Origin of the sequence: Streptococcus sp. oral taxon 431 (genome assembly GCF_023115445.1) — a bacterium.
In the GTDB taxonomy this organism is placed as follows: domain Bacteria; phylum Bacillota; class Bacilli; order Lactobacillales; family Streptococcaceae; genus Streptococcus.
In genome coordinates, this window is record NZ_JALDUI010000007.1 from 4,958 (window position 1) to 62,628 (window position 57,671).

The 57,671-nt window shown below is 38.6% G+C and carries 57 protein-coding genes, 1 tRNA gene, 1 pseudogene and 1 other annotated feature (1 of these 60 cut by a window edge); of the genes and pseudogenes, 10 read left to right on the plus strand and 49 right to left on the minus strand.

From position 1 onward, the window contains the following. From M1R56_RS05310 to M1R56_RS05330, 5 genes are all read right to left on the minus strand, one after another. Nucleotides 1-1,343 (minus strand): YSIRK-type signal peptide-containing protein (locus M1R56_RS05310; RefSeq protein ID WP_248034861.1); only part of this gene is annotated, 1,343 nt, incomplete at its 3' end. Nucleotides 1,344-1,599: 256 nt separating this feature from the next. Next, nucleotides 1,600-1,893, minus strand: a complete 294-nt coding sequence (rpmA, locus tag M1R56_RS05315) for a 50S ribosomal protein L27 (protein WP_075229047.1) — start codon at nt 1,891-1,893, stop codon at nt 1,600-1,602. A gap of 16 nt (nt 1,894-1,909) precedes the next feature. Continuing rightward, on the minus strand, nt 1,910-2,254 hold the full coding sequence (locus M1R56_RS05320) for a ribosomal-processing cysteine protease Prp (RefSeq protein WP_075229048.1): 345 nt from the start codon (nt 2,252-2,254) through the stop codon (nt 1,910-1,912). Between the two features lie 15 nt (nt 2,255-2,269). Next, nucleotides 2,270-2,584: a 50S ribosomal protein L21 gene (gene rplU / locus M1R56_RS05325; protein ID WP_000109137.1), complete on the minus strand. Its 315-nt coding sequence runs from the start codon at nt 2,582-2,584 to the stop codon at nt 2,270-2,272. A gap of 35 nt (nt 2,585-2,619) precedes the next feature. Continuing rightward, nucleotides 2,620-2,799, minus strand: a sequence feature (ribosomal protein L21 leader region). Nucleotides 2,800-2,863: 64 nt separating this feature from the next. Next, complete coding sequence (locus M1R56_RS05330) at nt 2,864-3,550, minus strand: YoaK family protein (RefSeq protein WP_248034862.1); 687 nt, start codon at nt 3,548-3,550, stop codon at nt 2,864-2,866. A 145-nt stretch (nt 3,551-3,695) separates the two neighbouring features. Between M1R56_RS05330 and M1R56_RS05335 the strand changes: the two genes are divergently transcribed. Both M1R56_RS05335 and M1R56_RS05340 read left to right on the plus strand, forming a co-directional pair. Then, nucleotides 3,696-4,673 (plus strand): Gfo/Idh/MocA family oxidoreductase, encoded by a 978-nt coding sequence (locus tag M1R56_RS05335; protein WP_248034863.1) that lies wholly within the window; start codon nt 3,696-3,698, stop codon nt 4,671-4,673. Then, entirely contained in the window at nt 4,670-5,752 is a 1,083-nt protein-coding gene (locus M1R56_RS05340) for a DEAD/DEAH box helicase (RefSeq protein WP_248034865.1), read from the plus strand. The genes M1R56_RS05335 and M1R56_RS05340 overlap by 4 nt, the downstream gene beginning before the upstream one ends. 114 nt (nt 5,753-5,866) lie before the next feature. On the opposite strand, the gene M1R56_RS05345 is transcribed toward M1R56_RS05340, so the two are convergent. Further along, nucleotides 5,867-6,244: a DUF1934 domain-containing protein gene (locus tag M1R56_RS05345; RefSeq protein ID WP_248034866.1), complete on the minus strand. Its 378-nt coding sequence runs from the start codon at nt 6,242-6,244 to the stop codon at nt 5,867-5,869. A 71-nt stretch (nt 6,245-6,315) separates the two neighbouring features. On the opposite strand from M1R56_RS05345, the gene M1R56_RS05350 reads away from it, so the two are divergent. Beyond that, nucleotides 6,316-7,620: an HD domain-containing protein gene (locus M1R56_RS05350; protein WP_248034867.1), complete on the plus strand. Its 1,305-nt coding sequence runs from the start codon at nt 6,316-6,318 to the stop codon at nt 7,618-7,620. A 12-nt stretch (nt 7,621-7,632) separates the two neighbouring features. Beyond that, nucleotides 7,633-8,439 (plus strand): sugar-phosphatase, encoded by an 807-nt coding sequence (gene yidA / locus M1R56_RS05355; RefSeq protein WP_248034869.1) that lies wholly within the window; start codon nt 7,633-7,635, stop codon nt 8,437-8,439. A gap of 54 nt (nt 8,440-8,493) precedes the next feature. On the opposite strand, the gene M1R56_RS05360 is transcribed toward yidA, so the two are convergent. The 6 genes from M1R56_RS05360 to M1R56_RS05385 form a co-directional block, all read right to left on the minus strand. Further along, nucleotides 8,494-8,565: transfer RNA gene (locus M1R56_RS05360), tRNA-Arg, on the minus strand. A gap of 42 nt (nt 8,566-8,607) precedes the next feature. Beyond that, nucleotides 8,608-8,955, minus strand: coding sequence for a 50S ribosomal protein L19 (rplS, locus tag M1R56_RS05365; RefSeq protein WP_001068669.1), 348 nt, complete (start codon nt 8,953-8,955; stop codon nt 8,608-8,610). Between the two features lie 118 nt (nt 8,956-9,073). Continuing rightward, nucleotides 9,074-9,403: a fluoride efflux transporter CrcB gene (gene crcB / locus M1R56_RS05370; protein WP_248034870.1), complete on the minus strand. Its 330-nt coding sequence runs from the start codon at nt 9,401-9,403 to the stop codon at nt 9,074-9,076. Beyond that, entirely contained in the window at nt 9,397-9,771 is a 375-nt protein-coding gene (gene crcB / locus M1R56_RS05375; protein ID WP_049528198.1) for a fluoride efflux transporter CrcB, read from the minus strand. Before crcB (M1R56_RS05375) ends, crcB (M1R56_RS05370) begins: the two co-directional genes overlap by 7 nt. Further along, nucleotides 9,768-10,034: a chorismate mutase gene (locus M1R56_RS05380; protein WP_248034871.1), complete on the minus strand. Its 267-nt coding sequence runs from the start codon at nt 10,032-10,034 to the stop codon at nt 9,768-9,770. Before M1R56_RS05380 ends, crcB (M1R56_RS05375) begins: the two co-directional genes overlap by 4 nt. Nucleotides 10,035-10,149: 115 nt before the next feature. Beyond that, nucleotides 10,150-10,593: a flavodoxin gene (locus M1R56_RS05385; RefSeq protein WP_001162134.1), complete on the minus strand. Its 444-nt coding sequence runs from the start codon at nt 10,591-10,593 to the stop codon at nt 10,150-10,152. A gap of 103 nt (nt 10,594-10,696) precedes the next feature. Between M1R56_RS05385 and M1R56_RS05390 the strand changes: the two genes are divergently transcribed. Together M1R56_RS05390 and M1R56_RS05395 are read left to right on the plus strand one after the other, a co-directional pair. Continuing rightward, on the plus strand, nt 10,697-11,632 hold the full coding sequence (locus M1R56_RS05390; RefSeq protein WP_248034872.1) for a bifunctional oligoribonuclease/PAP phosphatase NrnA: 936 nt from the start codon (nt 10,697-10,699) through the stop codon (nt 11,630-11,632). Nucleotides 11,633-11,728: 96 nt separating this feature from the next. Next, a complete protein-coding gene (locus M1R56_RS05395) occupies nt 11,729-11,971 on the plus strand; it encodes a type B 50S ribosomal protein L31 (protein WP_000710764.1) in 243 nt (80 codons plus the stop codon). A 45-nt stretch (nt 11,972-12,016) separates the two neighbouring features. Here M1R56_RS05395 and M1R56_RS05400 read toward each other — a convergent pair whose 3' ends face one another. The 5 genes from M1R56_RS05400 to M1R56_RS05420 all read right to left on the minus strand — a co-directional run bounded on the left by M1R56_RS05400 (nt 12,017) and on the right by M1R56_RS05420 (nt 16,462). Further along, complete coding sequence (locus tag M1R56_RS05400) at nt 12,017-12,337, minus strand: heavy metal-binding domain-containing protein (protein ID WP_248034873.1); 321 nt, start codon at nt 12,335-12,337, stop codon at nt 12,017-12,019. A 341-nt stretch (nt 12,338-12,678) separates the two neighbouring features. Next, complete coding sequence (locus M1R56_RS05405; RefSeq protein WP_001284633.1) at nt 12,679-12,954, minus strand: HU family DNA-binding protein; 276 nt, start codon at nt 12,952-12,954, stop codon at nt 12,679-12,681. Nucleotides 12,955-13,060: 106 nt separating this feature from the next. Further along, a complete protein-coding gene (locus M1R56_RS05410; protein WP_248034874.1) occupies nt 13,061-13,897 on the minus strand; it encodes a DegV family protein in 837 nt (278 codons plus the stop codon). A gap of 182 nt (nt 13,898-14,079) precedes the next feature. Continuing rightward, entirely contained in the window at nt 14,080-15,309 is a 1,230-nt protein-coding gene (locus M1R56_RS05415; RefSeq protein WP_248034875.1) for a tetratricopeptide repeat protein, read from the minus strand. Continuing rightward, on the minus strand, nt 15,299-16,462 hold the full coding sequence (locus M1R56_RS05420) for an AI-2E family transporter (RefSeq protein ID WP_126419784.1): 1,164 nt from the start codon (nt 16,460-16,462) through the stop codon (nt 15,299-15,301). The genes M1R56_RS05415 and M1R56_RS05420 overlap by 11 nt, the downstream gene beginning before the upstream one ends. 209 nt (nt 16,463-16,671) lie before the next feature. Here M1R56_RS05420 and M1R56_RS05425 point away from each other — a divergent pair, with 209 nt between their 5' ends. Continuing rightward, nucleotides 16,672-17,679, plus strand: a complete 1,008-nt coding sequence (locus tag M1R56_RS05425; protein ID WP_248034877.1) for a lactonase family protein — start codon at nt 16,672-16,674, stop codon at nt 17,677-17,679. Nucleotides 17,680-17,721: 42 nt separating this feature from the next. On the opposite strand, the gene M1R56_RS05430 is transcribed toward M1R56_RS05425, so the two are convergent. The 14 genes from M1R56_RS05430 to M1R56_RS05495 all read right to left on the minus strand — a co-directional run bounded on the left by M1R56_RS05430 (nt 17,722) and on the right by M1R56_RS05495 (nt 30,249). Beyond that, nucleotides 17,722-18,141: a F0F1 ATP synthase subunit epsilon gene (locus tag M1R56_RS05430; protein WP_248034878.1), complete on the minus strand. Its 420-nt coding sequence runs from the start codon at nt 18,139-18,141 to the stop codon at nt 17,722-17,724. A 10-nt stretch (nt 18,142-18,151) separates the two neighbouring features. Continuing rightward, nucleotides 18,152-19,558: a F0F1 ATP synthase subunit beta gene (gene atpD / locus M1R56_RS05435; protein WP_000094353.1), complete on the minus strand. Its 1,407-nt coding sequence runs from the start codon at nt 19,556-19,558 to the stop codon at nt 18,152-18,154. 81 nt (nt 19,559-19,639) lie between these two features. Then, nucleotides 19,640-20,518 carry a F0F1 ATP synthase subunit gamma gene (locus tag M1R56_RS05440; RefSeq protein ID WP_045763457.1) on the minus strand — a complete coding sequence of 293 codons (879 nt, stop codon included), beginning with the start codon at nt 20,516-20,518 and terminating at the stop codon, nt 19,640-19,642. A 15-nt stretch (nt 20,519-20,533) separates the two neighbouring features. Then, nucleotides 20,534-22,039: a F0F1 ATP synthase subunit alpha gene (gene atpA / locus M1R56_RS05445; RefSeq protein ID WP_049503616.1), complete on the minus strand. Its 1,506-nt coding sequence runs from the start codon at nt 22,037-22,039 to the stop codon at nt 20,534-20,536. 14 nt (nt 22,040-22,053) lie between these two features. Next, the gene (locus M1R56_RS05450) at nt 22,054-22,590 is read right to left on the minus strand and encodes a F0F1 ATP synthase subunit delta (RefSeq protein WP_000359024.1); all 537 of its coding nucleotides are present in this window, start codon (nt 22,588-22,590) and stop codon (nt 22,054-22,056) included. Continuing rightward, nucleotides 22,590-23,084, minus strand: a complete 495-nt coding sequence (gene atpF / locus M1R56_RS05455; protein ID WP_000366310.1) for a F0F1 ATP synthase subunit B — start codon at nt 23,082-23,084, stop codon at nt 22,590-22,592. Before atpF ends, M1R56_RS05450 begins: the two co-directional genes overlap by 1 nt. An 18-nt stretch (nt 23,085-23,102) precedes the next feature. Continuing rightward, nucleotides 23,103-23,819 (minus strand): F0F1 ATP synthase subunit A, encoded by a 717-nt coding sequence (gene atpB / locus M1R56_RS05460; protein ID WP_000392935.1) that lies wholly within the window; start codon nt 23,817-23,819, stop codon nt 23,103-23,105. A gap of 32 nt (nt 23,820-23,851) precedes the next feature. Further along, nucleotides 23,852-24,052 carry a F0F1 ATP synthase subunit C gene (locus M1R56_RS05465; RefSeq protein ID WP_001054551.1) on the minus strand — a complete coding sequence of 67 codons (201 nt, stop codon included), beginning with the start codon at nt 24,050-24,052 and terminating at the stop codon, nt 23,852-23,854. 229 nt (nt 24,053-24,281) lie between these two features. Further along, nucleotides 24,282-24,593 carry a CHY zinc finger protein gene (locus M1R56_RS05470; RefSeq protein ID WP_248034879.1) on the minus strand — a complete coding sequence of 104 codons (312 nt, stop codon included), beginning with the start codon at nt 24,591-24,593 and terminating at the stop codon, nt 24,282-24,284. Nucleotides 24,594-24,606: 13 nt separating this feature from the next. Beyond that, nucleotides 24,607-25,893: a U32 family peptidase gene (locus tag M1R56_RS05475; protein ID WP_049503610.1), complete on the minus strand. Its 1,287-nt coding sequence runs from the start codon at nt 25,891-25,893 to the stop codon at nt 24,607-24,609. A gap of 122 nt (nt 25,894-26,015) precedes the next feature. Continuing rightward, complete coding sequence (locus M1R56_RS05480; protein ID WP_248034880.1) at nt 26,016-28,226, minus strand: ComEC/Rec2 family competence protein; 2,211 nt, start codon at nt 28,224-28,226, stop codon at nt 26,016-26,018. Then, nucleotides 28,210-28,851, minus strand: coding sequence for a helix-hairpin-helix domain-containing protein (locus M1R56_RS05485; RefSeq protein WP_075231238.1), 642 nt, complete (start codon nt 28,849-28,851; stop codon nt 28,210-28,212). The genes M1R56_RS05480 and M1R56_RS05485 overlap by 17 nt, the downstream gene beginning before the upstream one ends. A 65-nt stretch (nt 28,852-28,916) precedes the next feature. After that, nucleotides 28,917-29,486: a GNAT family N-acetyltransferase gene (locus M1R56_RS05490; RefSeq protein ID WP_075231239.1), complete on the minus strand. Its 570-nt coding sequence runs from the start codon at nt 29,484-29,486 to the stop codon at nt 28,917-28,919. A gap of 232 nt (nt 29,487-29,718) precedes the next feature. Then, on the minus strand, nt 29,719-30,249 hold the full coding sequence (locus M1R56_RS05495; RefSeq protein ID WP_248034881.1) for a hypothetical protein: 531 nt from the start codon (nt 30,247-30,249) through the stop codon (nt 29,719-29,721). Between the two features lie 179 nt (nt 30,250-30,428). Between M1R56_RS05495 and ald the strand changes: the two genes are divergently transcribed. Further along, nucleotides 30,429-31,541 (plus strand): alanine dehydrogenase, encoded by a 1,113-nt coding sequence (ald, locus tag M1R56_RS05500; protein ID WP_075231241.1) that lies wholly within the window; start codon nt 30,429-30,431, stop codon nt 31,539-31,541. A gap of 350 nt (nt 31,542-31,891) precedes the next feature. On the opposite strand, the gene M1R56_RS05505 is transcribed toward ald, so the two are convergent. Continuing rightward, entirely contained in the window at nt 31,892-38,323 is a 6,432-nt protein-coding gene (locus M1R56_RS05505; protein WP_248034882.1) for a S8 family serine peptidase, read from the minus strand. A 272-nt stretch (nt 38,324-38,595) separates the two neighbouring features. Here M1R56_RS05505 and M1R56_RS05510 point away from each other — a divergent pair. Further along, a pseudogene (locus M1R56_RS05510) lies at nt 38,596-39,639 on the plus strand (transposase). Here the strand turns inward: M1R56_RS05510 and M1R56_RS05515 are convergent. From M1R56_RS05515 to M1R56_RS05585, 15 genes are all read right to left on the minus strand, one after another. Continuing rightward, on the minus strand, nt 39,538-40,524 hold the full coding sequence (locus M1R56_RS05515) for a PhoH family protein (RefSeq protein ID WP_075229075.1): 987 nt from the start codon (nt 40,522-40,524) through the stop codon (nt 39,538-39,540). The pseudogene M1R56_RS05510 and the gene M1R56_RS05515 sit on opposite strands and share 102 nt — an antisense overlap. A gap of 210 nt (nt 40,525-40,734) precedes the next feature. Continuing rightward, complete coding sequence (locus M1R56_RS05520) at nt 40,735-40,950, minus strand: YozE family protein (protein WP_248034883.1); 216 nt, start codon at nt 40,948-40,950, stop codon at nt 40,735-40,737. Between the two features lie 8 nt (nt 40,951-40,958). Further along, nucleotides 40,959-41,813 (minus strand): S1 RNA-binding domain-containing protein, encoded by an 855-nt coding sequence (gene cvfB / locus M1R56_RS05525; RefSeq protein ID WP_248034884.1) that lies wholly within the window; start codon nt 41,811-41,813, stop codon nt 40,959-40,961. 60 nt (nt 41,814-41,873) lie between these two features. Next, nucleotides 41,874-42,431: a ribosome recycling factor gene (gene frr / locus M1R56_RS05530; protein WP_001262232.1), complete on the minus strand. Its 558-nt coding sequence runs from the start codon at nt 42,429-42,431 to the stop codon at nt 41,874-41,876. Between the two features lie 9 nt (nt 42,432-42,440). Further along, nucleotides 42,441-43,175 carry a UMP kinase gene (gene pyrH / locus M1R56_RS05535; protein ID WP_075229078.1) on the minus strand — a complete coding sequence of 245 codons (735 nt, stop codon included), beginning with the start codon at nt 43,173-43,175 and terminating at the stop codon, nt 42,441-42,443. Nucleotides 43,176-43,261: 86 nt separating this feature from the next. After that, nucleotides 43,262-44,596, minus strand: coding sequence for a methylenetetrahydrofolate--tRNA-(uracil(54)-C(5))-methyltransferase (FADH(2)-oxidizing) TrmFO (trmFO, locus tag M1R56_RS05540; RefSeq protein ID WP_248034885.1), 1,335 nt, complete (start codon nt 44,594-44,596; stop codon nt 43,262-43,264). 134 nt (nt 44,597-44,730) lie between these two features. After that, a complete protein-coding gene (rsmI, locus tag M1R56_RS05545; RefSeq protein WP_248034886.1) occupies nt 44,731-45,609 on the minus strand; it encodes a 16S rRNA (cytidine(1402)-2'-O)-methyltransferase in 879 nt (292 codons plus the stop codon). Nucleotides 45,610-45,611: 2 nt separating this feature from the next. Continuing rightward, nucleotides 45,612-45,929 (minus strand): DNA replication initiation control protein YabA, encoded by a 318-nt coding sequence (gene yabA, locus M1R56_RS05550; protein ID WP_248034887.1) that lies wholly within the window; start codon nt 45,927-45,929, stop codon nt 45,612-45,614. Between the two features lie 29 nt (nt 45,930-45,958). Further along, the gene (locus M1R56_RS05555; protein WP_248034889.1) at nt 45,959-46,849 is read right to left on the minus strand and encodes a DNA polymerase III subunit delta'; all 891 of its coding nucleotides are present in this window, start codon (nt 46,847-46,849) and stop codon (nt 45,959-45,961) included. After that, nucleotides 46,846-47,484 (minus strand): dTMP kinase, encoded by a 639-nt coding sequence (gene tmk, locus M1R56_RS05560; RefSeq protein WP_248034892.1) that lies wholly within the window; start codon nt 47,482-47,484, stop codon nt 46,846-46,848. The genes M1R56_RS05555 and tmk overlap by 4 nt, the downstream gene beginning before the upstream one ends. Nucleotides 47,485-47,603: 119 nt before the next feature. Then, the gene (proC, locus tag M1R56_RS05565; RefSeq protein ID WP_248034894.1) at nt 47,604-48,401 is read right to left on the minus strand and encodes a pyrroline-5-carboxylate reductase; all 798 of its coding nucleotides are present in this window, start codon (nt 48,399-48,401) and stop codon (nt 47,604-47,606) included. Nucleotides 48,402-48,404: 3 nt separating this feature from the next. Next, nucleotides 48,405-49,667: a glutamate-5-semialdehyde dehydrogenase gene (locus tag M1R56_RS05570; protein WP_248034896.1), complete on the minus strand. Its 1,263-nt coding sequence runs from the start codon at nt 49,665-49,667 to the stop codon at nt 48,405-48,407. 9 nt (nt 49,668-49,676) lie between these two features. Next, on the minus strand, nt 49,677-50,786 hold the full coding sequence (gene proB, locus M1R56_RS05575; RefSeq protein ID WP_248034899.1) for a glutamate 5-kinase: 1,110 nt from the start codon (nt 50,784-50,786) through the stop codon (nt 49,677-49,679). Nucleotides 50,787-50,943: 157 nt separating this feature from the next. Then, a complete protein-coding gene (tuf, locus tag M1R56_RS05580; protein ID WP_001040718.1) occupies nt 50,944-52,140 on the minus strand; it encodes an elongation factor Tu in 1,197 nt (398 codons plus the stop codon). 412 nt (nt 52,141-52,552) lie between these two features. After that, nucleotides 52,553-53,662 (minus strand): AI-2E family transporter, encoded by a 1,110-nt coding sequence (locus M1R56_RS05585; RefSeq protein ID WP_248034902.1) that lies wholly within the window; start codon nt 53,660-53,662, stop codon nt 52,553-52,555. 105 nt (nt 53,663-53,767) lie between these two features. On the opposite strand from M1R56_RS05585, the gene pbp3 reads away from it, so the two are divergent. After that, on the plus strand, nt 53,768-55,009 hold the full coding sequence (pbp3, locus tag M1R56_RS05590) for a D-alanyl-D-alanine carboxypeptidase PBP3 (protein WP_248034903.1): 1,242 nt from the start codon (nt 53,768-53,770) through the stop codon (nt 55,007-55,009). Between the two features lie 229 nt (nt 55,010-55,238). Here the strand turns inward: pbp3 and M1R56_RS05595 are convergent, their stop codons facing one another. Both M1R56_RS05595 and sufB read right to left on the minus strand, forming a co-directional pair. Beyond that, the gene (locus M1R56_RS05595) at nt 55,239-56,636 is read right to left on the minus strand and encodes an amino acid permease (protein WP_248034905.1); all 1,398 of its coding nucleotides are present in this window, start codon (nt 56,634-56,636) and stop codon (nt 55,239-55,241) included. A 282-nt stretch (nt 56,637-56,918) separates the two neighbouring features. Then, nucleotides 56,919-57,671, minus strand: partial view of a Fe-S cluster assembly protein SufB gene (sufB, locus tag M1R56_RS05600; RefSeq protein WP_000797051.1) — the 3' portion only. The gene runs 660 nt beyond the window's last position; the window shows 753 of its 1,413 coding nt (coding positions 661-1,413); its start codon lies off the right edge, out of view; the stop codon is at nt 56,919-56,921.

Below are 57,671 nucleotides of genomic sequence, written 5' to 3' on the forward strand. Positions count from 1 at the left end.
GCGGGTTCACCTTTATCACTTACTACTGCTTCTGGTAAGGCGGATTGGACAGAAGGTTCCCCTTTATCACTTACAACTGCTTCTGGTAACGCAGGTTGAACTGCGGGCTCACCTTTAGCACTTACAACTGCTTCTGGCAATTCAGATTGAACTTCAGGTTCTCCTTTGGCGCTTACAACAGCTTCGGGCAAGGCGGGTTGAACTTCTGGATCACCTTTAGCACTTACAACCGCTTCGGGTAATACAGGCTGAACTGCGGGCTCACCTTTATCACTTACTACTGCTTCCGGTAAAGCGGATTGGACAGCGGGTTCACCTTTATCACTTACTACTGCTTCTGGTAAGGCGGATTGGACAGAAGGTTCCCCTTTATCACTTACAACAGCTTCTGGCAAGGCGGGTTGGACTGTAGCCTCCCCTTTATCGGTTACAACTGCTTCTGGTAACTCTGGCTGGATCGCTGGCTCACCCTTGTCGGTTACCAGAGTTCCAGCTTGCACATCCTTATGTTCTGCTAATTGTGATTGAGAATTTGAAGATTGTTTCTCTTCTTTTCTTGGATTCGTTAATTCTGTTGAAAGAGGTTTTTCAACTACTTGAACTTCTGTCGGCTTAGTTGAAGAAACAGGTGTTTGTTCCTGAATAGTTTGTACTGTTGATGGATATTCTACAAAATTTGGTGTAACACTATAATCCACCTTTTGTTGTTTTGTAGGAGTGGCTACTGATTTTTCTTGATTATTTACTTTAGACTCAGAAGTCGTTTTCCCCTCTTTGATATATCCAATATATGTGTAACCTGAAATGGCTTTAGGAAGAGGTAATTTTTCTCCAGAGGTCAATTCATAGTCAGTATTGTAATTTAGCAAAAGATTATTTTCTAAAGCATGAGCGGATACAAGAACACCATTTCCTATTCCTGCAACCAATACTAAATGTAATACCGTTTTATTCTTAACTTTTTTCTTAGAAACGGCAAAAATTAAAATTCCCAGAGCAGCTAAGCTAGCACCAGTAACTAGGGCTTGCATCTCATTCTTGCTTCCAGTATTTGGCAGTTCCGCCAGTTGATTTTGGGAATTTAACCTATAAACAAGATAATAAGTCTCATCATCATTCTCCACGTATGTAGGAATATCATAGACAAGCTTATTCTGCTCATCTGATGATAGCTCTGATTCTGTCACATATTTATAGTGAACACCTTTAGTCTCTTGAGCCTCTACAGCTGAACTACCTAATACAGACATAAAAAATAAACTTGAAATCGTTGCAGATACAAGTCCTACTGATAATTTTCTAAATGAAAAACGCTGCTGTTTTTCACCAAAATACTTTTCCATTATTCCTCCTTGAAATAAAATTTTAAAAATATGCAAGCTAAACTTTATTATATTAGCTTGTTATCTTATAAAAAGGTAACACACTTTGATTATACTCTTAATTTACCAAAAAGTCTTAAAATTGAGATGCGCTTTCATACTTTGTTTTATATATAAAATACGAATGAACAGGGTTTTAATTTCTTATATTCTTTTTGGATAAAAAAATAAGCTCTCCGAAAACTCGGAAAGCCTTATTTAATGCTACTTAGAGCGATTATTTTGCGATTGGGTAAACAGAAACTTGTTTTTTATCGCGACCTTTACGTTCAAAGCGTACTACGCCTTCAACTTTAGCGAACAAAGTATCGTCTCCACCACGTCCAACGTTTACACCTGGATAGATGTGTGTACCACGTTGACGGTAAAGGATTGATCCACCTGTTACAGTTTGTCCGTCAGCTGCTTTAGCTCCAAGACGTTTTGCTTGTGAATCGCGTCCGTTTGATGTAGAACCTCCACCTTTTTTGTGGGCGAAAAGTTGCATGTTAGTAAGAGTCATTTTTAACATAATGTTTTCCTCCGTGTTAGTTTTCTGTGATAACTCTGGTTTGGACGAACTCAGAAGAGTCCTCCGATAAGTTTGCCATACCTAAGAAAAATGATTCAAAAAACAACTGAGTCATTTCTCTCTGATGTGAAGGGATATCTTTAGGAATTTCCACCATTAGATAACCATCTTCATCTTCGTTTAATTGTAAGATTGGTTCATAGCCTGCAAATTTCTCAATTGAATTGACAAAGTTAGTGGCAAGCGTAGAAACCGATGCACACACGACGTCAAAGCCGTTTTCGCCAATTTTGGCGTGTCCAGTAATCTCCGCACTCCTCAGCTCGCCATCTTCGGCTCTCTCAAAGACTGCTTGTATCATGTGTTCTCCTTAAAATTAAGCGTTGATTGCGTTGATGACAACTTTTGTATATGGTTGACGGTGACCTTGTTTACGGTGGCTACCTTTTTTAGGTTTGTACTTGTAAGTAACAACTTTCTTTTGTTTTCCTTGTTTTTCAACAGTTCCAACTACAGTAGCTCCAGCAACAAGTGGAGTTCCGACAACAGTGTTTTCACCACCAACAAGAACAACTTCGTTAAAAGTAACTTCTTGACCAGCTTCAACGTTCAATTTTTCAACGTAGATTGCTTGACCAACTTCAACTTTAACTTGTTTTCCGCCAGTTTTGATAATTGCGTATGTGCTCATTATGCACCTCCTATGATTTTTTGGGGTTTCCCCGTATTTTTGTGAAGACTCGCCTAGCATCGTGGGACGAACCACTTAAAAGAAGAGCTCTTAGTATAACAAAGAATAAACTAGGAATTAAGCCGAAGACATAACTTATGTTAGGCAAGGCGATAATAACGAGGTTTAAATTTGTTATACGACGAGCAACGATGTTCGTGCGGTTGCACAGGATCGTGCATAGTCAACTCTACAAGTATAGCATGATTCCTATTTTTTGACAAGCATTTATCATCAAAATTAAGCTTTTTCTCCGACTTTTTTCCTCCAAGCAGCAAAAAGCATGCTTAGATAAAAAATACTCATCATGAGTGGAATCCCTAAAATTGTCTTCTCTTCATAAAAAATACTCAGATAAGCTGAGACAACAACTCCAAGTACAAAACTCGATAGCAAACTAACAAAGATTAGACCTTCTCGCAAAAAGGGAGTATGTTTGGTTCGAACATAGTCCCCGAAAGCTAACATAGTTCGTTTGATATTTCCAGTCATAAAAGCATTGTTGTATGCAATTCCTGAAACTTCTCCGAAAGCTGTTGTTACAAGTCCCATACAAAATGCTAACGGTGGTACTATGTATATATTATCAACCGTCAAGGGAACAAATCCTATTATTAAAGATAAAATTGCTAGTGGAATAAGGGATAGAATTGGTTTTCTTACAATCCTCAACTTTTCTTTATAGACTGTCAAAAGGAAGACACCCACCATGAAGGAAATCAAGGTCATTACCTTGGCACTGGCATCTGAAACATTGTCCTGAATGAGACCAACGGAAAGGAAAACGACATTTCCCGTTTGGCCTGCAACTAGAGTATTCCCACGTATGATAAAGGTATAGGCATCTACATAACCCGCACAAAAAGTCAAAAAAAGCGCCAATCGTTTTGAATGACGAGAAATTTTTCTCATAGGTAATAATCTCATACTACACTCCTATTTTTTCTGAATCTATTGTACCATTTTTTGAGGAAAATTCGAAGTGTCAAATAAAAGAATTGTCTCCCTTTGGCTAGTTTAGTCTATCTGTGATATAATGAAAGCAGTCATTACTTGTAGAAAAGGAGATTTCATGCTTAAACTCGGTATTATCGGTACTGGTGCAATCAGTCACCACTTTATAGAAGCTGCTCATACTAGTCAGGAATTCCAGTTAGTGGCTGTTTATTCAAGAAAGCTCACGACTGCTCAGCAATTTGCTAGTTCCTATACAGATGTTAGTCTATTTGATAATTTAGAGGATTTCTTCCAGTCTGAATTTGATGTTGTCTATATCGCAAGTCCAAATTCTCTGCACTTTACTCAAGCCAAGGCCGCTTTATCTGCTGGCAAACATGTTATCCTTGAAAAACCAGCGGTGACTCAACCACAAGAATGGCAGAATTTAGTTGAAATAGCTCAAGAAAATCACCGTTTCATCTTTGAAGCAGCAAGAAACTATCATGAGGAAGCCTTCACCGTTATTAAAAACTTTTTAGCAGATAAGCAAGTTTTAGGTGCAGATTTTAACTATGCCAAGTATTCTTCTAAGATGCCTGACCTTCTTTCTGGAAACACTCCGAATGTATTTTCAGACCGATTTGCTGGTGGGGCTCTCATGGACTTGGGAATTTATCCGATCTATGCTGCGGTTCGCTTGTTTGGAAAGGCACTTGATGCGACCTATCAAGCTCAGCAGCTTGAAAATAGCATTGATTTAAATGGAGATGGTATCTTATCTTATCCCGGTTATCAAGTCCATATCAAGGCTGGTAAAAATATTACTTCTAATCTGCCTTGCGAAATATATACAACAGATGGAACCTTGACACTCAACACTATTGAGCATGTTCGATCAGCTATTTTTACAGATCATCAAGGTAATGAAACACATCTACCTATTCAGCAGGCACCTCATACCATGACTGAGGAGGTCGCTGCTTTTGCTAACATGTTCAAGCAGCCAAACCCAGAACTTTACCAAGCTTGGTTAGAGGATGCATCACACGTCCATAACCTAATTTACACCATGCGCCAGACTGCTGGCATTAGATTTGAGGCAGAAAAATGAAAACCAAACTACCTACAGAATGGCTAGAGCTAACCGAACAACTCGGCTTTCAAGAATTCACTCCCATTCAAACTCAGATTTTTGATCCGATTTTAGACGGTCAAACCCTCCTTGGAGTCAGTCCAACTGGTACAGGAAAAACTTTAGCTTATCTCCTACCAAGTCTTCTCCGTCTCCAAAAGAAAAAAGCGCAGCAACTATTGATTTTAGCACCAAATACTGAACTGGCTGGTCAGATTTTTGAGGTAACTAAAACCTGGGGTGAAGCAATTGGCTTGACTGCTCAACTATTCCTTTCTGGTTCGAGTCAGAAACGTCAAATCGAACGACTTAAAAAAGGCCCAGAAATTCTGATTGGAACTCCTGGGCGTATCTTTGAACTGATCAAATTGAAAAAAATCAAGATGATGAATGTGGAAACGATCATTCTTGATGAGTTCGATCAGTTGCTAGATGATTCTCAAATTCACTTTGTTGAGAAAATCACCCACTACGCACCTCGTGACCACCAACTCATCTATATGAGTGCCACTACCAAGTTTGACCAAGATAAGATTGCGCCCAACACTCGCACCATCGACCTCTCTGATCAAAAGTTGGACAACATCCAACACTTCTACATGCAAGTAGACCAACGTCACCGAGTAGATATGCTTCGGAAACTAGCACATGTCGAGGATTTCCGTGGCCTTGTCTTCTTTAATAGCTTATCAGACCTTGGAAGTGCAGAAGAGAAATTACAGTATCGCGATGTTTTAGCTGTTTCACTAGCTAGCGATGTCAACGTCAAATTTAGAAAAGTTATCTTAGAAAAATTCAAAGATAATCAGCTAACACTACTTCTTGCGACAGACCTTCTAGCTCGTGGTATCGACATTGATAGCCTGGAATGTGTGCTCAACTTTGACGTCCCTAGAGATATTGAAACCTATACTCACCGTGCTGGACGTACAGGTCGTATGGGTAAAGAGGGATATGTTATTACCCTTGTTACACATCCAGAAGATCTTAAAAAACTTAAGAAATTTGCAAGTGTACGTGAAATCGTCCTAAAAAATCAGGAACTATATATCAAATAGAGGCTGGGATAAAAATTCCAACCTCATTTTTTTAGCAAAAAAATTTGACCTGCTAGCTGATTTGGAACTAGGAAATCGAGACTTTGTCTATCGATTTCTCCTCCACCGACTTTCTTATCCCCAAGTAATTTCTAAGCGATAGTCCGCAAATGGATTTCCTTCTTTGTTTTGTAGTTGATAGGCTAGTTCAATCTTTTGTTGTTCAACTTGATAATGGCTTGTTTGGATGATAAACTCCTGTATCCCCATTGGTGTAGGAATATAGGCTAAACTATCAGCTTCCTTCAGAAAACGCATGATGGTCTTAGGGTTGGAAAATCGAGACATCACCAACTCTGTATCATTAAACTTGAGTACCACTTTTTCCTTCTCTTCATTGTAAAAAAAGAGATAGGAAAAATCACCTTTCTCACGTAACTCAACATCATAAAGTTGGTCGATCACTTCCAATTGTTCATCAAATTGGATGGTATTTCTCATTCGAATCTTCACTTCAAGTCCTCTTTCTTCACTCTTATCCTACTATTTTACCAAAAACTGTGGCTTTTTGCTATAATGGTTTTATGAATGAAAAAGTATTTCGTGACCCTGTTCACAATTATATCCATGTTGATAATCAGATTATCTATGACTTAATCAATACCAAAGAATTTCAACGGCTTCGTCGTATCAAGCAGCTAGGAACATCCAGTTACACCTTTCATGGTGGAGAACATAGTCGTTTCTCTCACTGTCTGGGTGTTTACGAGATTGCACGCCGTATCACCGAGATTTTTGAGGAAAAGTATCCTAAAGAATGGGATTCCTCGGAGTCCCTCCTAACCATGACTGCAGCCCTCCTTCATGACTTAGGACATGGTGCCTACTCGCATACCTTTGAAAATCTCTTTGATACCGATCATGAGGCGATTACGCAGGAAATTATACAACGTCCTGAAACAGAGATTCACCAGGTTCTTTTACAGGTAGCTCCAGATTTCCCTGAAAAGGTAGCTAGTGTTATAGACCATACTTATCCAAATAAGCAGGTGGTTCAATTGATTTCGAGTCAAATCGATGCAGACCGCATGGACTATCTCTTACGTGACTCCTATTTTACAGGGGCTTCTTATGGGGAATTTGACCTAACACGTATCTTACGAGTTATTCGCCCTATCGAAAACGGAATTGCTTTCCAACGAAACGGGATGCATGCCATCGAAGACTATGTTCTTAGTCGCTATCAAATGTATATGCAGGTATATTTCCATCCAGCAACACGTGCTATGGAAGTACTTCTGCAGAATCTTTTGAAACGTGCTAAAGAACTTTATCCAGGAAACAAGGACTTCTTTACACTTACATCCCCACATCTACTGCCATTTTTCGAAAAAAATGTTAGCTTAGCTGACTATCTATCTTTGGATGACGGAGTTATGAATACCTATTTCCAACTATGGATGACCAGTTCTGACAAGATTTTAGCTGACCTGTCACAACGCTTTGTCAATCGCAAGGTCTTTAAATCAATCACCTTTTCACAAGAAGATCAAGAACAGCTTGCATCTATGAGAAAACTGGTTGAAGACATCGGCTTTGAGCCCGACTATTACACAGCTATTCATAAGAACTTTGACCTTCCTTATGATATCTATCGCCCTGAATCTGAAAACCCACGAACTCAGATTGAGATTATACAAAAAAATGGAGAACTAGCAGAACTCTCTAGCCTTTCTCCTATCGTTCAATCCCTTGCTGGCAGTCGCCACGGAGATAATCGTTTTTATTTTCCGAAAGAAATGTTAGACCAAAACAGCATCTTCGCAAGCATTACCCAGCAATTTCTACACTTGATTGAGAACGATCATTTTACCCCAAATAAAAACTAAAAGAGGAAATTTATGAGTATTAAACTAATCGCTGTCGATATCGACGGAACCCTTGTCAACAGTAAAAAGGAAATCACTCCTGAAGTCTTTTCTGCCATCCAAGATGCCAAAGAAGCTGGTGTCAAGGTCGTGATTGCAACTGGCCGCCCTATCGCAGGTGTTGCCAAACTTCTGGACGACTTGCAGTTGAGAGATGAAGGTGACTATGTCGTGACCTTCAACGGTGCCCTTGTCCAAGAAACTGCTACAGGACATGAGATTATCAGCGAATCCTTGACTTATGAGGACTATCTGGATATGGAATTTCTAAGTCGTAAGCTTGGTGTTCACATGCACGCCATTACCAAGGATGGAATCTACACTGCAAATCGCAATATCGGAAAATATACAGTGCACGAATCAACCCTCGTCAGCATGCCGATTTTCTACCGTACACCTGAAGAAATGGCTGACAAGGAAATCGTCAAATGTATGTTTATCGATGAGCCTGAAATTCTGGATGCCGCTATTGAAAAGATTCCTGCAGAATTTTATGAGCGCTACTCCATCAACAAATCTGCTCCTTTCTACCTTGAGCTCCTTAAAAAGAATGTAGACAAGGGGTCAGCTATCACTCACCTAGCTGAAAAACTTGGACTAAGCAAGGATGAAACCATGGCTATCGGAGACGAAGAAAATGACCGTGCTATGCTCGAAGTCGTAGGTAATCCCGTCGTCATGGAAAATGGAAATCCAGAACTCAAAAAAATCGCCAAATACATCACTAAATCTAATGACGAATCTGGCGTTGCCCATGCCATTCGAACTTGGGTGTTGTAAAAGTAAAGAATAGATGAAAACCGCTCAGCAGAGCGGTTTTTGATGTCTGATTACTGCCCCCTGCCGGAATCGAACCAGCAACTACTCCTTAGGAGGGAGTTGTTATATCCATTGAACTAAGGGAGCTAGATAAAAACTCTGCTGAATGAGCAGAGTTCTTTAGTCGAATTAACGACGGATTTCTTTGATACGAGCTGCCTTACCTTGAAGTGCACGCAAGTAGTACAATTTCGCACGACGTACTTTACCGTAACGAACAACTTCGATCTTTTCAACACGTGGAGTGTGGATTGGGAAGATACGTTCAACACCTACACCGTTAGAAATTTTACGAACTGTGTAGTTTTCTGAGATGCCAGCACCTTTACGTGCAATAACAACACCTTCAAAAATCTGGATACGTTCACGGTTACCTTCGACAACTTTCGCGTGTACACGAACAGTGTCACCAGGACGGAATGATGGGATATCAGTACGAAGTTGACCTTCTGTCAAGCTTTGGATTAATGGATTCATTTTATTCTCCTATCTTTGTCAATCTTGAGGAATCTTCCTCAGCGGATAAACTGTATTTTTGTGCGTCCATTACACACAAGATACAGTTTACCAAATTTCCTAGAAAAAGTAAAGAAATTTACAGTAAAATTCCTAAAAAAATAGCAAGCAAACCACCTAAGTAGGTCAAGAGAAAATAACTGTAAAAGACCTTCTTATCAGCTAAGAGTTTTTGGAATTCATCATTCAAGGTTGAAAAAGTGGTTAGACCTCCACAAAATCCTGTGGCAAGGATAAGATAGACTTCTTTAGACTCCACATGATTGTAAAATAAGCCAATCAAAAAACAGCCCAGTAGATTAGCTATGAGAGTTCCTAGAGGCAGTACTGAACCCTGATTATAACGTGAAAAGAAGTAACGCACGAGGGCACCTAGTCCACAAGCAAGCGCTAGATATAATACTACCATTTCTTCCTCCCTAAACAATAAGCCAATAAAAGACCTCCACCAATGCTTAGAACTAGATAGATTACTAGACTTAGGTAAGAACCTGTATCCAGCAATTTCACGCCATCTAACATGAGGCTTGAAAAAGTCGTTAAACCTCCACAGAAGCCAGTTCCAAGCGCTAAAATGACACCTTTACTGCTACCCTTATAAACCAAATAACCTTTGACAAGATAGACTAAGCAGAAAATTCCTAGATAGTTAGCAAAGAGAGTTCCCCATGGAAAGTCTGGACTAGCTGGCAACCATCTCGAAATCTGATATCGGACAAGTCCTCCTAGCATGGCAGCTAGAAAGATTCCTAATGGGTAAAATTGTTCTTTTTTCATTTGATGTTTTTATCCTGATAATCGCGCGAACGTTTGAGAATATCTGAAAAAGTCTCAACGATTGTCTCTTCGTATTTTTTATTGCTGACATGACTTCTGACCTTCTCAAAGATAGCTTCTTCTCTTTTGGTGTCCAAAATCGGTTTTCCTGAAGCCTTTTTATAAGCAACTACGCCTTCCACAAGATGCATTCTTTCTTCCAAGAGCTTCACGATTTGATCATCAATTTGATCGATTTCTTGTCTAATAATATCTAAATCCATAGATCCTCCTTCTTAATTTGAATCAATTTATAAAAAGCTTCTAAATGGGCTAGTTCATTCCTAGGGACAACTAACAAAAACTGCACTGACAACTTTCATCAGTGCAACTTCATGCTTATCCTACTTTAGCAGCCAATTCTTCTGCAAATTGTTCCAAGCGTTCGATATCTTCTTCTTCTGCAGAGAGATCCACTTTGACACACTCTGATCCCTTTTCAGCTCCTGTTGCTACAAATACACGATCAAAGTCATCAACAGCCTTACAGAACTCATCATAGAAAGTATCGCCTGATCCTACCACACCGTAGATTTTGCCACTCAAGTTAAGATCTGCTAGGTCTTCGTAGAAGTCCATCATCTCATCTGGTAACTCTCCATCACCATAAGTGTAGGTTGCAACGATTGCGATATCTGCTTCAAGAAAGTCAGATGCGTCAACAGTTGTACACTCATCAACATCCACCTCTAAGCCCAATTCACGCAATTTATCTGCTACAATATCTGCAATTTCTTCGGTATTACCGGTCATACTGGCAAATACAATTTTTGCTAATGCCATATCGTCCTCCTCAATTTATCTTTCTCCATTATATCACATCTTTTTCATTTTAAAAATAAAAACTCTTGTGCTACAATGAAATAAGAAAGAATTGAGGTCACTTATGGAAATTTGCCACCAAATTTTAGAAAAAATCAAAGAATACGACACGATTATCATTCATCGTCATATGAAACCAGACCCTGATGCCTTGGGAAGTCAGGCTGGATTGAAATCCTTGCTGGAACATCATTTCCCAGAAAAAACCATCAAAGCCGTTGGTTTTGATGAACCAACTCTTACTTGGATGGCTGAAATGGATTCTGTCGAAGATAGTGCCTACCAAGGAGCCCTTGTCATCGTCTGTGATACAGCTAATACTGCTCGTATTGATGATAAGCGCTATAGTCAAGGTGATTTTCTCATTAAGATTGACCACCATCCAAATGACGAAGTCTATGGAGATCTTGTTTGGGTAGATACCAACTCTAGCAGTGCCAGTGAGATGATTGCTCTCTTTGCTGAAGCAACTAACCTAGAATTATCCGACTACGCTGCTAAAATGCTCTGCGCTGGAATTATTGGCGATACCGGCCGTTTCCTTTATCCGTCTACTTCTGCACGTACTCTTCGTATAGCAAGTCAACTTAGAGAACATAACTTTGACTATGCTGAATTAACACGTAAAATGGACACTATGAGCTTTAAAATTGCTAAACTTCAAGGTTATGTCTATGATCACCTAGAAGTTGATGAAAATGGTGTCGCACGTGTCTTACTGACTCAAGAAATTCTAAAAACATATCAAGTAACAGATTCTGAAACAGCAGCCATTGTTGGAGCTCCAGGCCGTATCGATACAGTTAATCTTTGGGGAATATTTGTGGAACAAGCAGATGGCCACTATCGCGTTCGACTTCGCAGTAAATTCGTTCCAATCAATGGTGTTGCAAAAGAACATGATGGTGGAGGTCACCCACTTGCAAGTGGTGCTAACTCCTATAGCCTAGAGGAAAATGAAGTCATCTACCAAAAATTAAAAAACTTACTGAAAAAATAGATAAAAAGCTTGCCAAACCTAGCAGAATCTGATAGACTAGTATGGTAACAATCTATGGCTCGCAAAGAGACCATGGCAGAAAGGAAATATTGCAAAATGAAAAAAGATATCCATCCAGAATATCGCCCAGTTGTCTTCATGGACACAACTACTGGTTACCAATTCCTTAGCGGTTCAACAAAACGCTCTAACGAAACAGTTGAGTTCGAAGGCGAAACTTACCCATTGATCCGTGTGGAAATTTCATCAGACTCACACCCATTCTACACTGGACGTCAAAAGTTCACTCAAGCAGATGGACGCGTGGATCGTTTCAACAAAAAATACGGTCTCAAATAATCATAAAAAGAACAGTTCCGACTGTTCTTTTTTTGTTTCTTCAAATTAGAAGTCAATCACAACTGCTGTACCACTACAAGTGACCATTAGCATACCATTTTCAGCACCTAAAGTTTCATAGTCCATTTTTATACCTATAATAGCATTTGCTCCACGTTCACTTGCACGCTCCATCATTTCTGCTAGAGCTTCTTCTCTTGCTTGAGTCAACTCGCCTTCATAACTACTAGCTCGTCCTCCAAAAACATTACGGAAGCCAGCAGCCATATCTTTGAACATATTAACGCCAGCAACCACTTCACCAAAGACGATTCCTTTGTAGGCTAGGATTTTCTTGCCTTCAATTCCCGTAGTTGAAATAATCATCTTCCTTTCCTCCTAACTTCTTTTATATAATTGTAACCCCTTTCAATAACTCTGTCAAGAAATTCTATAAAGGGCTCAGTGGTTGAAAGGAAACTCTTCTCACCATCCTTGTTTGCTATCCATTTAGTACCAATTGTATGAATGGTGGCCTAAATCTTTTCTTTGCAAGCCTAACTTGAGATAGGCTTCTCAGCCTCACTCTTCTTACCAATAGTAGAGCTTAAAATCTATGACTGGTATAAAAGAGACTGTTCTTCTCTGCCCCAAAATTGCCCCAAAACTACAAAAAAGCCTATCGACCAAGCTAGAAAGCTTGATACAATAGGCTTTTTCTAAATTCATTATTTAACAGCGTCTTTAAGAGCTTTACCAGCTTTAAATGCTGGAACTTTTGAAGCTGCGATTGTGATTTCTTTACCAGTTTGTGGGTTGCGACCTTTACGTGCTGCACGCTCACGAACTTCGAAGTTACCAAAACCAATCAATTGAACTTTTTCACCAGCTGCAAGGTAATCAGCTACTGCTGCAAATACAGCATCAACTGCTGCTGCTGAGTCTTTCTTTGTCAATTCTGTAGCTTCTGCTACTTTAGCGATCAAATCTTGTTTGTTTGCCATGTTAATAATTCCTCCAAATATTTTCTAATTAACAATTACAATCATATCCTAAATTCTCTTGTAGGTCAAGTCAAAAACGCTATTTCTTGCTATTTTCTTTATTTTTTTAGGACTCGTATCTGACCAAAATAGCCCAAGCATTTTCACCTGTATGGGTCTGAATAATAGAACCTGTTTCAAGTACAGAGATTGGTTTTTTAACGAATGGTTGTAGGATTTCTTTCATCTCTTCTGCCCAGTCCCGAGTTCCAGAATAGGAAATACCAATTTCTGCAACAGAACGCTCTGACAGTTTTACAACTAGCTCATCCAACCACTTCTTAAAGGTTTTAGCTCCACGTCCTTTAACGATTGGTTGCAATTCATCATCTTTCATCTGCATGACTACGCGGATATTTAATAGAGAGCTTAAAAGACCTGTCACTCGGCCAATACGACCACCTTTAACAAGGTTTTCCAAAGTAGAAACACCAATATAGAGCTCTGTGTTCCTCTTTACTTCTTCAACATGAGCCACAATTGTCTCAATGTCTTGTCCTTCTTGAGCTAACTTAGCTGCTTCAACCACTTGAAATTTTAGGGCTTGATCTGTAAAGGAACTATCCAATACGGTCACATTAGCCGTTGACAAACTTGCACCCTGACGAGCTGCTTCGACAGTTCCTGATAAGGCATGAGACATGTGAATGGCTAAAATTTGACTACCGTCTTTACTCAACTCATCAAAAATCTCAGCAAAGAGTCCAACAGGAGGTTGACTTGTTTTAGGCAGATTTTTACTCTCTTTCATCAAGCGAAGAAATTCCCCTTCTTCAAGATCAGCATCCGAATAAAGAACACTATCAATCATTACAGAGAGCGGAACGACGGTAATATTTAATTCTTTGACCACTTCTGGTTCAATGGTAACAGAAGAATCTGTTACGATTTTTACTTGTGTCATAATTCAAATCTTTCTATATTTCACTTTTTGAGTGAGTTTTTTCAATTTAACTATAACAATTATATCAAAAAAAAGCTAAAAATTCATACTGTATCTATTCATTTTTATGATGGAATTTATAGATTTTTAAATCTTTCATTTTATCAAAATAGTCGCCTGCTAAGACGACTACTGTTCATTTATCATAAACGTTCATACAAATCTTGCATTTGTATGTCATCAGGAACCAACTTGAGATAGTGTTGAATCTGTTCTTTTGCTTCTTCAAACCTTCCAAGTTCTCGTAATAGATGAATGTATTGCTCTAAAAACTCAGGATTTTCCTTGAGTTCTGGAACCAATGCCTGATAAGATTCATAGGCAGCATCCAAATCTTCAGTTTCTTGGTAACTCCGTGCAATCATCCACTTAGTCAAGAGATTTTCTGGCTCATATACTTCTAAGGCTAGAATATCCTCATACCTTTCTTGCTCCTGATACATGGTTGCTAGTCGCAAGAGGATTTCTTCTTGGTCTTCCGCATCTTCTTGGGCTTGAAGAAGATAAGCTTCCGCCTGCTCAGGTTGATGCAATTCGTAAGATAATTGTGAAGCAAGGAGTAGTAAACGTGTTTCGAATGGATTTTTTTCCAAACCTTGTTGAGCTATCAGTAAGGCTTGCTCAGTCTGGTGTTCCTTATGTAGAGCCTGACTATAACCATACTCATACCCTTCAAAATCTGGAGAAATAGTATCCAGCTGTTTGAAATATAAAACTGCCTTGTGAAATTCCTCTTGATCAAAGTAAAGACTTGCTAATTCAAATGCAGTCTGATCTTCATACTCTAACTCTAAAGCTTTTTCTAAAAACTCTATGGCTGATTCAAACTTTCCAAGTCGAGCATAGGCAGTTCCAATTCGTTGATAGGTCGAAATCCCTGTCTGCTCATATATTTCACGATTATCCAGTTGAGCATAGGCCTTAATCGCTTCTAAATCATTTCCAAGTTCACTATCTAACTCTGCTAGCCCAAAAATCAATAAAGGATCATCAGAGTAATTAAGAGCTTCTAATAGCTTGTCGCGAGCTACATCCGTCAATCCTTCCATTTGATAGAAATCAGCCTTTAAAACAAGAGCAGATAGATAAGAATCGCTATTGGGTTGAATTTCTTCTAGATAGGCAAATGCTTCTTCAATTTGTCCGTCTTCACTTGCGATACTAGCTAGATTGAGATTTACTTCTGGAAATATTGGAGCTAGTTTTTCATAGATTTGACGAGCTTGTGGATAAAAACCAATGCCTTCAAGATAATAAGCCAGTTCCAGAAGAAGATCATCCGAGTCTTCTACCAAGGCTTTTTGAAAATAGTGATCAGCTCTTGTTAAATCTTTCTGATCCAAAGCTTCAAGCATTTCTTGACTATTGCTCACCTTCAACCTCCTCTTCTAACTCATACAGACCACTAACTTTTTTATACCATTCAAAAATCGCTGAAATAACAACTTTTGCTGAAGCATAAACAGGAATTCCTAGTAGGACTCCCCAAACACCAAACATAGAACCAGACGTCAACAAAACAAATAGAATCGTGATTGGATGGATGTTTAATTGACTACCTAGAATCAATGGAGATACAAAACGACCTTCAATCGTCTGCTCTACGATAAAAACGATAATAACTTTCAAGAGCATAACTGGTCCTGCAATTAAGCCTAAGACCAGAGCTGGTAGCATGGCAAGGAAACTTCCAAGATAAGGGATAAGATTTAAAACTCCAGCAGTAATTCCAAGAGTCACTGCATATCTCAAACCAATAATCTTAAAGAAGATGATAAACATAATTGCTACGATAACAGCAACAGTAATTTGTCCTCTAACATAGTTAGAAAGTTGTTGGTTCACATCCGTTAGAACCTTACCTACTGGTTCTCTCAATTTATTTGGTAAGAATTGAGTGATATGATCTCTCAAACCTTTTCCATCTCTTAGGAGATAAAAAAGCATAAAGGGCATGATAATCAAAGCAACAATAACTTGTGACGTTCCACTAATAAGAGCACTCACCCAGTTCACAGCTTTTGATGAAATATTACTTGCCCAAGCAGTTGCTTGTGTTGAGAATTGAGCCAGAACCTGTTCTAGTTGAGGTCTAAAGTCATCTGGTAAACGCTTGGTTACAAGGTCATCAATAACTCTGTCAGCATCTTCGAGATAACTAGGGACATTTTGCGCAAAAATAACTACTTGACGTTGAAGATTTGGAATCGCAACAGCCAGACCAATAATCAAGAGTATAGCAATAATGACAAAAATAATACTAATGGCTAAGACACGGTTTATCTTGTACTTCTCCATCAAATCTACCAGTGGATTTAAGAGATAAAAAAGCAATCCTGATAAAATAACAGGCAACATGACAACTGATAAAAAATCAACGACAGGGATAAATAAAAAACTAATCTTACTTAAAATAAAAATATTCAGACCTAGTAACAAGGCTACCAAAAATACAGTAACAGCCTTATTATCTAAAAACCATTTAAAAAACCAAGATAAATTAAAATGTTTCTCTTTTTGTTCCATATCTACTTCCTTTCCTTTGTCCTTTCATTATACCATTTTTATAGGGAATAAACTGTTTTTAAAGTGTTGAGGTGACGATTGAGAACTTTAACAAAGCGACCTTGCATTTTACTAATTTTATACTTAGATGTTTCATACTTTTTTCACTATTTTCTTCAGGTCTCCTAATTTATGATATAATAGAAACATCTTTATTTAGAGGTATAGCTATGATTGAAACAATTTATTTCGGAACTTACACACGTCGTTTATCCCAAGGGATTTATCAAGCTGATTTTGATACAGAAACTGGGAAACTATCCAATCTTAAACTATTTGCAGCTGAGCCAAGTCCTACCTATCTTGCATTTGATAAAGAAAATCACCTCTACACTGTCGGTAGCAAAGATGGACAAGGTGGAATTGCTGCCTATCAAACTGATGGTACTTTGCTAAACCATGTTGTGACAGAAGGCGCTCCTCACTGTTATGTTGCAGTTGATGAGAAACGTAGCCTAGTTTATGGTGCAAATTACCACAAAGGCCAAATTCTTGTCTACAAACGTAAAGAAGATGGTAGTCTAGAATTGGCTGATACAGTTCAGCATAGCGGTCATGGTCCTCATGAAAATCAAGCTTCTCCACATGTACACTTTACAGATTTAACACCAGATCAGTATTTAGTCACTTGCGACTTAGGTACTGATGAGGTTACTACTTATGATGTCAATCCAGAAGGAAAACTAAATAAGCTAACTACCTACAATTGTAGTCCTGGTGCTGGTGCACGTCACCTTGTTTTTCACAACCACTACAAGATTGCTTATCTCATCTGTGAACTCAATAGTACAATTGAAGTATTGATTTATGATGGTGTTGGTGCATTTGAAAAAATGCAAGTTATTTCTACTCTTCCTGAAGAATTTAATGACTTTAATGGAACTGCTGCAATTCGTCTCTCACAAGATGGAAAATACCTGTACGCATCAAACCGTGGTCATGATTCTATTGTAGTTTACACTATTCTAGCTGATGGTAGTTTAGAATTGTTGGAATTCGTTCCTACAAACGGGAAAACTCCTCGTGACTTTATTCTCTCGCCAGACCAAGAATTTCTTATCGCTGTTCACCAGGATTCTGATAATGCAACTGTCTTTAAACGTAATTCAGATACTGGTCGTCTTGCAGAACTTTCCAATGATTTCCACGTTCCCGAAGCGGTTTGCGTCACATTTTAAACATAAAAAAATGAACTTGATTCTCAAATCAAGTTCATTTTTTTATAGTTTATTTCCGACATTGATTCGGTTAATAGCACGCTGTAATGCAATCTTAGCACGACGCTCTTGGTCAATCAAGTGTTTGTCTTGCGCTTCTTCGATTTCACGTTCTGCACGAAGTTTGGCACGTTCTGCACGGCTAATATCGATATCACGAGCACGCTCAGCTGAGTCTGCAATAATAGTAATGACATCATTAGCAATCTCAATGATTCCTCCATTTACTGCAATCCAGTTGACATGAGATTCATCATCAACTCGTTTAACTTTAACTTCATCAACTGCTAATACCGCAATCATATTTTGATGTCGTGGCAAGATCCCCATCTCACCATCCAGAGTTCGAACCGATACAAAGCTGGCATGGTGATCATAGACGAGGCCATCTGGTGTCACGATCTGGACAGTTAACTGAGCCATAGATCACCTCTTAAAATCCCATTTTTTCAGCCTTAGCAATAACATCTTCGATTGAACCTACTCCACGGAAGGCATCTTCTGGGAGATGATCGTGTTTTCCGTCAAGAATTTCCTTAAATCCACGAACTGTTTCCGCTACAGGAACATAAGAACCTGGTTGACCAGTAAATTGTTCCGCAACGTTGAAGTTTTGTGAAAGGAAGAACTGAATACGACGGGCACGAGCAACCAAAGTCTTTTCTTCATCAGAAAGTTCATCCATACCAAGGATCGCAATGATATCTTGCAATTCATGGTAACGTTGAAGGACACGTTTAACCTCAGCAGCAACTGCGTAGTGTTCTTCTCCAACGATTTCAGGTGCCAAGGCACGTGAACTTGAAGCAAGTGGGTCAACGGCTGGATAAATACCCAATTGAACCAATTTACGTTCCAAGTTTGTTGTTGAATCCAAGTGGGCGAAGGCTGTTGCTGGCGCTGGGTCAGTATAGTCATCCGCTGGCACGTAGATAGCCTGGATAGAGGTTACAGAACCTTTCTTAGTTGAAGTGATACGTTCTTGCAATTGACCCATTTCTGTTGCGAGAGTTGGTTGGTAACCAACGGCTGATGGCATACGACCCAAAAGGGCAGATACTTCTGAACCAGCTTGTGTGAAACGGAAGATATTGTCAATGAAGAGAAGAACGTCTTGGCCTTCTACATCACGGAAGTATTCAGCGATTGTCAAACCAGTAAGGGCAACACGCATACGTGCTCCTGGTGGCTCATTCATCTGACCAAATACCATGGCTGTTTTCTCGATAACGCCTGATTCTTTCATTTCCCAATATAGGTCGTTCCCTTCACGAGTACGTTCCCCAACACCGGTAAATACTGAAATACCACCGTGTTCTTGGGCAATGTTATGGATCAATTCTTGAATCAAGACAGTTTTACCAACTCCGGCACCACCGAAGAGCCCGACCTTACCACCTTTAAGATATGGGGCAAGAAGGTCGATAACCTTAATCCCTGTTTCGAGGATTTCTGAAGAGGTAGACAACTCATCAAAAGTAGGTGCTTTTTTATGAATTGGCTGACGCTCTGCGTCTTCTCCAAAAGGAGCTTCCAAGTCAATGGTATCTCCCAAAACGTTGAAGACACGTCCCAAGGTTTCTTTACCTACTGGTACAGAGATTGGACGACCTGTGTCCAACACTTCCATTCCACGAGTCAAACCATCTGTTGATTCCATGGCAATGGTACGAATCATACCATCCCCCAACTCTAAGGCTACTTCAAGGACGATTTTTGTTTTCTTTTCGTCATTTTTGTAGACGACAAGTGCATTGTTAATCTCAGGTAGTTTTTCACCTGCTGCAAACAAAACGTCTACAACGGGTCCGATAACCTGAGCAATTTTACCTGAACTCATCTCCTTCTCCTATTCTATATAAGATACTGTCGGTTCCTAGTTTTGCTAGGTCCTAAGTTCATTGATATGAGCAGGATGGCTTTATTCTAAAGCGCTAGCTCCTGCCACGATTTCTGTGATTTCTTGTGTAATCGCCGCCTGTCTGGCACGGTTATACTGGATTGTCAAATCATTAATCACTTTTTTTGCATTATCAGTCGCTGTTTGCATGGCTGTCATACCAGCAGCATTTTCAGCTGTCTTGGCATCAATAATAGCACCATAAATCATACTTTCTGCAAACTGAGGCAATAGTTGATCCAAGATTTCTTCACGACTTGTTTCAAGGTCAAATGTCAAGCTATAGTTATCATCTGCTTCATTTGGATCCAAGTCCACGATTGGAAGCATCTGCTCCACACGCATTTGACTTGTCAGTGTATTCACGTGGTGGTTGTAGCAAACATAAAGCTCATCAAAAAGTTCGTTTTGATACATTTCAATCGTTTTTGTAATAATCTTACGAACTTCATCAAAGCTTGGTTGGCTTGCAAGTCCACGCAATTCATAGATTGGTTGAATACCGCGTGATTTGAAGAAATCGGCTCCCATACCACCAATACAGATGACTTCAAAATCATCACCTGAAGGATGGTATTCTTGCTGAATTTCCATGACAGCTTTTAAGATTGAAGAATTATATCCTCCAACAAGACCACGGTCAGATGTAATGACGATATAGCCTGTTTTTTTGACGGGGCGACTGATCAACATAGGGTTAGTTGATCCGCCTGCACCATCTCCGTGGAGGATGTCTGTAACTAGTTTACGCACTTTTTGTGCATACACTTGGAAGTTACGAGCTGCTTCTTCAGAACGACCTAACTTAGCTGCAGAAACCATCTGCATAGCGTTAGTAATTTGACTAGTATTTTTTGTTGAGGCGATTTTTGTTTTAATATCATTTAGAGATACTGCCATCTGACACCTCTATTCTTATTGGAAGCTTGATTGATTGAGAAACTCAGTAATCGCAGCATCCAAGACTGCTTCATCTGGCAAGTCTTTTGTTTCACGAATGGTTTCCAAAATTTCAGGATGTTGAGCATCAAAGAACATATGGAACTCTTCTTCGAAACGAACGATATCGTCTACAGGAATTGTATCCAAGAAACCATGTGTTAAAGCATAGAGAATAGTAACTTGTTTCTCAACAGGTAATGGTTTGTGAACAGGTTGTTTCAATACTTCTACAGTACGACGACCACGGTTCAATTTAGCCTGAGTAGCCGCATCCAAGTCAGAACCAAATTTAGTGAAGGCTTCTAACTCACGGTATGAAGCAAGGTCGATACGGAGTGTACCAGCAACTTTCTTCATGGCTTTAATCTGAGCAGAACCACCAACACGCGATACAGAAGAACCCGCATCAATAGCCGGACGGATACCCGCATTAAAGAGACTATCACTTAGGAAGATTTGTCCATCTGTAATAGAGATTACGTTTGTAGCGATATAGGCTGAGATATCTCCGGCTTGTGTCTCGATAAACGGAAGGGCTGTGATAGATCCTCCACCCAATTCATCCGAAACTTTAGCTGAACGTTCAAGTAGACGGCTATGAAGGTAGAAGACATCCCCTGGGAAGGCTTCACGACCTGGCGGACGACGGAGCAAGAGAGAAAGTTCACGATAAGCTACCGCTTGTTTAGATAAGTCATCATAAACGATCAAGACATGCTTACCTTGGTACATAAATTCTTCCGCCATAGCAACCCCTGCATAAGGTGCAAGGAAAAGCAATGGTGAAGGTTGTGAAGCTGACGCTGTCACGACGATTGTGTAATCCAAGGCTCCGTACTGACGAAGTGTTTCTACTTGTGTACGAACTGTTGATTCTTTTTGACCAATCGCTACATAGATACAAATCATATCTTGACCTTTTTGGTTCAAGATTGCATCGATAGCGATGGTAGTTTTCCCTGTTTGACGGTCACCGATAATCAACTCACGTTGTCCACGACCGATTGGAACAAGGGCATCAATAGCTTTCAAACCAGTTTGCAATGGTTGTGATACTGATTTACGTTGCATAACCCCAGGAGCTGGTGCTTCAACTGGACGAGTTTTGTTTGTGTCGATTGGACCAAGCCCATCTACTGGACGACCAAGTGGATCCACGACACGTCCAATCAAGCTATCACCAACTGGAACTTCCATGATTTTCCCTGTACGACGAATAGTGTCGCCTTCGCGGATATCTGTAAAGTCTCCAAGGATGATGATACCAACATCTGTTGATTCTAAGTTTTGCGCCATACCATAAGAGCCGTTTTCAAAAATCAACAACTCTCCACTCATGGCATTTTCAAGGCCATGAGCACGCGCAATTCCGTCACCGATGTAGGTTACAACACCAGTTTCAGTCACATCAAAATTGGGTTTGAAATTTTCAATTTGTTGCTTAATTAAAGCGCTGATTTCTTGTGCGTTAATTGCCAAAAGAACACCACTTTCTATTTCAAATTTTCCTTAACAACTTTAAGTTGTTGTTTAATACTAACATCAATTGTCTTGTGATTGGCGATAATAACAAAACCACCGATTAAACTATCGTCGATTTCTTCTTTAATGCTACGCACTTTTAAAGACATCTTTTTCTCTATAATTGGAAGCAAACGTTCTTTTTGTTCATCCGTTAGAGGATGAGCAGACACAATCGTTACTTCAAAACGATTCGTTTCTCTCTCAAGACGGTTTAAACAATCTACAATCACATCATAAAAAAGATTTGATCGATGATTATACAACAGAACTTGAATGAAGTTTTGTAATAATGGCGATGCAGAATCTTGGAAATAACTGACTGTTTTTTCCTTGTCAGACTCATCAACATCTACCTGAGCCAAAAAAGAAGGCAAGTCTGTTTCTTCAGCGACTTGCTTAATCTGGGTCAAGTCTGAGAAGATAGAATCTTCTTCTCCTTTTTCAATCACCAATTGGACAAAAGGCATGCTGTATTTTTCAATTACCTTTACTGTCTTTTTGTCCATTAAGCTTCTCCTAGCTGATCAATATACTGATCAATGAGTTCTTTATGGGCATGACCGTCAAGGTTTTGTGAGATGATTTTTCCAGCTAGACTAACTGTCAAATCTGCTACCTCACCTTTAACGCTTTGTAAAGCCTCAGCTTTATTTTGCGCAATTTCTTGGTTAGCTTTTTCTTTCAAGCGACCAGCTTCTAGCTTAGCTTCAGCCAGAATATCTGATTTGCTCTTTTCAGCTGTTTCCTTTGCATTCTCGATAATCGTTTTAGCTTCGGTACGGCTACCTGCTAGCTCAGCCTCTCGCTTACTTGCTAGTTCCTCAGCCTTTTTACGAGCTTCCTCAGCACCATCAATATCTGAAGAAATCTTTTCAGCACGTTGATCCAAAATACTGGTAATATTTCCCCAAGCATATTTCTTAACTAAAAAAATTAATAAAAGGAAGGAACCAGCGATAAGAATAAAGTCACCGATAATGGTACTAATAGTTAAATCCATCTTCTAATCCTCCTCTACTTACTCTTCCTCACCATTTACCTTTTTACCAATGTACATAGAAGACAACATGGTAAATACATACGCTTGAATACATGAAATGAAAATTGAAAAGGCTGTCCATAACATGTTTGCAATAAAGGCAAAAGGATACCAATAAAAGGCATATTGTGACAAGGCTAATAACAATCCTGCCAAGACCTCACCGGCGAAAATATTTCCGTAAATCCGAATCGCCAAGGAGGCAAAATTGGTGAACTCTTCTAAAACGTTCATCGGAGTCATAAAGCCAGGAGTAACAAATGCTCTCAAATATTCTTTAACGCCTCTACGACGAATTCCTTCTACATGGGCGATCAAAGTGATCAATAAGGAGAGGGATAAATCGTATCCAAGGTTGGCTGTTGGGGAAGTCCACAAGTTATAACCGTTTGTTGTTTGTACTTTTGCCATTAAGCCAATATTGTTGGCAACCAAGATAAACAGAAATAGAGAGAACAAGAACAAGGAATAATCCTTGATATATGAATCTCCAATGTTTGGTTTTGTAAAACCAATCACAAAGTCATAAATCATCTCAAGAGCATTCTGTTTGCCCTTTGGACGGATGGCCATTTTACGACTTGCCCAGTAGACAAAGGCAAAAACCATCAAAACAGTTACAAGAGACATGGCAAGCAGGGTCAAATCAAAGGATATTGGTCCAATATTAACGGTTGGATTCAAACTTTCTTCCATGGTTTGACACCTCCATTTCTAAATAGAGTTGTCTATTTGATAACGAATGACATCGCCAAGGTTACAAAGAAAGTTCCTTCGATAAAGGCAATCCCCATGATCATCAAACTACGCAATTGAGGGATGATATCTGGTTGGCGTGCTGCAGATTTGAACAAACCGTTCATCAAAAATCCTTCTGCAAGAGATACACCCATACAGGCAAGACATAGACCGAAAAATGTTAAATTCATGACGAATTCTCCTTTTTTAAATTAAATTTACTTCCCTAGTTTAGTCCTAAAATTTGCTTTTGTCAACTCTTTACTAGCATTGAAAGCGTTTCTAATCATTTATTTCTATTTTTATGATTTTCAAGACAATTATATAGAAAATTTTAATGTCTTTTCAGGTTATTTTTCTTATCTTTCCTATTTTTCTGAAAAGAAAAATCCAAGTTTCAAAACCTGGATTTATCGTTTCTTATTTAAAATAATAGGAATGGTGGCTCTGGCAAGCTAGATTAAAGAGTGTTGCACAATAAGGACAGCTCCCCTTTTCTCTATACTCCTCATAAGTTAGGTTCTTCTTACAGGAACCACATAAGATAGGTTTATCCTGTTTAAGTCTTAAAGGATAGGGAGAAAATGTGTGCTCCTCTAGCGCATTGTGACACTGATAACAGGCATAGTATTTCTTACACTCATTACACTGGAGCGCTACGATATCTTTATCACTATGGTAATGAACACATCTGCTTTCATCATCTACTAGTAATCCATGAGCTTGAACCATTGACTTTCCTTATCTAGGCACGAACTGTAACGCTTGTTCCATCTTCTTTGTAAAGATTAATCAAACCTTCTTTCAAAGCACGGACCATATCACCTGCTTGTACTGGTTGTGGAACCTTGATAGTTAAAAGTTCCATTGGATTTGGTGCACGGTCAATCTTGTTACCTTTGGCATCATGAAGGTCTTCGATATAAGTTTCAAAATGGCGGAAACCTGGGCCATAAAACTCAACTTGGTCTCCTTCGTTGATAACGTTACGTTGGCGAATAGTTGCTGTTTGCGTTGCATCATCATAAGATACTACTTCAGCAACAAACTTGTATTCTGGAATCTTACGACGAGCACCGAACAGTTGTTCGTTTTCAGATGGTGTTCCGTAATAGAAACCTGTAGCCAATTCACGTTGAGCTACCTTCCACATTTCATCAATCAAGTCTTGCTTGATAGCTTCAAACTTTTCAGGACTTTCAAGGTAGGCATCAACGGCAGCCTTGTAGCAGTTTGTCACTGTTGAAACATAGTGGATAGACTTCATACGACCTTCAATTTTAAGACTGTCCACACCATTTTCAATCATATCTGGGATATGGTCAATCATAGACATATCAACCGCAGACATGGAGAACTCTTCAGGAATTTCTCCCTTGAGACTCTTACGCTCTTTACCAAATGGCATATCGTAAAGGTCATATTTCCAACGGCAAGATTGTGAACATCCACCACGGTTGGCGTCACGCATACTCATATGGTTAGAAAGCGTACAACGACCAGAGTAGGAAATACACATCGCACCATGTACGAATGCTTCGATTTCCACATCTGTACGTTTTCGGATTTCTGCCAGTTCTTCCATGGAAACCTCACGCGCCAAAACAACGCGAGTCAATCCAAGTTCTTTCCAGAATTCAAGAGTTTCATAGTTGGTCGCACTAGCTTGTGTTGAAAGGTGGATTTCAAGTCCTGGTGCTTCTGTTGCTGCAATCATGATTAAGGCAGGGTCAGAAACGATAACCGCTGCAATACCAATATCACGCAACTTACGGAACCATTCTCCGGCACCTTCTTCATTTCCTTCGTGCATAACCATATTAGCAGCCACATATACCTTAGCTCCATACTTAGCCGCGAACTGAACTCCTTCTTCCATTTGTTCGAAAGTGAAGTTACCAGCACGGCTACGTAGACCATAGGCCTGACCACCGATAAAGACAGCATCTGCTCCGTATTGAACAGCTACTTTTAGTTTTTCAAGAGTTCCTGCAGGTGATAGAACCTCAGGACGTTTCAAAGTTTTTGTCATTTTTTCTCCTATTTGCAATATAAAAGTTTGACACCAATCTTAACTATTTTATAGTAAACAGGGTTCAAAATCAAGCCTTGAATGATTGTTTAGACAATTTTAATTTTCTTGAAAAGCTAAGCTCAACGAACTGTTTCTATTTGCCAAGCACTCCAACCTTTAAAACGAATGGCGCCCTTTTGATTCGTTTGGTATATCGAATTCCCAAGTTCTTGGTTACTTTCCCCATTTTTTTCTTTGAATTTTTTCTTCTTGTCTACCGAAATGACCGTGATTTTAGGGTGTACATTTTTGAAGATTTCGATATCTGTCTTTTTCTTCGATGCTTGCTGATGAGTTATTACTACATCTGCTTGGAGTTTTGAGGAATGACTCGTCAAGAACTTTTCCTCTATATTTCCAGTAACTAGAAAGGTTTGGTTTAGTAACTTTCCATACATTGTAATTGAATCATTTTTATCCTTATTTTGAGTTTCGATTACTTCCAAACTACTCCCAAAAACAAATAAGCTGTCTCCTTTTTTAATTGAACGTAGGTTGACTTTTCTCTCCTTCAGCTTATCCATAAATTCTCTTTTAGATAATGTTTCTTCAGTTACTAGGATCTCTTCAAGCTCGAAGGCTTTACTCATTTCTAACACATGATCTAACTGCTTAGTATCACTAGTCGTTAAAACCAGCTGATCAATCTTGGCCACTCCTCGACTTTTCAGATAAGGAATTAAACTACGTTTGGCATTGCTGGTAATAGCTTTCTCCTGCCAGACTTCTTTCTTTTCAACTGCTAGCTTTTCACCAACATCCAGTAGTATGGTCTTTCCTGTCATGTCTCTTAGGAAAATGCTTCGTCCCTGTTCCATATCTAGGACTGTGATTTCATTTTCTAGTGGATGCTTGGTTACTAAAAAGAGTGAGATGGCAACTATAACAAGTATAGATATTTTTTTCACATTCTTTCGATAGTCGTAGATGAGAGCTAAAGTAATCAAAAGAAGGATTAAAATCCAAAGACTCGGCTGACCAAAAACAAGAGGTCTCGTAGATAGCTGAGAAATATATCGTATGATGTTTTCTAGCCATTCAAATAGAAAGTTGAACTGGGTGATGGGATATATAAATGACAGACAGAAGAGAATCGATAAGAGTGGTAACAGAACCATATCAAATAATAATGAAAAAGCAAAGGTCAAAAGAATGGACCACGGTTGAAATTCAGAAAAGTAAAAAGATAAAATTGGCAGAATTCCCAAGGAAATAATACAACTCTCTCTAATCAAACCTTTTATCCCTGCTACTTCCTCACCAGTCATTGTCAGAATAAAGGCATACGCACAGGAAAGAACTCCCCCAGCAGTTAAGAAAAAGTTCGGTATGATTAAAAATAGAATAAGAATCGTTAAAGCAAAATTATCCAGTGACTTAAAGCCATGCTGAGCCAATAGCTTTTGTAGAAGACTACGAATAACTGAAGCTGAAAATCCTGTCAAGCCTGCATAAAACAAAGAAAAGGGATAAGTTAGCCATTTGAACTTCTCTTGTGTCAAGCCCAATCGCAAGAGTGACTTTTTAAAAGCATCCATGAAAAATCCCACTTGCATTCCAGATAAAGCAAACAGGTGAATAATCCCTAGACTGGAATAAAGTTCGTTCATTTCCTCAAAGTCTGTATCTAAGTGTCCCAATAAAAGACCTGTCATATAGTTGCGCATGGGGTCAGGAAAATTCCGTTTAATCCAGACAACTGCTTTTCTTCGCAAACTAGATAGATTTTCTCCAATATCCCAACTGGAAATTTGCTTTAATTCCACAATTTCGGATATGGTTAAGGTCTGATAAATTCCTTGCGTTTTGAGATAGTTTCGATAATCAAAACCCGCAAAATTACTGGCTCCTTGAGGACTAGCTAACTTGCCTTTCACAACCATTTCATGCAGATCAGACAACTCTTGATATTTTTCCTTTTCAGCTTCTGACTGGAGTTTATAATAAACCTGAAAGAGTCTGCCCTCAGCCTTGCCACGAAAAGATAAGCTATCTCCATTTACTTTGATGGTATCCGGTAATATTCGCACTGTATCAACCGTGTCTACAAGATTCCGATTGGCTTCTTCTTGCTGCCATTTTTGAAAAATAAACCAACTCCCAAATATGCTGCAAATCAAGAGGACCTTGGTTACCGTCTTCCATGGAAATTGGAAAAAGAGGCAGACTAGTAAAAAGACAAAGCCCAAAAGTGCTAAGAAATTTGCTGAAAAGATTGCATAATAGAGCCATAGCAAAAGAAAACTAAGATAGATTTTTGGAATTGGAAAGCGACTAATCCACTGTAACATACTCTTTTAACTTTTCTATCGTTTTTGCACCAATACCAGAAACCTTTTTGAGCTCATCAACTGACTTAAACTTACCGTTGGAATCACGATGGTCAATAATATCTTGAGCACGTTTAGCACCTAAGCCTTTGACTTGTTTCAGTTCCTCTAAACTGGCTTTATTGAGATTGACTTTCTTATTTTCCTTGCTGTTAGAAGCATTTGATTGTGTTGCTTGACTGGTAGCTTCTTCCTTAGTTGGAACATAGACAAGTGCTTCGTCACTAATTTTCTGAGCAAGATTGATAGATTTATTGTCTGCATTATCTGTCAGTCCACCAGCTTTTTGAACAGCATCATTGATACGACTTCCAACTGGCAAATCATAAATCCCTGGTGTTTTGACAGCCCCTTTGACATCGACAGTAATCAGATCTTGCTCCACTACTTCTTCCTTCTGATTTCCATCTTCCTTTTCATCCGTCGAATCCTTTGGAACAGCTATAACTTCAGACTGCAAATTACTTTCCTTAGCAGGTGTTTGAGCGACTGGTTTTAGGAGGAAAAATCCACCCAAGACCAAACCCAAACTAACACAGATAACGATAATTTTATATTCTTTGATTTTCTCAATAAGTTCTTCCATATTTTCTCCTCTCTTAGCTTATTCGTAAGAGAAAGAAAAAACAGCTGAAAAATCTTTTCAACTGCTTACTTATTTGCAAAATAATCCTCCTTGGTTAAAATGTAATGTACACGTGTTACAATTCGTCCTGGTTCTTTATAGTCCATTCTAGCATATGGTTCTTCGTGGGAGAAGTGCATACCTGATTTCTCCATGACTTTTCCTGACGCAGGATTATCCTTATCGTGAAGGGCCGTCAACTTATTCATCCCAATCTTTTCAAAAGCCAGTTCAATTACAGCTCTGTTGGCTTCTGTCGTCAAACCTTGATTCCAATATTTTTGATGGATAATATAACCAATGGCTGCCTTCTTAAGAACAGTGTCCATCTTGTGCAGGTCAATAGTTCCGATAAACTCTCCAGTACTTTTTAGTTCAATTCCCCATCGCCCCAAGGGATTGGCTAGATAAAACTGGGCAATATTATTCTTGGTTTCCTCTAAACTTTGATTGGTTGGAAAAGTATAGCGTGTATTTTCTATATCTGAGGCATACTCAAACATAGCTTCTGCATCATCGAGCGTTACTGGTCTAAGCACTAAGCGTTCTGTTTCGATAATTGGATGCTTAGCTAGTTTGATAAATAGTGATTCCATGATTACACCTCCGAAAATAGGTTGCTAAAAGAATAGCATAAAAGAAATAGGTTTACAAGTTTTTCATGTGAATAATGAAAAAAACACTTCTTTCAAAGATATTTTCTAATTATAAAAATGTTACTCTCTTAGTTTCATTCATAAACTTCCAATTATTGTTACCTATTTTCCAAATAAATCTTTAGTAATTAAGGGTAATCCTCCAAAACCTATAAAGCCTGTGTTCCTATCGTCAAAATAAAACTATTCCACCACTACCAACCACATTTTCAATATACTCGCTATTTTCAGCTATTATCTTTGAAAAACCTGACTGTAAAAAAGTTGTAACTTCAAGTCCCTCTGGCAACAATAATAAATGAGCCGTTTGTTTTGCTAGCAAGATTGAAACAATATCTGGAACAGACTCTCTACCTAATATTTGAATTCCACCAAAAAATTTCACTTTATGATTTTTCGTAATCATAATCTCATCAGAATAAATTGAATTTCTAACTTCTAGGTGTTGCTTTTTTAGCAATTTCCAAAGTTTATAATATTGGATTATTCTAGTATTATCATTAAAGCAATCATCTCCTAATACTAAATATAGATTAAATTTATTTTTAGTTGAATAATCATATAATTGCGAAATCAAATACTGTAAATACTCCTCTCTTCTTCTATAGTCACCAATAATCTCCCATCGTCCCGCATAGATATTAAATGCGAATGTAAAGTGAAGAAGAGAAGAATCTATATTGGCATCTTCATAAATAATCACGCAGCTTGTCCCTCTCTAAATTAAGTTTATTTTCTAAAAGCTTAACAAAAAATACAAGGGAAATCAATAATTTCCCTTGCCTTTTAAAGCGGTTTCATATACAATAAAGTCATCACAAAAACTCTGAAGAATGATGTGATACATAAATTGAAACAGCGTGATAGAAAGTGAGTTATCCTATGCTAATTGGAATTCCAAAGGAAATTAAAAATAATGAAAATCGTGTTGCTTTGACACCTGCTGGTGTACAAAGTCTCGTTGGTCGTGGCCACCGTGTCCTTATCGAAACAAATGCTGGACTAGGATCTGGTTTTACTGATGCTGACTATGAAAAGCAAGGAGCAGAAATTGTCGCAACTGCTGCTGAAGCCTGGGCTGCAGAATTAGTTGTTAAAGTCAAGGAACCGCTTGCTAGTGAGTACCAGTTCTTGCGTGAAGATTTACTTCTCTTCACCTACTTACACATGGCAGCTGCTCCAGAATTGGCTGATGCTATGCTTGCAGCTAAAACAACTGGTGTTGCTTATGAGACTGTCCGTGATACTCAAGGACAACTTCCACTTCTCGTTCCAATGAGTGAGGTTGCTGGTCGTATGGCTGTCCAAATTGGAGCCCACTTCTTGACGAAACAAGCTGGCGGTTCAGGAGTTCTACTCGGTGGTGTTCCTGGTGTTCCTAAAGGAAAAGTAACCATCATCGGTGGTGGTGTCGTTGGTACACACGCAGCTCGCATTGCGCTAGGTTTGGGAGCTCAAGTAACCATTCTTGATATCAGCGCTAAACGCCTCTCTGTCCTAGAAGATGTCTTTGGTCACCAAATCCAAACCCTGATGTCTAACCCATTTAATATCGAAGCAAGTGTACGTGAAGCAGACGTTGTGATCGGTGCTGTCTTGATTCCTGGTGCCAAAGCTCCGAAATTGGTGACAGATGAAATGGTACAACAAATGCGTCCTGGTTCTGTCATCGTTGATGTTGCTGTTGACCAAGGTGGTGTTATAGCGACAGCTGACCGAGTGACAACTCACGATGAACCAGTCTATGAAAAACACGGTGTTCTTCATTATGCGGTTGCTAATATTCCTGGAGCAGTTGCTCGCACATCTACGATTGCCCTTACAAATGTGACTCTTCCATATATCGAAGCCTTGGCAGGAAAAGGATTTAAGAAAGCTATTTCTGATGATGCTGGTTTACGTGAAGGAGTTACAACTTATCAAGGTATCCTCACTAGCCAACCAGTTGCAGAAGGCTTGGATCGTGACTTCACTTCAATCAGTGAACTTGTCTAAAATGATTTATAAATTTAAACTACAAAAATAGAATGCTACGTAAAAACTAGCTTCTAAATCTTAAAAACGAGCATTTCCGTTCTTGGAGATGCTCGTTTTCTCATGTCATGGTTTATAATTTAAATTTTGGTAGACTCTATTTTCTAATCAATGTGATCACTATTTGTCAATATTAATCCTTTCAATCAATTCATTAGTTATCTAAACTAAGTCCAATAAATCCAAAAAAGGTATCAATAGTAAAGTAAACTAAATAATTGAGTTATAAATGGCTATTTTCACAAAACTGTTTCATTATCACACTAGCTAATCTCAGTACATAAACCATTTTTTTATCTATAGGTTTTGTCTTAATCTTGATCTTTTTTCTTCAATCCAAGAAGCGCTCCTACTATAAACAATATTCCCGCAATGAATGGTGTAAGAACTTCGCTAACTGTTCCAGTTTTTGGCAACCTATCAGAATTGTTAGTAGTTGATTTACTATCGATATCGGTATATTTATTAGCTATGCTGTCTTGTTCATTAAGATAAACATCCTTCTTAATTTCAAAGTTTTTATCATTTTTATCAGGAACAATACTGTTGACATCATTAGTTGAATCAGATTGTGTTTTTTCTTTCTTTTTGGATACATCAAAAGTAGGTTTATTTTCCTCCTCCTTTTTCTCCTCTATTTTCTTGAATACAGGTTTTATAAGGATATCTTTTGACACATTAATAACATAGCCAACGTCTTTTTTCCCTTCGACACCAGAAATTTCCCAGCCATCAAATTGATATCCTTTTTCTAATTCACCCTTATAGGCAGGTAAAATGAAATCTTCTTCCGACACTATCGTTGAACTCATTTCTTTTCCATTTTGAATGGTCACAGTCACCGTATGAGCTTTTAATTCGCTCACCTCTCCCGTATCTTTGTTTAAAATGAATTCTTTTACGGTCGTATTTCTTGCAAAATCTTTTACAACAATCTTAATGTTTAGTGTCTTATCTGTTAGTTGTTTAATATCATCAAATGATTTATATTCTTTTCCATTTACATAAATATGTTTGTCTTGAATCTCACCATCGAATCCATTATTTCTTTTATCATTGATGTTAAAGACTACAGATTTTCCGTCAGCATATTCAATACTAGTATTTCCCTTAGGATCAATGTTTACTTCGGGTTTGACATTATCATATAAAAATTGATAGTGTACTCCAACCGCTTTCGCATTCAAATCGCTATAGCCAGTTTTAAGATAAACATTTCCATCCATATCTGTTACCTTATCTGGGAATCCGTTTGCTTTATAGTCTTTCATTCCCCAGTCCATGATGTCACCGTCTTTAACATTAAGCTTAACGTTAAAATCTCTAGTGTTATCAATGTGTAAATCTCCGTAGATTAAATAATTATCTACAACAGATTCATTAACTCTCAACTCCCAGTTAAAACCACCCTTATCAGAAATCTTACCTCTTAAATAAAATTCTGGATTTCGTACATAAATTTTATTAGATTTAGATGGATTAAAGTAGTTCTTGTCCATTGAAAGATTTACTGGTTTTGCATCAATAAATAACGTAGAGCCTTCTTCTTTTATAGCTTCTACATTGGACTTATCCTCTCCAGTGTACTCTTTATCATCTTTACCAAATAATACAAGTTTAGAAGGATCTGTTACAAGATTTCCATCTTTATCGATTGCCTCCCCTTTATCGTTCATTTTAAATCTAAACACTTGATACCTTACAATGTTAAAGCCGTCCAAAGCCGACATTAATACTGATTGAGTACTTCTTCCATCTTCAACATTTCTACTATCAGCATAAATTATTTTTTCTGAAAGGACTCTTAGATTAGGATTGGCCTTTTGTATTTTTGCTATATCTTCCTTGCTATAGACTCCATTTCCTTCTAACATATCCGTTTTTCCAGGATTGTAGGTAGTCACTTTTAGTGCATAGCCTTTTCTCAGAATGATATTATCCTTTAATAGATATTGTTGTTTTTCTGAATCAGAATAGATTTTACCAGATTCCATTTCAGTTAAATTATTTGGTTTGTTCTTTGAAAGATCACCTTCTCCTAATTCTATTACATTCCCATAACTTGATGCATACGGATATTCTGTCTTAGTTTCCTTATTTTTTTCAGGCATTCTAATCTTCGTTTCAGCTTTTATCTGATCATCATCTTTAACAAAGAATCTCATATCTCCTGCAAAAGCTAATCCATCCACAATATCATTAATATTAGCGTATAAATCAAATGTCATCGTTTTTGAGTGGGAATCATACTTGGTCGTTTTGATTTCTATCGATTTATATTTATTACCATAATATACCTTGGCATTTTTAGAAACATTACTTATCTTTCCAAGAATTTCAAAGTGTCCATCTTTAGACGGGCTTAGAACACCATAAATTTTTGATTTGATTTCGTCAAGTTTTTCAGTTTCATATTCTAAGGCACTACCATCGTCATAAGCAATGATATTTCCCTTATCATCGTATTTATAATCGTATTCTTCTGTCCTCTTACCAGTTTCACTTGTAAAGTCATCAACTTCTCTAAATTTCTTTTTAATGAGTTTCTTCAAGTCTTTGCTTTCAAAGTCTCTAATTGTTGAAATCGTTTTATGAATAGTCAAGCTAGATTTTTCTTCGATAGACTCTTCATTGTCTTGATGATTTTCTTCCTCAGTTGTATCTTTTTTAAGACTATCCTCTTTTCTATTTTCTAAATTTTTAAATTTAGATTCGGAAATCTCGCCAAGCTTTTGGTATTTAGATGAATCTTGATCAGGATCTACTAGATAATAGGAAATCATCCCCTTTTCATCAGCATGATCAGCAAATTTAATTCTATGAATCTTTGTAAAATTGCTAGATCCATCTAATGCAATGACTTCAATGATTTTTCCTCTTAAATCTCCTGCACCATTAATTTCATAAATGGTATTTCCATCTTTGTCAAGTTTTCTGTTTCTTCCTTGACCCTCACCTGCATAAGTTACTTCAAGATTTTTCTCAACCTCTCCATCTTCATTAACAAGAGCGGCGCCAGCATACCAAACTTCGTTTGCAATCTCTTCAAATTTTTCAGGATGTTCTTTCTGATCTCTCGCAAATAAAGTTTCATTCTTGTATTGCTCTTTTACCTTGTGATAAGTATCCTTTGTGATCAGCTTAATTTTTTCAGGATTTGAAAAATCAACAGAAACAATCTTAGGTGCTGTGTTATCAATTTTTACAGGAATATAGGAAACTTGCCATGGATAATCTTTAGTTAATCTATATTTAAATTTATAGAAATATTGACCTTCCGCAATCGGTTCAAATTGACCTCTTATCTTAGTAGCAGGATCTTTGCTATCCTTGCTTTCTGGTGCATTTTCTTCTCTACCTCTAGGGTTATAGATGAGTCCATCCCACTTCAAGTCACCCCAAACTTTTAGCTTAGAAGATTTGATTCCCTTTGCATCATTTCTTTTAGAGTTTAAAATTCCTTTAATAAAGTGTTCTCTCGAAATGACTTTTAAGTCAATTTGATTTTCTCCCTCTTTATTTGTATTTACTATTGAAATCAATCCTTCTTCTGCACTTCTTAATACAAGTGGAGAAGGTGTTAATCCTCTCTCAAGTTGAGCATCTTGAGGATTTCCATTTGAATCTAAAGGATAAATTTTAGCAATATTAGAACCACTTGATGATAGTGCGTTGATCCCTTCGTTATTGAAAGCAAATAATTCTGGATTTTGATCTAAGGATGTTGTATTTTTATCTTTTCTATTTTGTATAACTCCTGCTGGATTAAATTTATCTATACCATGTTCTCCACCAATTCCCTTATTTAAGGTTCCTGGAATTTTTGGTTTACCATCATCATCATAACCTTCCATTGTTTTTGATTTTGAACCCTCTTCCCAGGCCCATTTATCAAGGATTGGTTCCTTGTTCCAATCCCCAGCAAATCCCATTAGAGGCATCGATAAAGAAGGTTGGAAATTTGTTTTCTTACCATTGGAGTTTAAAGCTTCCATTTCTTCCACTGACTCAAAATGAATAAATGATTCTACAAATTTATTTTTGTTTTTAGCCTCTCCAACATTTATAACCGCATTTAAATCAAAGCTAGAATTTGGGTCTATAGTGAAAGCGTCATGCTCAAATGTGATATTTGCATCTTTTACTTTCTCTGGGTGAATTTCTGGAACAATTTGCTTACCATCTGGAGATTTTTCATCTTTGTATGTTTCATCCAGTTTTAGTCTATCAGTTAGAGAATCTGTAGTTATCGCTGATGCTGAAACTTTAAAGGTTAAAGGTCTGTTTGATGTATTGTGAAGCTTAATTGTAAAGTATTTTTTATCTCCTTTTATTTCTTTAAGAGAAATAGAACCATAAGAGTTTACCAAACCTTTAGAATCCGTGTTTTTGAAAGTCGCTACGACTTCATTTCTCAAAGCATTGGCAACATTAATTAGCCCTGCTCCCTGTTGTCTAGGTGATGCAAAGTATTGACTTTTTTCTTTCCAAGAAGTCGCATCCATCATAGGTCGTGAAGTATTTTGTAGGGCAATTTTTGTAAGACTTGTAAGATCTATTTTGTCATCTCCCTCAAGATTTTTCAATACAGGTCTTTCAAGCATTTCCTTTAACTTTGGTCTAATCAAAACAGTAGAAGCTGCCACGATTGGAGTTGCCATACTAGTCCCTGACATATAACCATAAGTTGATTTCCCATTAATGACATTGAGAGTGGATTTAATATTTTTACCTGGTGCTGAAACATCCGGTTTTAAAAGTAAATCTATTCTTGGCCCCCAAGATGTGGATCCTGCTGGAACTATGACATCTTCTTTATACAATTCTTTGTCTGTGTCAGGTGCAAACTTAAAGTCAATTTCTTTTTCGTCACCTACATTCGGTTTATTAGAATTATAGCTGGCCATATCAATTGGATAGTATTGCTCCAATTTATCTTTGAAATCTTCCTTACTATTTCTTTTAACCTCAGTTTTTTTATCAGGATTAATCATGTTCCATAGCTTTACACCATCATCTCCTGAAATTGAAAATACTTGACTTTTAGTCCCTTCATCCGCTTCATATCCCATAGCTGGAAGCTCTGTCCAATTATCTCTATTGTAGTAATTGACAGTATTTACAACCATAATGGCACGTGCGCCCTTATCCGTAGCTCTTTTAAAAGCATTTTTCAAATCCTTGGTATAAATTCGATCCATTACTGCAATTTTGCCCTTAAGATCCAATCCTATCAAATCTTGGTCTTGACCTTTGCCTATATATACAAATTTCAATTTACTAGGAGCTTTTGAACCATCTTCATTTGTTATGATTTTATTCTTATCGAAAAAGGCTCCTATATTTCTATATTTAAAACTTTCTCCACCTATGTTAACTTTATCAAACTCAACTGTTTGATTTTTAGCAGAAGCGACCGCTATCGCATCTTCATGTGCTGCAGTTCGCGTTACATTTCCAGTGTCGGTCATTTTCAGATTATTATTTGCCACCAAATCCCATGAAGAACTTGAAGCAGAAGTTGCATAGTTACCCGTAGCTACAACCATTGGAATGCCTGCTTTTCTTAACGCTCTAATAGCTTGCCAATATTTTTCACCTACAAGACCTGTTCCTGTAAAGCCAGATGATACCGAAACAACATCGACATTGTGTTTGATCGAATCTTCAATAGCATGAAACATTGTTTCATCTCCTGCGAAGCCAGATCCTGCGTCAGAGTACATTTTATAAGAGAAGATCTGTGCATTAGGAGCAATTCCATCTATTCCGTTAAAGTTTTTAATATCTTTTTCAGTATCATTTCCCGCAAGAATCCCTGCAATATGCATTCCATGTGGATCAAAATAATCGCTTCCATCATCAGCTTTTTCTACAGTGATTTTACCACCATTATAATAATTGAAAGCATGAGGGATTTTATCACTCAACCAGAAATTTTTATCAGTACCTTTTAAGTCTTCTTTTTTAAATCTCATTGAGTCTTTAGCATCATCATCAATCCTCATAGCCTTATGTCTATAATCTGTCCCGGTATCGATATTTGAAATGACCATACCCCGACCATCAAAGTTTTTCCCAAATGGAGCATTGATAGATTTTAGGTAATCGATTGCCTCCTCAACTCCAATTTCCTTTCTGGCATGATTCATCATAGGTTGGACTTTTTGTGACCTTTCAACCGATGAAATACCTTCTATTAGTTTAATTTTGTCCAGATTATCTGGAGTTGTTTCTATTGCAACACCATTAAAAACCGTATCATAAGTATATAAAACTTTTGTATCCTTAAGATTGGATAATTCCTTGATTGCTTTTTCTCCAGATGCTTTATCTTTAAATTCAGCAATATAGACAAGTTTATCCTCTTTTTTAGGATTCTCTGTTTTTTTATTTACAAATGAGTCCGCACGATCTCCTTGGGATTGATTGGAATCTTCTTTGATTGTTGCTTCTTCATTGCTAGTTTTATTATCTATCTCAGTATTTTTACTAACAACTTCTTTTTCCTCAATAACTGTTGTTTTCTTCTCTTCAGTATCCTTTGAAGTTTCTATAACATTATGAATATCTTCATGTTTCTCTTTATTTTCTGTTTCCTTATCTACTGCTACTTTTTCTTTATCAGAGATAGTTACAGCATCTTCAGAACTAGATGTTTCTGCTAAGACTACCTCGTTAGGGACATATGCTGCTAAAATAACTGCAGCTGTAGTTAATGACAATACTGTACTTTTTTTCATTTTAATTCCTTACATATTTATTTAACTTCCAATAGATAGAAAACTTTAACTTTGCTAGCCTTTGTTATAAAAAGTTTTACTAAGTATTATCTAGGAAATAGAGTAGTACATTTATATATAATTGTTAGCTCTCTGAAAAATAGTATATCAATTAAAAAAATTTAAGTCAAGAAAAAATTAATACAGGTTAATTTTTTTATTAATGTGTGTTAATTTTATAAAATCCAAAGCTTTCGTGGTTAACTGGAATACATTATAAGCACATTCACACCATCAAAAATAGTAGCAATCAAGTTGAACCACTACTAAAACCACCAAAAACTCATTTAAGTTTGGAAGTGAATCTTGCCTACGATATTCCACTAAGTCACGAAGCGAGAATGATTAGCCTCTTTGTGGACAGTATTCCTTGCCAAGTGCTACTGGAAGAAACTTCTCACATTAGTCGCCCTGCCTTTCATCCAGCTATACTCATGAAGATGATAGTGTTCACTTATGCTCGTCAAGAGTTCTCTGGACGTAAAATCGTTCAAATGTCATTCCCATGAAATGGTTGAGCCAAGATACCTGTGTTAGCTATAAAACGATTAATAACTTCCGCTCCAGTAAACATGCCAACAACCTAATCAAAATTGACTAAAAAGTACCAGACGAGCACAGATAATCCAATGAACTGGGAATATCTTGAGGACACGGACCGGTTTATAAAGCGCGATGGCCTAGTTTATTCCTTTAAGAACTACTCTAGTCGAACTGATAAGGATGGCTTTCAACGTGATTTCAAGATTTACGAGGCGGATAAAGTTCAAGATACTCCTGAGTTAGAACAGTTAGCTAAAACAGATAGTGGAAATCAGAAACAAATCCATTATAATCCAACTTGGAATTACTTTAAGGAACTCCTTAAGCAAACATTACATAGTGAAGAAGGCTCTCGAATCTATGCAAAACAGAAAATCGATGTTGAACCCGTTTTTGGTAGATTGAAGAGTGTTTTTGGCGTGCGCAGAGTGCATGTCAGAGGTAAACAAGCTGTCGCAACAGAGATAGGATTCATCTTTATAAGCATGAATCTCACCAAGTTGGCCAAGAATCTAGCCTCTAAAACATCCACTATTCAAAAACCACACAGTGTTTCTTTCAGCTTGATTATATTTAAGACTGGAATCACTGTGTGGTTTTATTTGGAAGCGAGTTTTTGCCAACCTTTTTCTTTATTCTGTTTCTTCTTGGTTTTCTTCAGCTTTGACAGGTCGAGGTTCATAGGCTCTGATAATTTGAGCGACAACTGGGTGGCGAACCACATCCTTGGCTGAGAAATGAACAAAGTCAATTTGGTGAATGTTCTTAAGTTTTTCTTGGGCATCAATCAAACCTGACTTTACATTACGCGGTAGGTCAATCTGACTAATATCCCCATTGACAATCATCTTAGAATTAAATCCAAGACGGGTCAAGAACATCTTCATCTGCATGATGGTTGTATTTTGCGCTTCATCCAAGATAACGAAGGCATCATCTAAGGTACGCCCGCGCATATAAGCTAGGGGTGCAATCTCAATAATTTCTCGCTCCATGAGACGAGTTGTTTGGTCTTTCCCTAAAATCTGATATAAGGCATCATATACTGGTCGAAGATAAGGGTCTACTTTTTCCTTAAGGTCACCAGGTAGAAATCCTAAGCTTTCTCCAGCTTCTACTGCTGGACGAGTCAGGATAATACGCTTGACTTGGCCACGTTTGAGAGCTGTAACAGCCAAGGTCACTGCTAGGAAGGTTTTACCTGTCCCTGCCGGCCCAATACCAAAGGTCACATCGTGTTGTTTGACACTATCCACATAAAGCTTTTGACCCAAGGTTTTAACACGGATAGGCTTGCCTGTATTATCCTTAATAATCTCTTCTTCATAGAGGGCGACAAACTTATCGATTTCATTATTCTTAACCATGGTAATAGCTGTCACTACATCCGGAGTTCCAACGGTCATTCCACGATTGACCAAAACCATCAGGGCTTGAATAACTTGTCGGGCTTCCTCACAAGCTGACTCCTCCCCCAAGACTTGTACAATCTCTGTACGAGCGTGGATGATGACACCTAACTCATCCTCCATCAAACGAAGGTGGCGCTCATTAGAACCAAAAAGATGAAATAAATCATCTGGATGACTAAGCTGAATGTCTATTGAATGTTCCTTCAAATAAAGAACCTCTCTAACTCTTTAATTTCGTTTTATCATTTTTGTTTTCTTTTACGTGAACTAGTCTTCAAGTCCCCACCATCTTGACAATAGGTCACAGACAAAGCTAGTTACCAAATAATGGGAAAATTTCTCATAAAAGATAAACTGAATGACTATATTATAGCAAAGAGGCTGAGAAATTACTATTCCCAACTCCATCTAGTGGTCTTAATGTTCTAGATATTCTTGCCAAATTTGATCAAACTCTCCCATATTAAAGGAAAAGCTAGCATGTTCCTCTAAAAAACGACTGACTTGATCGAAATCATCTGTATGCTTTGGGAAGGCAGACTCCTCAAAAGCCAAATCCGCTAAAATTGCTTTTGAACTATTGCTTTTAGGATTGCGTTCGGTCATGAGCCAAGTATAAAATGATTTTCTCATAAGCCTCCCTAGATTAGTTCCGTACCAAACTGGTCTTGTTTAATTTTACCAGCCTTCATCAAACCACCGAGCGCTTTTTTAAATTGACCTTTAGAGATACCAAAGGTTGCCTTGATATCATCTGGCGCTGACTTGTCATTCAGGGTCATGAAGCCACCATTGCTTTCCAAGTAAGTTAAAATCATCTGGGCATCATTTTCCAACATCTCAAAAGAACGTGGTTTTAGTGAAAGATTGAGTGTGCGATCCACCTCACGGAAGCCAATAACACGTACATCTAACACTTGCCCCAAACGTGGCTCTGCATAACGCTCACTTGGATGGATGAAGCCAAGCATGTTATTTTCTGGCAGGTAAACAAAAGTTCCTGACAACTTGAGACGATAAACAATGGCTGACCAGTTTTGGTTCTGCATGTTATTGTAGGCAGGACGAGCCAATCGTTGGAAATCTTCCTGATAAGCCAATATGCCCCAGATACGGTCCTTCTTGTCCACTTCTAGACGTATATAAAGTTGGTCACCTTTCTTTGGCCAAAGTTCTTTAAGCTCAGGTAGAATATCTAGTGACACAACGATTTCCTTGTCTGGTAATCCCGTATCAACAAAAACCCCAAGATCCTTACGAACCTCTGTTACGGTTCCCCAACCAAATTGGTCCTGAGTTGCAGTGACCTCTATAGTTGTCAAACGTAGTTTTTGCTTCATGTCTGTATAAGCAAAACCTTTGATCGTATCACCAACTGTATGGTGACCTTCTTCTTTAGCTAGAGCATATGTTTGACCATCCTTTTGAACAAAGTAAAAACGGTCATTTTCATCGATGATGAGTCCAACGATAAAACTTGCAATATTTGTATTCATGTTTCCTTCTTTCGAATAAAACTCAGCCAGCAATGCCAACTGAGTTTTTCTGTTTATTTCTTAGACTTCCAAGATTTCTTTTTCTTTATTGGCAGTCATTTCGTCGATATGTTTAACAGCATCGTCTGTCGCTTTTTGAATATCTTTTTCAAGAGTCTTCAATTCGTCTTCAGTGATTTCTTTAGCTTTTTCTTGTTTTTTAGCTTCGTCCATAGCATCACGACGGATATTACGGATAGCTACTTTAGCATTTTCACCAACTTTTTTCACTTCTTTAGCGAGGTCGCGACGAGTTTCTTCTGTGAGAGCTGGGATTACCAAACGAATAACAGAACCATCGTTAGCTGGTGTGATACCTAGGTCTGAAGCATTCAAAGCACGTTCGATATCTTTCAAAGATGATTTGTCAAATGGTGTTACCAACAAAACACGCGCTTCTGGGATTGTGATAGAAGCAATTTGATTAAGTGGTGTTTCAACACCATAGTACTCAACGTGGATGCGGTCAAGCAAGCTAGCGTTAGCACGACCAGCACGAATACTTCCAAACTCACGAGCAAGTGAGTGGTGAGATTGGGTCATTCTCTCTTTTGCTTTTTCTACGATTGCGTTTGCCATAATGATTTCTTATTCCTTTTCTTCGATATTATTTGAAACTGTAGTTCCGATATTTTCACCAAATACAACACGTTTAATATTTCCTGGTTGGTTCATGTTGAAAACTACCAAGTCAATATCATTATCCATTGAAAGTGTAGAAGCAGTTGAGTCCATGATACGGAGACCTTTGTTAATGACATCACGGTGAGTCAACTCTTCAAATTTAACGGCTGTCTTATCCTTTTTGGGATCAGCGTTATAGACACCGTCAACACCATTTTTAGCCATCAAGATAGCGTCCGCTTCAATCTCTGCTGCACGAAGGGCGGCTGTTGTATCTGTTGAGAAGTATGGTGATCCAATTCCAGCACCAAAGATAACAATGCGTCCTTTTTCAAGATGACGAAGGGCACGTCCACGAACGTAAGGTTCTGCTACTTGTTGCATGGCAATGGCTGTTTGCACACGAGTATCCACACCCACTTGTTGCAATGAATCTGCCATCACAAGAGCATTCATAACTGTTCCAAGCATTCCTGTGTAGTCTGCCTGAACACGATCCATTCCAGCTTCTGCCGCAGGTTCTCCACGCCAGAGATTTCCTCCACCAATAACGAGGGCAATCTCAATACCTAAGTTATGTACTTCCTGAATTTCTTCAGCCATTGCTTGAACAGTTTTAATATCAATTCCGACACCACGTTCGCCAGCAAGGGCCTCACCTGATAACTTAATCAAAATACGTTTATATTTGGGTTCCACCTGACTTCGCTCCTTTATTTTATTCAAACTATTTTATCACATTTTTTGAGAATTTTATAGTCTCATGAGTTATTCTTTTGAAAATTTTACACGGATAAAAAGTTTTCCAAATCAGCCAAGGCACGCTCTGCAATTTTTTCATAACGAGCCTTCTTATCACGAATGCGGTCGCCTTCCAATTCCTTGATAATTCCGAAATTGACGTTCATTGGTTGGAAATGTTTGCTGTCCGCATGGGTGATGTAATGAGCTAAGCTTCCAATCGCTGTCGTTTCTGGGAAAATAGCAGGATTTTCTCCCTTGAAAAGACGAGCTGCGTTAATACCAGCTACTAGACCTGATGCCGCTGACTCAACATAGCCTTCCACACCCGTCATCTGACCAGCAAAGAAGAGATTTGGCTGTTTCTTAGAACGGTATGTCTGTTCAAGAAGATTTGGTGAATCCATGTAGGAATTACGGTGCATAACACCATAGCGAACGAACTCTGCATTTTCAAGACCTGGAATCATTTGGAAGACACGCTTTTGCTCCCCCCACTTAAGGTGAGTCTGGAAACCAACGATATTATAGAGGCTACCTGCTGCATTGTCTTGACGAAGCTGAACTACAGCGTATGGTGTCTTAAATTCGCCGTCACGAGGTCCTGTGTAATCGTCTGGGTATTCCAAACCAACTGGTTTCATAGGACCATAAAGTATAGTTTTAATGCCACGCTTGGCCATGACTTCTATCGGCATACAACCTTCAAAATATTTTTCTTTTTCAAAAGAATTCAGTGGCGCTTCTTCCGCATTGACCAAGGCTTCATGAAAATCCATAAACTCTTGTTTAGTCATAGGAGCGTTGAGATAGGCTGCTTCTCCCTTATCATAACGAGATTTAAGATAAACCTTGTTCATATCAATCGTATTAACATCCACAATAGGCGCTGCAGCATCGTAGAAATAAAAACCGTCACCTCCATTAAGAGCATGAATTTTCTCAGCAAGTGCATCGCTAGTCAAAGGTCCAGTCGCAACAACTGTAATAGCATCTGTTGGCAATTCTGTAATTTCGTCACGTACCACTTCAATCAAGGGATGGTTGGCAATTTTTTCAGTGACCATTTGGGAGAAACCATCGCGGTCAACCGCAAGTGCACCTCCAGCAGGAACACGGGTTGCTTCTGCTGATCCTAAGATAAGAGAACCTAGGCGACGCATTTCTTCTTTGAGGAGACCGACAGCATTTGTAAGAGCATCTCCACGTAAAGAGTTAGAGCAGACCAACTCTGCAAAATTGTCAGTTTTGTGTTGTGGTGTTGACTTGACACCACGCATTTCATAAAGTTTAACTGGAATACCACGCTCTGCGATTTGGTAGGCTGCTTCAGAACCCGCCAAGCCCGCACCGATAACATTGATATAAGATTGAGACACGACACTAATACCTCTTTGGGTGAAACTTAAGTTCATTCCAGAACAAGTCACTAGACTGTTTGACACCCACAAATCTTTCTATTTTTTTCTTCTTCTAGTATAACAAAAAAAGGGAAGAAGGCAAACTTCCCTGTTTAGTCATTGGATTGATTGTCTTCCCATTCGTGGTAGGCCGAGTATAGCTGGCTTTTATTCCACTGGTAAATTTTCGCAACTTCTTTAATGGCTTGATTTTTCTTCATGCCTTGCTGGATACGATCTTGAATTTCTAAGAACAAGTCATTCTCATCCTTATCCTCTACATCCTGACTAGCACCTTCTACAATGAGAAGACATTCGCCTTTAAGAGGTGTTTGAGAAATACTTTCTAATAACTCAGTAATACTTCCACGTTGGTATTCTTCAAAGATTTTGGTCAGTTCTCGAACCAAGGCGATCGAGCGGTCACCGTAGACTTCTAGCATATTTTCTAACGTATCTGATACACGGTGAGGTGATTCATAGAAAATCTGAGTCTCAGGATAAGCTTTTTTTACTTCGAAAAATTGCTTTTGCTGACCAGATTTTCGTGGTAAGAAACCATAAAAAGTGTGAGGTTGGGGTGCTAAACCACTAGCAATCAAAGCAGAAATCCCAGCACTAGCTCCTGGAACTGTGACAACAGCGATGTCTTCTTCAATAGCAGCCTTGACCAAATCATGACCAGGGTCTGAAATGCTAGGCATCCCCGCATCAGATACTTGGGCAATACTTTGCCCTGCTTTCAGAAAATCAATCAAATCAGGAATTTTTTCCTTGGCATTATGCTCGTGAAAACTGATCTGCTTGGTAGAAATGTCAAAATGCTTGAGCAAAAGTCCAGTATTACGAGTATCTTCAGCCGCAATCCAGTCTACCTCTTTCAAGGTCTGAATGGCGCGGAAAGTCATATCTTCTAGATTACCAATCGGCGTTGCGACTAGATAAAGCTTGCCATAGGGAGATTGTCCCTTAAAACTCTTTTGAATCTGCATACTTACTCCCTAAACAACAGTTCATCACAGAACATACATTCTGCATCCTGCTCTCGACGTTGGCCATAAAAATCACGGCAAACATGAAAACCGTCCTCATAAATGCGACGAACATTTTCCCTCACATGTTTAGTTTTGGATGGAGCTGTCTCCTCAACTTCTCCCAATCGTTCTCTCAGTTTATCATTTTCTAAACGAAGAGCTGTATTTTCCTCTACCAGACTCTTGAGATTTTTTTTGATGGCTTCGACGTCTGCCAAGGTTACCAACAATTGCTGTGAAAAATCATCTAAAGCATCAAATAATTCTTTTTTATTCATTACAGCCCTTTCTTTAATCTATCATTGCTTTAATTTTTTTGTAAAACTAGGTATTCCAAAGCGTTTTGAAAGCTGACATTGGCCCGCCACATTTTTCGAGCTTGAATGAGATTTTGCAAAATGTTCCGAGCTGAAACGTTGAGAATCTCCTGGCCAGCTAATACCTCTAAAATCCTGAGCACCTGATCTTGCTTTTCTTTATCATCAGCCAAACTAGTTAATTTTGCAACCTGCAAATAGGATTCTTTTTTATGGGCTAAAAGCCAAGCAAAGAGGCGCTCACTTTCATCTACTAGTGTCCAAAATCCTGCTTGATGCACAAGCTTATCAGCCTCGGTCTGAGACTGACTGAATTGGGCCAATAGCTTAGCTTTATTTTTTACTAAACCAGCCTCTTCAAGCTGAGATATTAGAGTTGTGACTTGCTTCTTAAATTGGAAAATCTGTGTCCGACTTCGAATCGTTGGCAACACTTGGTCTTCATCATTGGTCAAAAAGAAAATGTAGATTTCACTCTGTGGTTCTTCAATAACCTTCAAGAGTGAATTTGCAGCATTCACATGCATTTTTTCCGCTTGCTCAATAATAAAAACCTGACGTTGATTTTCAATACCAGACTGGGAAAATTGACTGACTAATTCCCGAATACGCTCCGTCCTAATGACTTGATTCTGAGGTTTGATCATGGTCACATCAGGAAATTCTTCCTGCTCAATCAATTTACAATTCCGACATTTTTCACAAGGAAAAATACCAGTTTTCTCACTACAAAAGAGACTTTTAGACAAGAAAAGAGCCATCTCTAAACTTCCAAAATTACCTGAAAAGAGATAGGCGTGATTAAGCTGCCCTTGCTCTAAAATATGAACAAAACGTTCAAATTGTAAAGGTTGACAAGCTCTTAATTGCTCTTGTTTCATCTCCTTAATCCCATCCTGTCAAAAAGTAGCTGCTGCGTGTTCTCAATCACTTGATCAAGTGGTAGACTAGCATCGATTTTTACAATGCGGTTTGCTTCCTTTTCCAAAAGAGATAGATAACCCTGACGGACTTTTCGGTGTAGATCCAGACCTTCCAAGTCCAAACGATTGATCTCCCGATCACTGTTGGCAGCAATACGTGCAAGCCCCTCTTCCACCTCAATATCAAAATAAAGAGTCAAATCAGGTTTCAGTCCATCTGTCGCAAACTCATTAAGCCAATCAATCGCTTCTATATCTAAGCCACGCCCAAAGCCCTGATAGGCAACTGAACTGTCAATAAAGCGGTCCATGATAATCAATTTTCCAGTTGCAAGCGCTGGTAAGACCTTTTCCACCAAGTGTTGTCGACGACTGGCGATATAGAGGAGAAGCTCCGTCTTAGGATCCATTTCAGTATGACTAGGATCTAGAATAACTTCTCGAATCTTTTCTCCAATCAAAACTCCGCCTGGTTCACGAGTGCTTAAAACTTCTATTCCCCTATTCTCTAATATAGGGATTATGGCTTCAAGAACGCTTGTTTTTCCTGCTCCCTCTGGTCCCTCAAGAGAGACTAAAAATCCTTTTGACATGTCAGACTCATTTCTATTTTTCTCTCTTCTATTCTATCAAAAAAATAGGGATTTGTGAAAAGCTTTTTTTATTTCGCTCTTTGTAGTAAAAAAAGAGGTTGAGTTTTAACGCTCACCTCTTATTTGCCTAATTCTTGAGTTCTTTTGTAGGCTTGGTTGACAGCATCCATAACTATCCCTCGAAAAGCATGCGCTTCTAGGCTCGCTACACCAGCAATAGTCGAACCACCTGGGCTACAAACTTGGTCTTTCAAGACTCCAGGATGTTGCTGACTTTCTAGGACCATTTGACCTGCACCAACTACCGTTTGAGCCGCCATTTTCAGAGCCATTTCTCGAGGCAATCCTATTTGAACCCCCGCATCGGCCATGGCCTCGATAAAAAGATAAACAAAGGCTGGTCCACAACCTGCAAGTCCTGTTGCTGCATCTATTAAACCATCACTTATTTCAACCAACTGGCCAGCCTTGGCTAAAAGTTGACAAAAAAGTTCACTGTCTTCTGGATGATAATTTGCAGACAAGGCATAGCTAATCACTCCTTGCCCAATAGCAACAGGTGTATTAGGCATGATGCGAATAATTCGATGCTGACTTGGAAGAAGACTAGCGAGTTTTTCCAAGGTCAAACCAGCTGCCATAGAAATCAAAAGAAGACTTTCTCGTTTTTCAAGGATGGTCTGATATTGAGTAAGCAGTTCAGAGAATTGAGCTGGCTTTACTCCTAGAAAAATCACATCTGCTTCTGCAAAGATTTCGTCATTGCTAGAAGCCAGACCACCGAAGTTTGTAATAAAAGCATCCACCTTGGCTTGACTACGATTGGCAAGGAGAATCTGATGACCAGTTTTTGCTTGCAAGACAACTTTAGCCAAGCTGGAACCCATATTCCCCAAGCCGATAAATCCAATCTTCATCTCTTACTCCCTTATCTGTCCATCACCAGTAACTACATATTTGTAGCTGGTCAATTCCTTCAAGCCCATTGGTCCACGCGCATGTAGTTTCTGAGTAGAAATCCCCATTTCACACCCCAGACCAAATTGGCCACCATCTGTGAAACGAGTTGAGGCATTAATATAAACCGCTGCCGAGTCAACTTGATCTGTAAAGTAAGCTGCAGCTTCAGCATTTTCTGTAACAATAGCATCCGAATGATGGGTACTATGGGCTTCGACATGTTCAACTGCTTCCTCAAGACTAGAAACGACCTTAACCGCTAGGATATAGTCTAAAAACTCGGTGTCAAAGTCTTGGGCCTCAGCTGCTTGACCTGAAACAAACTGACTTGCTTTGCTATCCAAGCGGAATTGAATTGGTTCCAACCCAGCTTCTTTTCGATCGGCAACCAGAACTTGCTCCAAGCGAGGAAGGAAGCTTGCTGCCTTGTCTTCATGAACAAGTAGAACCTCCATGGCATTGCAAACAGAGGGACGACTAGTTTTAGCATTGTTGATGATAGACAGAGCCTTGTCTTCGTCTGCATCCTTATCAACATAGACATGGACAATCCCAGTCCCTGTCTCGATAACCGGTACGATAGCATTCTCAACCACTGCATTAATCAAGCCAGCCCCTCCACGAGGAATGAGAAGGTCTAGATATCCCTTGGCCTTCATCATGGCATAGCTACTTTCTCGGCTGGTATCTTCCACCAGTTGAATCACATCTGGGTGAATAGTAGTTGTCTCCAAGCCCTTCTTCAAGGCTATGGCAATGGCATGGGCTGTTTGATAGGCATCCTTACCACTACGAAGAACAACCGCATTTCCACTCTTAAGAGCCAAAGCAGCCGCATCAGACGTCACATTTGGACGACTTTCATAGATAATACCAATAACTCCCATGGCTACACGTTTTTTGGTGATAACTAAGCCATTTTCAAGCTGACTTGTTTCTAAAATTTCACCGATTGGATCTGGTAAAGAAACCACTTCACGAATCCCAGTTGCCATAGCTTCTATACGCCCTGCATCCAAATAAAGACGATCCAGCATCACATCTGAGATTTTACCTTTGACCGCTTCCATATCGTTAGCATTAGCTGTTAAAATCTCTTCAGTAGCTGCTAATAAGTGATCAGCCATGGCTAGCAAGGCTTGGTTTTTCACGTCTTCACTAGCTGTGTTGATTGATTTTTTAACAGCCTGTACCTGTTCAAATTGTTCTTGTGTACTTACCATAGTTTACCTCTAAAATTCTGTAAAGAGTAATTGGATTTCAGGAGTAATGGAAATCCAGTCGTCACGGTGAATCAGAACTCCCTTAGCCTTTTGAGAACGAAGGACATCTTTAAGCCCCGATGCTCCTAGCTGTACTCTACCTTTTCCAAGTGATTTTCCAGTTTCCTTATCAAAAACTGTAACAATATCGCCATAAGAAAAGTTGCTCTCAACATCTACAACACCTGATAAAAGTAGACTTTTACCATGTTGAGAGAGGGCTTCTGCAGCCCCCTTATCAACCCAAATAGCTCCCTGACTTTTGGCATAAAATGCCAACCACTGTTTCTGGGTACGAAGCACCTTCTCCTGTGCAACAAAATAGGAACCATCCTTGGTCTTTTCTGCCGCCTCTATCATAGCATCAGCTTTCAAGGATGAACAAATATAAACTGGCACTCCTGACTCAGTTGCAATGGTCGCTGCCTTTATCTTAGTTAGCATGCCACCAGTTCCATTTGAAGATCCTGCTCCACCTGCCATATCGATAATTTCACGATTGATGTTCTCAATTCTCTCCAGACGTTTAGCCTTTGGATCTGAGTTGGGATTCCCAGTATAAAGACCGTCTACATCCGTTAAGAGGACCAAAAGATCTGCCTGAACCATTGCTGCAACCTGGGCACTGAGTGTATCATTATCCCCGACCTTTAACTCATCAATAACGACACTGTCATTTTCGTTGATAATAGGAATCGCACCACGATTAAGCAGGACTGACAAAGCTTGATGGGCATTTTTATAACGTCGTTTATCGACAAAATCAGCCTGAGTTAGCAAGATTTGCGCTGAAACAATCTGTCTTAAGAGCAAATTTGTTGTATATTCTTCCAGAAGCAATCCTTGACCAACCGCCGCTGAAGCCTGCTTATCCGCAATCTTTGTGGGTCGTTTCTTAAATCCCAAGGCTCCAAAACCTGCCGCAACAGCCCCAGAAGACACCAAAATCAGCTCATGACCTGCTTCATGCAGCATTGCAAGCTGCTGTGTGATAGCTTTTACTTTGCTGCGAGATAAACTTCCATCTTTATGTGTCAAGGATGAAGTTCCCACTTTAAATACGATACGCTTGTACTTCATATTTTTCTCCAAATTTAATATTTAACCATTTTACCATGATTTTATGAAATTGTAAAAAAGGAACTCACTCACTTATGATCGCAAAAAAAGAACCTTGCATAGCAAGATTCTTTTAGTGTCTGACTTAAATAATTGTTCTTCTGGGAACTAAATCGAATTAAGCTTCGATTTCTGTAACCATACCTGAACCAACAGTACGTCCACCCTCACGGATAGAGAATGTAGTACCTTGTTCTACGGCGATTGGGTGGATCAACTCAACGTCGATTGTCACGTTATCACCTGGCATTACCATTTCAGTACCTGCTGGAAGTTCGATTGAACCTGTAACGTCAGTAGTACGGAAGTAGAATTGTGGACGGTAGTTGTTGAAGAATGGAGTGTGACGTCCACCTTCTTCTTTAGTAAGGATGTAAACTTCACCTTTGAATTTAGTGTGTGGGTTGATTGAACCTGGTTTAGCGATAACTTGTCCACGTTCGATTTCGTCACGTTGAACACCACGAAGAAGGACACCTACGTTATCTCCTGCAAGACCTTCGTCAAGTTGTTTACGGAACATTTCAACACCAGTAACAACTGCTTTTTTAGTTTCTTCTTTGATACCAACGATTTCGATTTCGTCGTTGACACGAACAGTACCACGGTCGATACGTCCTGAAGCAACTGTACCACGTCCAGTGATTGAGAATACGTCTTCGACTGGAAGAAGCAATGGTTTGTCAGTGTCACGTTCTGGTTCTGGAATGTACTCATCAACAGTGTTCATCAATTCCATGATGATGTCTTCGTATTTAGAGTCACCTTCAAGAGCTTTAAGAGCTGAACCTTGGATAACTGGAAGATCGTCACCTGGGAAGTCGTATTCTGAAAGAAGGTCACGGATTTCCATTTCAACCAATTCAAGCAATTCTTCGTCGTCAACCAAGTCGATCTTGTTCATGAAGACGATAAGGTGTTTAACACCAACCTGACGTGAAAGAAGGATGTGCTCACGAGTTTGTGGCATTGGTCCGTCAGTTGAAGCTACTACAAGGATAGCTCCGTCCATTTGAGCGGCACCGGTGATCATGTTTTTAACGTAGTCCGCGTGTCCTGGAGCGTCGATGTGAGCGTAGTGACGTTTTTCAGTTTCGTACTCAACGTGCGCAGTGTTGATTGTGATACCGCGTTCGCGTTCTTCTGGAGCAGCATCGATAGACGCATAGTCTTTAGGTTGGTTAACTGCTGAAGGCAAGCGACGTGCCAAAACAGTTGTGATAGCTGCAGTTAGGGTAGTTTTACCGTGGTCAACGTGTCCGATAGTACCAATGTTAACGTGTGGTTTACTACGATCGTATTTTTCTTTTGCCATTTGAGTAAAAGCCTCCAATAAAATATATTTTATAGATAGACAGTAGGCAATACAGTCTAACTTTCCTTACTATTTTATCAAATTTCAGCTAAATTGCAAGTGTTTTACAAAGTTTTTGTGAATTATTCTTATTCTCGCTCTACTTCCTCTACCAATTTATTTAAAATATCTATAAATAGGCTTATTTCAGCAAAAGGCGATAGACCATCAATCGATAACCCAAGTCTGAAATTCCTATTTCCAGCCCCGAAAGACTTCAATCATTCAGTTGTTTGTAAAGAGTTGTGTATTGAAAAAATTAAAGTTTCATCATAAGAGATTAGAAAGTTTTAAAACCAATAAAAAGTTGATCAAATACAGCACCAAAGATACTATAATCAAAAAAAGGTCGGGAGCTTTTATCCCGACATCTTTATTCTGATAGATGTTTCTTAACTTCTTGTGCTTCCTTATGATTTTCATACAGTCGCGCTAAGAATTTAGCAATCTCTTTTAAAATGGAATAGGTAGGAACAGCAACAATCATACCTACGACACCATAGATATTACTTGACAACAATAATAGCACGAGAATTGTAATCGGATGAACTTTCATGACTCCACCAACAATTCGAGGGTAGAGGATATTGCCATCCACTTGTTGGACAATCACCATATAGATGACAGCAATAATCATCTTTTGTGGATCCGTAAATAGATTTGAAATAACCATTGGAACCAAACCGATAACTGGACCAACATAAGGTATCAAATTGGTTAAACCAGAGAAAATAGCAAAAACCAATGCATACTTGAGTCCAATGACACTATATCCGATAAAGGCCAGACATCCGATTATGAATGCATCAATTGATACACCGCTAATGTAACGGGAAATAGTCGCATTCAAGTTTGTTAATAAACCAGAAATATTCAGTCTATCCCTTTTTAAAACAGTTCTTTCTAACATCGGTAAGAACTTATGCCCATCTAGTAGGAAGTATACCAAGAAAACCGGCGTCATAATGATAATTAAAACTGTACTTACTAGTGCTGACAGAACACTACCGACACTGTTTGTTACGCTATTTAAGATATTTTGCAGAATATCAACATAAGAAAGATTTAATTGCTGGATTTTTTGTTGAATATCAAGCTCTTGGAAAGTAGGGTATTTTGATAATTCTATTACTAAATCTTGGAGTCGACCATAGATTCCTTGACTAGATATAATCAAGCTACTCAACTGATTGATTAAAATCGGTAAGAGATAGACAAAACCAATGACAAGTGACCCAAAGAGAACAAATAGGGTCAACAAAATTCCGATAAGGCGGTTAATTTTGCACTCTTTCTCTAAAAAGATAACAATTGGGTTTGTCAAATAGTATAAAAATCCTCCTAATAAAAAGGGAATCATGATGGTATTAACGACACTTACAAATGGTGTAATAATTGCCCCCATTTCTCGCCATAAGTAGAAAATAAGGGTTATTAATAATATCTCAGTTGTCCAGAAGAACAATTTATTTCTTCGAAACATAAGTCACCTCCTCTTTTCACTATTTTACCACATTTCAAAAAAGATTGATAACCTTCATCAAAAAATCAAGAATATTTTTTGTCTTTGTGATAGAATAAAGTTACTATGAAGAAATTATTTTTAACCTTAATTACATTATTTTTATTTGGTTCTGCTACCACTGTTTCTGCTCAGGATTTTGATGTAGCTGCAAAACATGCTATTGCCGTAGAAGTTAACAGCGGAAAGATTTTATATGAAAAAGATGCGACTCAACCTGTTGAAATTGCTTCTATCAGTAAAATCCTCACTGTTTATCTAGTTTATGAAGCTTTAGAACAAGGAAAAATCTCACTCTCTACCTCTGTTGAAATCTCAGATTATCCTTACCAGCTCACTACCAACTCTGAAGCAAGTAACGTTCCTATGGAAGCTCGTAACTACACAGTAGAGGAATTGCTAGAAGCTACGCTGGTATCCAGCGCTAACAGTGCGGCCATCGCCCTAGCTGAAAAAATTGCTGGCTCTGAAAAAGACTTCGTTGATATGATGAAGGCCAAACTACTAGAATGGGGTATCCAAGACGCTACTCTCGTTAATACAACTGGTCTTAACAATGAAACTCTCGGCGCTAATATCTATCCTGGTTCAAAGAAAGATGATGAAAACAAATTAAGTGCCTATGATGTAGCTATTGTTGCTCGTAATCTTATCCTCAAGTATCCTCAGGTCTTAGAAATCACTAAGAAACCTTCTTCAACTTTCGCTGGTATGACCATTAATTCTACTAACTATATGTTGGAGGGAATGCCGGCCTATCGTGGTGGTGTTGATGGACTTAAAACTGGTACGACTGATAAGGCTGGAGCATCCTTTGTAGGTACTACAGTCGAAAAAGGAATGCGTATCATTACTGTTGTTTTAAATGCTGACAACCAAGATACCAATCCATATGCTCGTTTTACTGCAACTTCAGCTCTTCTAGATTATATCTCATCCAATTTTGCTCTCCAGACCATCGTCAAGCAGGGTGAAAGTTATGAGGATAGTAAAACTCCTGTTTTAGATGGAAAAGATGACACAGTCACAGCGGTCGCAAAAGAAGATATCAAAATTGTTCAACGCTTGGGCAGTCGAGCTCAATCAGCTATCACCTATACTGCTGATACTACTGAACATACTGCACCACTTGAAGCAGGAACAGTCGTTGGCCATCTCACTTATGAAGATAAAGATCTAGTTGGGCAAGGTTACATCACTACTGACCAACCTAAGTTTGAAATGGTTGCAGAAAAAAATGTGGAAAAAGCCTTCTTCTTAAAAGTTTGGTGGAATCGATTTGTTCGATTTGTAAATGAAAAGTTATAAAAAAACCGCCAGAATTCGAGATTTAGATTGAAGAAAAAGTCCATTTTGGATAATTTTCTTCAATCTTTTTTACTAGGGAAAAGAAAAAAACTCTTAAAAATAGCATTTTCTCAGCATTTCTAAGAGTTTTCACTATATGGTAGGCAACCTCCATAAGGGCAATTTTTCAATTACCAATAGGGAAGGGAGTTATCTACGTTCTGAATTACGAGAATTCAAGATTTTTTATTTATTCATTTTCAGCTACAGTCGAATGGTTATATCCATAAACAAAGTAAATAATAACGCCTATTAATAAAGCTAGTCCAAATGCCATCCATGTTTCAAGGGTATATTGAAGCATGAATGAAAGGCAGATCAGAATAGACAAGATTGGTAAAAAAGGAACTAGAGGAGTTTTAAATTCTCCCTCTTTTGGCATCCCCTTATCTTTTCTCAATTTGATAACCCCGTAGGCTAGGAGAATAAGATAGGCTAAAGTACAGATATTGAGAAAGGCTGCGATACTTGCTAGGGGGAAGATCCCCGCTGCAATCGCTGAAACAACACCTGTTAAAATAGTTGCATTCTTAGGGACACGACTGGTCTTAGTCACTTGTTTGAAACTCTGAGGCAAGAGACCATCACGTGCCAAACTATAAATCATTCGTGACAAGGCATAGGTCATGGAAATACATACCGTAATCAAAGTAAAAATTGCAACGAGTGAAACATAATTAGCTGCCCAACCAATACCAATACTTCTAAGAGCAAAAGCCACTGCATCATCAACATTAAGCTTGCTATAATGAACGATACCTGTCAATATCAAGGTAACCAAGGCATACAGAATGGTTACAATGGTTAAGGATAAAACAATCCCACGTGGAATATTCTTTTGTGGACTTTGAATTTCATCAACTGCCATAGAAATAGACTCAAACCCTAAGAATCCAAAGAACATGAGTGAAGCACCTGCCATAATTCCAGTGCTTCCACCATAAATTTGACCAAATCCAAATGGTGCAAAATCTGACCAATTTTCAGGTTTAATGTACCAAATACCAACTAGGATAAATAAGGCAAGAGCAGAAAATTTTAAAACAACAAGAATAGAATTAAAACGAAGAGCTGCTTTCGAATTTAAAAGTACAACACCTGTAACAAGTAGAATTACTAAAATCGGTAAAAAATCAATATAAGTACCATGTTCAGGATTAAAAGTTCCATTTAAGGCTTGTGGCAAGAAAATTCCATAATGGCTAAGCAAACCCTTAAAATAGGCCGCCCAACCTGAAGCGACACCAGAAACAGCTGTCATAAATTCCATGATAGTCAGCCAACCTGCAATCCAGGCTGGAAATTCTCCTAAAATTGCATATAAATAACTATATGCTCCACCCGTTGCAGGAACACGAGAAGCAAATTCTGCAAAAAAGAGTGCAGATAAGGATACGCAGATAGCAGAAATCACAATCGATACAACAAGGGCAGGTCCTGCTAATGTTGCTGCAGCAGTTCCTGTAATCGTAAAAATACCTGTTCCCACCATAGCACCAATTCCCAAAAGAATTAAGTCCCATAGTTTTAAATGGCGATGCATTTCTGTTTTACCTAGACTAACGTCTTTGGTTCTAAAAATATTCATCATTCATCTCCCAATTTATAAGATTGTATTATTTTATCATATATAAGGATTTTTGTGAATATTTATTAGCATCTTTCATCAAAAAAACTGAGAGTGGGACAGAAATCGGTAATTCGTTAGAATACGATTTCGTCGTCCCACCTCCGCACAGTTGAGTAGGGCTGTAAAAGCTGATGAATTCAGCGTAGTAGAGCCCACTCAACCACTGCGTCTTGCTCGACAATCCAAAGACAATTGAGAGGCTAGGACTTTTGTCCCAGCCTCAGTTTCTGTTCATAAAGTTTATCCGACTGATCCTTCCATTTCATAGCTAATCAAGCGGTTGAGCTCAACTGCGTATTCCATTGGAAGTTCTTTGGTGAAGGGCTCGACAAATCCCATGACAATCATTTCAGTTGCTTCAGATTCTGACAAACCACGACTCATGAGATAATAGAGTTGTTCTTCTGAAATCTTAGATACTTTGGCTTCGTGTTCCAAAGCTACTTGTGAGTTGTGGATTTCATTAAACGGAATAGTATCTGATGCTGACAAGTCATCCATGATAATGGTATCACACTCGATGTGAGAAACAGATTTCTTAGAGTTCTTGTTGAAGGTCACTTGTCCACGATAGTCAACCTTTCCTCCACCTTTAGCGATAGATTTAGATACGATAGACGAGCTTGTATGTGGAGCATTGTGGATCATCTTAGCACCAGTATCTTGGTGTTGCCCTGCATTAGCAAAGGCAATCGAAAGCATGGTTCCACGTGCCCCTTCTCCATCAAGATATACAGACGGATATTTCATAGTCGTTTTGGCACCCAAGTTCCCATCAATCCACTCAACAGTCGCATCTTTTTGAGCCTTGGCACGTTTGGTTACCAAGTTATAAACGTTATCAGACCAGTTTTGGATGGTTGTATAACGCATGTAAGCTCCATCCAAGGCAAAGATTTCTACAATGGCAGCATGCAAACTGTTACTTGAATAAGTTGGCGCTGTACATCCTTCAACATAGTGAACACTTGCTCCTTCATCAACGATAATCAA

Coding starts and splice junctions, on each gene's coding strand:
- M1R56_RS05430 (WP_248034878.1), bottom strand. CDS start 18,141: ATGGCTCAGTTAACTGTCCAGATCGTGACACCAGATGGCCTCGTCTAT.
- M1R56_RS05405 (WP_001284633.1), bottom strand. CDS start 12,954: ATGGCAAACAAACAAGATTTGATCGCTAAAGTAGCAGAAGCTACAGAA.
- M1R56_RS05505 (WP_248034882.1), bottom strand. CDS start 38,323: ATGAAAAAAAGTACAGTATTGTCATTAACTACAGCTGCAGTTATTTTA.
- rplU (WP_000109137.1), bottom strand. CDS start 2,584: ATGAGCACATACGCAATTATCAAAACTGGCGGAAAACAAGTTAAAGTT.
- proB (WP_248034899.1), bottom strand. CDS start 50,786: ATGAAGTACAAGCGTATCGTATTTAAAGTGGGAACTTCATCCTTGACA.
- M1R56_RS05410 (WP_248034874.1), bottom strand. CDS start 13,897: ATGACACAAGTAAAAATCGTAACAGATTCTTCTGTTACCATTGAACCA.
- M1R56_RS05350 (WP_248034867.1), top strand. CDS start 6,316: ATGAATGAAAAAGTATTTCGTGACCCTGTTCACAATTATATCCATGTT.
- M1R56_RS05420 (WP_126419784.1), bottom strand. CDS start 16,462: ATGGAACAAAAAGAGAAACATTTTAATTTATCTTGGTTTTTTAAATGG.
- crcB (WP_248034870.1), bottom strand. CDS start 9,403: ATGGTAGTATTATATCTAGCGCTTGCTTGTGGACTAGGTGCCCTCGTG.
- M1R56_RS05395 (WP_000710764.1), top strand. CDS start 11,729: ATGAAAAAAGATATCCATCCAGAATATCGCCCAGTTGTCTTCATGGAC.
- M1R56_RS05450 (WP_000359024.1), bottom strand. CDS start 22,590: ATGGACAAAAAGACAGTAAAGGTAATTGAAAAATACAGCATGCCTTTT.
- cvfB (WP_248034884.1), bottom strand. CDS start 41,813: ATGAATACAAATATTGCAAGTTTTATCGTTGGACTCATCATCGATGAA.
- M1R56_RS05570 (WP_248034896.1), bottom strand. CDS start 49,667: ATGGTAAGTACACAAGAACAATTTGAACAGGTACAGGCTGTTAAAAAA.
- yidA (WP_248034869.1), top strand. CDS start 7,633: ATGAGTATTAAACTAATCGCTGTCGATATCGACGGAACCCTTGTCAAC.
- atpB (WP_000392935.1), bottom strand. CDS start 23,819: ATGGAAGAAAGTTTGAATCCAACCGTTAATATTGGACCAATATCCTTT.
- M1R56_RS05330 (WP_248034862.1), bottom strand. CDS start 3,550: ATGAGATTATTACCTATGAGAAAAATTTCTCGTCATTCAAAACGATTG.
- M1R56_RS05380 (WP_248034871.1), bottom strand. CDS start 10,034: ATGGATTTAGATATTATTAGACAAGAAATCGATCAAATTGATGATCAA.
- ald (WP_075231241.1), top strand. CDS start 30,429: ATGCTAATTGGAATTCCAAAGGAAATTAAAAATAATGAAAATCGTGTT.
- M1R56_RS05390 (WP_248034872.1), top strand. CDS start 10,697: ATGGAAATTTGCCACCAAATTTTAGAAAAAATCAAAGAATACGACACG.
- M1R56_RS05335 (WP_248034863.1), top strand. CDS start 3,696: ATGCTTAAACTCGGTATTATCGGTACTGGTGCAATCAGTCACCACTTT.
- M1R56_RS05425 (WP_248034877.1), top strand. CDS start 16,672: ATGATTGAAACAATTTATTTCGGAACTTACACACGTCGTTTATCCCAA.
- M1R56_RS05520 (WP_248034883.1), bottom strand. CDS start 40,950: ATGAGAAAATCATTTTATACTTGGCTCATGACCGAACGCAATCCTAAA.
- M1R56_RS05400 (WP_248034873.1), bottom strand. CDS start 12,337: ATGATTATTTCAACTACGGGAATTGAAGGCAAGAAAATCCTAGCCTAC.
- M1R56_RS05585 (WP_248034902.1), bottom strand. CDS start 53,662: ATGTTTCGAAGAAATAAATTGTTCTTCTGGACAACTGAGATATTATTA.
- rpmA (WP_075229047.1), bottom strand. CDS start 1,893: ATGTTAAAAATGACTCTTACTAACATGCAACTTTTCGCCCACAAAAAA.
- M1R56_RS05485 (WP_075231238.1), bottom strand. CDS start 28,851: ATGGAAGAACTTATTGAGAAAATCAAAGAATATAAAATTATCGTTATC.
- M1R56_RS05470 (WP_248034879.1), bottom strand. CDS start 24,593: ATGGTTCAAGCTCATGGATTACTAGTAGATGATGAAAGCAGATGTGTT.
- M1R56_RS05385 (WP_001162134.1), bottom strand. CDS start 10,593: ATGGCATTAGCAAAAATTGTATTTGCCAGTATGACCGGTAATACCGAA.
- atpD (WP_000094353.1), bottom strand. CDS start 19,558: ATGAGTTCAGGTAAAATTGCTCAGGTTATCGGACCCGTTGTAGACGTT.
- atpF (WP_000366310.1), bottom strand. CDS start 23,084: ATGGATTTAACTATTAGTACCATTATCGGTGACTTTATTCTTATCGCT.
- rsmI (WP_248034886.1), bottom strand. CDS start 45,609: ATGCAGATTCAAAAGAGTTTTAAGGGACAATCTCCCTATGGCAAGCTT.
- yabA (WP_248034887.1), bottom strand. CDS start 45,929: ATGAATAAAAAAGAATTATTTGATGCTTTAGATGATTTTTCACAGCAA.
- proC (WP_248034894.1), bottom strand. CDS start 48,401: ATGAAGATTGGATTTATCGGCTTGGGGAATATGGGTTCCAGCTTGGCT.
- pbp3 (WP_248034903.1), top strand. CDS start 53,768: ATGAAGAAATTATTTTTAACCTTAATTACATTATTTTTATTTGGTTCT.
- M1R56_RS05490 (WP_075231239.1), bottom strand. CDS start 29,486: ATGGAATCACTATTTATCAAACTAGCTAAGCATCCAATTATCGAAACA.
- M1R56_RS05340 (WP_248034865.1), top strand. CDS start 4,670: ATGAAAACCAAACTACCTACAGAATGGCTAGAGCTAACCGAACAACTC.
- M1R56_RS05320 (WP_075229048.1), bottom strand. CDS start 2,254: ATGATACAAGCAGTCTTTGAGAGAGCCGAAGATGGCGAGCTGAGGAGT.
- frr (WP_001262232.1), bottom strand. CDS start 42,431: ATGGCAAACGCAATCGTAGAAAAAGCAAAAGAGAGAATGACCCAATCT.
- M1R56_RS05440 (WP_045763457.1), bottom strand. CDS start 20,518: ATGGCAGTATCTCTAAATGATATTAAAACAAAAATCGCCTCAACAAAA.
- rplS (WP_001068669.1), bottom strand. CDS start 8,955: ATGAATCCATTAATCCAAAGCTTGACAGAAGGTCAACTTCGTACTGAT.
- M1R56_RS05480 (WP_248034880.1), bottom strand. CDS start 28,226: ATGTTACAGTGGATTAGTCGCTTTCCAATTCCAAAAATCTATCTTAGT.
- M1R56_RS05555 (WP_248034889.1), bottom strand. CDS start 46,849: ATGAAACAAGAGCAATTAAGAGCTTGTCAACCTTTACAATTTGAACGT.
- M1R56_RS05595 (WP_248034905.1), bottom strand. CDS start 56,636: ATGAATATTTTTAGAACCAAAGACGTTAGTCTAGGTAAAACAGAAATG.
- tmk (WP_248034892.1), bottom strand. CDS start 47,484: ATGTCAAAAGGATTTTTAGTCTCTCTTGAGGGACCAGAGGGAGCAGGA.
- tuf (WP_001040718.1), bottom strand. CDS start 52,140: ATGGCAAAAGAAAAATACGATCGTAGTAAACCACACGTTAACATTGGT.
- M1R56_RS05475 (WP_049503610.1), bottom strand. CDS start 25,893: ATGACAAAAACTTTGAAACGTCCTGAGGTTCTATCACCTGCAGGAACT.
- crcB (WP_049528198.1), bottom strand. CDS start 9,771: ATGAAAAAAGAACAATTTTACCCATTAGGAATCTTTCTAGCTGCCATG.
- M1R56_RS05465 (WP_001054551.1), bottom strand. CDS start 24,052: ATGAATTTAACATTTTTCGGTCTATGTCTTGCCTGTATGGGTGTATCT.